The organism is Schlesneria paludicola DSM 18645, assembly GCF_000255655.1.
GTDB classification, from domain to species: Bacteria; Planctomycetota; Planctomycetia; order Planctomycetales; family Planctomycetaceae; genus Schlesneria; species Schlesneria paludicola.
In genome coordinates this window covers 1,068,697-1,118,471 of the sequence record NZ_JH636435.1, presented here as the reverse complement: position 1 = coordinate 1,118,471, position 49,775 = coordinate 1,068,697, and the positions used below count along the sequence as shown (strand labels likewise).

General features: G+C 54.9%; 29 protein-coding genes. 8 read left to right on the top strand and 21 right to left on the bottom strand.

Features of this window, described 5'->3' with window-relative positions; genetic code table 11:
- The first annotated feature begins 187 nt into the window (after positions 1–187).
- Both OSO_RS0122060 and OSO_RS48395 read left to right on the top strand, forming a co-directional pair.
- Entirely contained in the window at positions 188–1,831 is a 1,644-nt protein-coding gene (locus OSO_RS0122060; RefSeq protein ID WP_050986178.1) for a CocE/NonD family hydrolase, read from the top strand.
- 358 nt (positions 1,832–2,189) lie between these two features.
- The gene (locus OSO_RS48395; protein ID WP_010585291.1) at positions 2,190–3,536 is read left to right on the top strand and encodes a hypothetical protein; all 1,347 of its coding nucleotides are present in this window, start codon (positions 2,190–2,192) and stop codon (positions 3,534–3,536) included.
- Between the two features lie 121 nt (positions 3,537–3,657).
- On the opposite strand, the gene OSO_RS0122050 is transcribed toward OSO_RS48395, so the two are convergent.
- The 17 genes from OSO_RS0122050 to OSO_RS0121955 form a co-directional block, all read right to left on the bottom strand.
- Positions 3,658–4,203: a hypothetical protein gene (locus tag OSO_RS0122050; RefSeq protein WP_010585290.1), complete on the bottom strand. Its 546-nt coding sequence runs from the start codon at positions 4,201–4,203 to the stop codon at positions 3,658–3,660.
- A 12-nt stretch (positions 4,204–4,215) separates the two neighbouring features.
- On the bottom strand, positions 4,216–6,900 hold the full coding sequence (gene tssH, locus OSO_RS0122045; RefSeq protein WP_010585289.1) for a type VI secretion system ATPase TssH: 2,685 nt from the start codon (positions 6,898–6,900) through the stop codon (positions 4,216–4,218).
- A gap of 54 nt (positions 6,901–6,954) precedes the next feature.
- Positions 6,955–8,004: a type VI secretion system baseplate subunit TssG gene (gene tssG, locus OSO_RS0122040; protein ID WP_010585288.1), complete on the bottom strand. Its 1,050-nt coding sequence runs from the start codon at positions 8,002–8,004 to the stop codon at positions 6,955–6,957.
- Positions 7,968–9,845: a type VI secretion system baseplate subunit TssF gene (gene tssF / locus OSO_RS0122035; RefSeq protein WP_010585287.1), complete on the bottom strand. Its 1,878-nt coding sequence runs from the start codon at positions 9,843–9,845 to the stop codon at positions 7,968–7,970. The genes tssG and tssF overlap by 37 nt, the downstream gene beginning before the upstream one ends.
- Positions 9,846–9,883: 38 nt before the next feature.
- Entirely contained in the window at positions 9,884–10,384 is a 501-nt protein-coding gene (gene tssE, locus OSO_RS0122030) for a type VI secretion system baseplate subunit TssE (RefSeq protein ID WP_010585286.1), read from the bottom strand.
- Between the two features lie 66 nt (positions 10,385–10,450).
- Positions 10,451–11,260, bottom strand: coding sequence for a type VI secretion system accessory protein TagJ (locus tag OSO_RS0122025; RefSeq protein ID WP_010585285.1), 810 nt, complete (start codon positions 11,258–11,260; stop codon positions 10,451–10,453).
- 92 nt (positions 11,261–11,352) lie between these two features.
- Positions 11,353–12,117: a YopT-type cysteine protease domain-containing protein gene (locus OSO_RS0122020; RefSeq protein ID WP_010585284.1), complete on the bottom strand. Its 765-nt coding sequence runs from the start codon at positions 12,115–12,117 to the stop codon at positions 11,353–11,355.
- A gap of 134 nt (positions 12,118–12,251) precedes the next feature.
- Positions 12,252–12,740 (bottom strand): Hcp family type VI secretion system effector, encoded by a 489-nt coding sequence (locus OSO_RS0122015; RefSeq protein ID WP_010585283.1) that lies wholly within the window; start codon positions 12,738–12,740, stop codon positions 12,252–12,254.
- Positions 12,741–12,833: 93 nt separating this feature from the next.
- Positions 12,834–14,321, bottom strand: a complete 1,488-nt coding sequence (tssC, locus tag OSO_RS0122010; RefSeq protein ID WP_010585282.1) for a type VI secretion system contractile sheath large subunit — start codon at positions 14,319–14,321, stop codon at positions 12,834–12,836.
- Between the two features lie 11 nt (positions 14,322–14,332).
- The gene (gene tssB, locus OSO_RS0122005) at positions 14,333–14,842 is read right to left on the bottom strand and encodes a type VI secretion system contractile sheath small subunit (RefSeq protein WP_029247320.1); all 510 of its coding nucleotides are present in this window, start codon (positions 14,840–14,842) and stop codon (positions 14,333–14,335) included.
- A 46-nt stretch (positions 14,843–14,888) separates the two neighbouring features.
- Positions 14,889–15,929 (bottom strand): type VI secretion system protein TssA, encoded by a 1,041-nt coding sequence (gene tssA, locus OSO_RS0122000; RefSeq protein ID WP_010585280.1) that lies wholly within the window; start codon positions 15,927–15,929, stop codon positions 14,889–14,891.
- 432 nt (positions 15,930–16,361) lie between these two features.
- Positions 16,362–17,786, bottom strand: a complete 1,425-nt coding sequence (locus tag OSO_RS0121990) for a type VI secretion protein IcmF/TssM N-terminal domain-containing protein (protein WP_010585278.1) — start codon at positions 17,784–17,786, stop codon at positions 16,362–16,364.
- Between the two features lie 132 nt (positions 17,787–17,918).
- Positions 17,919–18,554 carry a DotU family type IV/VI secretion system protein gene (locus OSO_RS0121985; protein WP_010585277.1) on the bottom strand — a complete coding sequence of 212 codons (636 nt, stop codon included), beginning with the start codon at positions 18,552–18,554 and terminating at the stop codon, positions 17,919–17,921.
- A complete protein-coding gene (tssK, locus tag OSO_RS0121980; protein WP_010585276.1) occupies positions 18,551–20,020 on the bottom strand; it encodes a type VI secretion system baseplate subunit TssK in 1,470 nt (489 codons plus the stop codon). The genes OSO_RS0121985 and tssK overlap by 4 nt, the downstream gene beginning before the upstream one ends.
- 305 nt (positions 20,021–20,325) lie before the next feature.
- Positions 20,326–25,281 (bottom strand): vWA domain-containing protein, encoded by a 4,956-nt coding sequence (locus OSO_RS0121970; protein WP_010585274.1) that lies wholly within the window; start codon positions 25,279–25,281, stop codon positions 20,326–20,328.
- A 115-nt stretch (positions 25,282–25,396) separates the two neighbouring features.
- Positions 25,397–26,830, bottom strand: coding sequence for a peptidylprolyl isomerase (locus OSO_RS48390; protein WP_157605384.1), 1,434 nt, complete (start codon positions 26,828–26,830; stop codon positions 25,397–25,399).
- A 146-nt stretch (positions 26,831–26,976) separates the two neighbouring features.
- Entirely contained in the window at positions 26,977–32,367 is a 5,391-nt protein-coding gene (locus OSO_RS0121955; RefSeq protein ID WP_010585272.1) for a carboxypeptidase-like regulatory domain-containing protein, read from the bottom strand.
- 143 nt (positions 32,368–32,510) lie between these two features.
- Between OSO_RS0121955 and OSO_RS0121950 the strand changes: the two genes are divergently transcribed.
- Both OSO_RS0121950 and OSO_RS44590 read left to right on the top strand, forming a co-directional pair.
- Positions 32,511–32,885 carry a PAAR domain-containing protein gene (locus OSO_RS0121950; RefSeq protein WP_029247318.1) on the top strand — a complete coding sequence of 125 codons (375 nt, stop codon included), beginning with the start codon at positions 32,511–32,513 and terminating at the stop codon, positions 32,883–32,885.
- Positions 32,886–32,890: 5 nt separating this feature from the next.
- Entirely contained in the window at positions 32,891–34,009 is a 1,119-nt protein-coding gene (locus OSO_RS44590) for a methyltransferase domain-containing protein (RefSeq protein WP_010585269.1), read from the top strand.
- On the opposite strand, the gene OSO_RS48385 is transcribed toward OSO_RS44590, so the two are convergent.
- The 3 genes from OSO_RS48385 to OSO_RS44580 all read right to left on the bottom strand — a co-directional run bounded on the left by OSO_RS48385 (position 33,975) and on the right by OSO_RS44580 (position 39,404).
- On the bottom strand, positions 33,975–34,916 hold the full coding sequence (locus tag OSO_RS48385) for an FHA domain-containing protein (RefSeq protein WP_157605383.1): 942 nt from the start codon (positions 34,914–34,916) through the stop codon (positions 33,975–33,977). The two genes, OSO_RS44590 and OSO_RS48385, sit on opposite strands and share 35 nt — an antisense overlap.
- An 8-nt stretch (positions 34,917–34,924) precedes the next feature.
- Positions 34,925–36,907, bottom strand: a complete 1,983-nt coding sequence (locus tag OSO_RS0121935; protein ID WP_010585267.1) for a type VI secretion system Vgr family protein — start codon at positions 36,905–36,907, stop codon at positions 34,925–34,927.
- A 373-nt stretch (positions 36,908–37,280) separates the two neighbouring features.
- The gene (locus tag OSO_RS44580; RefSeq protein ID WP_010585266.1) at positions 37,281–39,404 is read right to left on the bottom strand and encodes a TolC family protein; all 2,124 of its coding nucleotides are present in this window, start codon (positions 39,402–39,404) and stop codon (positions 37,281–37,283) included.
- 450 nt (positions 39,405–39,854) lie between these two features.
- Between OSO_RS44580 and OSO_RS0121925 the strand changes: the two genes are divergently transcribed.
- The 3 genes from OSO_RS0121925 to OSO_RS0121910 all read left to right on the top strand — a co-directional run bounded on the left by OSO_RS0121925 (position 39,855) and on the right by OSO_RS0121910 (position 45,287).
- Positions 39,855–41,858 carry an HlyD family efflux transporter periplasmic adaptor subunit gene (locus OSO_RS0121925; protein ID WP_029247317.1) on the top strand — a complete coding sequence of 668 codons (2,004 nt, stop codon included), beginning with the start codon at positions 39,855–39,857 and terminating at the stop codon, positions 41,856–41,858.
- Between the two features lie 41 nt (positions 41,859–41,899).
- On the top strand, positions 41,900–42,820 hold the full coding sequence (locus OSO_RS0121920) for an efflux RND transporter periplasmic adaptor subunit (RefSeq protein ID WP_029247316.1): 921 nt from the start codon (positions 41,900–41,902) through the stop codon (positions 42,818–42,820).
- A gap of 271 nt (positions 42,821–43,091) precedes the next feature.
- Complete coding sequence (locus tag OSO_RS0121910) at positions 43,092–45,287, top strand: site-2 protease family protein (RefSeq protein WP_010585263.1); 2,196 nt, start codon at positions 43,092–43,094, stop codon at positions 45,285–45,287.
- A gap of 21 nt (positions 45,288–45,308) precedes the next feature.
- Here the strand turns inward: OSO_RS0121910 and OSO_RS0121905 are convergent, their stop codons facing one another.
- Positions 45,309–46,112 carry a hypothetical protein gene (locus tag OSO_RS0121905; protein ID WP_010585262.1) on the bottom strand — a complete coding sequence of 268 codons (804 nt, stop codon included), beginning with the start codon at positions 46,110–46,112 and terminating at the stop codon, positions 45,309–45,311.
- A gap of 559 nt (positions 46,113–46,671) precedes the next feature.
- Between OSO_RS0121905 and OSO_RS51365 the strand changes: the two genes are divergently transcribed.
- A partial coding sequence (locus OSO_RS51365; RefSeq protein WP_010585260.1) for a beta strand repeat-containing protein occupies positions 46,672–49,775 on the top strand: 3,104 nt, incomplete at its 3' end.

The following is a 49,775-nucleotide window of genomic DNA, read 5'->3' as shown; positions in this document are numbered from 1 at the left end:
CTGCGCGCTCATTACAATGAGGCGGTTATGAAATGCTCTCTAGTAACGTTGATTTCGGCTGTCGGCGACCAAACAAACTCTGTGGTCACCTGAATCGCTGACAGGGATAACAGCAAAACCGTCAATGAAACGTCTAGCCCTCTGGGATGCCGAACCTATGTTGCTACACCACCGGCTATTGAGATCAATGCATTGGATACTTGTTGGAACCGTCCTATGCGTGGGTAATACGGGACTGATCGTCGCGGATGAACGTCAATTGGAATTTGACGTTCGAGAGGTCATGGTCCCGATGTCGGACGGGATCGAGCTGTCGACGACGGTCTATCAGCCGAGAGAGATTGGGCCATTTCCGGTGATCGTTGGGCGGACGCCGTACAATCAAGACGGGCTAAAAGCCGAGGCTCTTAAGTTTTGTCGTCACGGTTACGCGTTTGTTGCTCAGGACCTGCGCGGACGATTCAAATCTAAGGGACATCATTCGATTATTTTTCACAATGACGGTTGGAATGAACCCCATGACGGTCATGACACGCTTAAGTGGATTGCTCGACAGCCCTGGTGCAACGGAATGATTGGCAGCACAGGCGGGTCAGCGCTGGGGGTGACTCAGAACATGGCGGCCCCCGGAGCTCCCGCCGCACTGAAAGCTCAGCATGTCGCCGTTGCGTTCTCGGACATGTATCTTCAGGCCGCCTATCAAGGGGGCGCATTCAGGACCGGTTTGCTGGAAAATTGGTTAAAAGCAACCGGTATGACGGACGTGAATTTGGAGACGTTCGTGGCACATCCGCGGTATGACGCGTTCTGGACCGAACTCAATGCCGAACCGCAGGCGGAACGTGTGAACGCACCCGCGGTTTTCTTTGGTGGATGGTATGACATCTTTCTGCAAGGCACGATCAATTCATTTACGACAATTCAATCGCGTGGCGGGCCTACGGTGCGGGGCCATTGTCGGCTGGTGATTGCGCCAGTTGGGCACGGGAGCATGATGGAGCTGAAGTATCCTGATACCGCGCGAAAGGGACCTCGCTGCGCTGATAATCTGACGTGGTTCGACGCAATTCTGAAAGGCCAAAACAATGGTGTCGGAACAGAGAAGCCGGTCCACTATTACGTCATGGGCGATCCAACCGACGCGAATGCTCCAGGCAACTATTGGCGAAACGTTGAGTCCTGGCCACCAGATGCAACCGAAACGAGCTACTACCTGCATTCGGATGGAACATTGTCGACTTCACGCCCGACCGCAATCCATGTCCGTTCTTACAAGTACGACCCGGCGCATCCGGTTCCCACGATTGGAGGAGCAGAGCTTGGGGCAAACATTGGTCCGCGGGATCAACGGCCAGTTGAATCGCGATCCGACGTTCTGGTCTTTACGACTGATGCTCTCGACGCACCCCTGGAAGTGACCGGCAGAATTCGCGCGCGCTTGTTCGTTTCATCAGATTGTCCCGACACCGACTTCACGGTGAAGTTGACCGACGTGTATCCCGATGGAAGGTCGATGCTCGTGACGGATGGAATCATGCGGACGAGGTTTCGTGCCTCGTTCGAGAACGAAGAATTGTTAGAACCAGGACAAATTGCCGAAATTCCGGTCGATTTATGGAGTACGTCTTTGGTGTTCAACAAGGGACATCGTCTGCGGATTGCCGTTTCGTCTTCGAACGCACCGCGATTCGATCCGAATCCGAATACGGGACATGGATTTCGTGCCGATCACGAGTCTCGTGTCGCGACGAATTCATTGCATCTGTCAGAGAAGCATCCGACTCAAATCATTCTGCCAATTGCCCGTGATTTGGACGGCGTGAGAAAGTAGTGTCCGTGTTCGCCATGAAACGTTGTCAAGCCGCGCTCAGGGCCTCACACGAACACGAATCTACAGGGGTTCTGCGTAGAATGCGGTGATGCGCGAAGATTTCCTGGATTGGCGAAGTCGGTAAATTGCACCCGTCCGGAAAACTGGTCCTAGCCGACAAATTGATTCTGTCCGGAAAAATCGCTACGTCCGATACATGGGTGACTGGTGGATTGTCGAAATCAGAGGAGAGTGAATCTCGTACCGGAGTAGTCCTGGTGTTTTGAACACGATTCACCACCTGTCCGCGTGGTTTCCACAGACTGCTTTCTGTTTGCGGTCAATGTTTGCGCTTGACGTCACTTGTTGCGGATGCGAAATGTTCCGTGTCGGACTGAGACTGCTGTTTGCCGGATTGCTGGTGCAAGGTCTATTGCTCGCCAGCATTTCCGCGTTTGAGACAGAGTCTGACTGGAGCTCATTCGAGCAGGAATCAGAGGACTCTGACGAAGAGTTCTCGGAAAGTTCTGACGACCCGCAGTTTATTCAGCCAGCCCTGCAGGTGGAGTCTGTTTTTGCGGAGGACGAGAACACGGATTTCAGTCACGATTTGTCGGTGCCAAAGCGGGGATTTCGGTTCTGGAAAAAGCATCGCTTCCTGCAACAGGTCAGCCAAGAAGTGCCGCTGAGCCCCACGCCAATCGATGGGAGCTTCATGCCGGGTGAGATTGAGCAACTTCCCATGGACATGGAGCATCCACCGCTGCAATTCGGTGACACACCGTGTGATTCTTGTGAACCTGTTTTTGGCATCATCAAGCAGAACTGCTGTCACGAAGTCGAGAACTGGAGCCCGGTCGCCCAGTTTTTTGGGATCGGCCGAAATCGTTCTGCGAATGTTTGTTCTGATGTCGGGATCGGCCACGAGCGAGTTGTCTTTGCGCCCTTCGAAATCGATGCGTCTCAACCGACAAACTTCACGATGGTTCGTTGGGATTCGGGTTTTGGACTGCAAACCCCCAGTCGCTCGGAGTACTTCTGGAGCAAGCCGGGCAAAGGGCCCACGACGCTCTCCAACTCCATCAATTATCAAGAATTGCGATTTATCACTGAAGCGGGAAGCAGTGTGTTCTCGGTCCAGACCGAAATCCCCGTGCGATTTATTGATGATCCAAATGGGAACTCGGCGAGTGGCATCGGCGACATGAAGATCGCGACCAAGGCGCGTTTGATTAACGGCAAACGATGGCAGGTCACGCAGATCTTTCGGACTTACATCAACATCGGATCCGCAAAGACAGGTGCAGGCGCCGGACATCTCTCATTGGAACCAGGTCTTCTGACGCGGTACGAGATCAATCCGAGTACCTATGTTCATGGTCAGGTCAAGCTGTGGATTCCAATTGCTGCCGACGTTGATTTTGCCAGCAACGTCCTGAACTACGGGGTGGGGATCAGCCATGTGCTGTACGAAACGAACAACTTCGCGGTCATTCCGGATCTGGAACTGGTGAATTACGGCTTTCTCGGTGGCCAAAAGACGGTCAATGGACTGAGCGTAAGTGCTTCTGGCGAGACGGCCATCAATCTGGTTCAAGGCGTCCGCTTCGTCATTGGCCCCAAGGGCGACTTGGGGCTTTTTGAATTCGGCATCAGCAACACAATCGGGATGGGCAATCAGTACGTTAACGATATGGTGCGACTCGACTTCAAGTTTACGTATTGACCGCGTGGCCTTAATCGAACTTCCGTCTGCATGGCGCCATCGATCGCGCCCTTGATGGACTGGCTACGAATGAACGTAACGCAGCCTAGACGATGCGATATCTTCGAATTCGGACACCGCATCAATCGTCGTTTGGAACTATCGTCTGATAGGGCGATGGTCCGTCGCGATCTTCATCTTCGTCTGACTTGTCGAAGTCTTTGAATCGCTCAGACAAGGCCTTCAGGATATCGTCTGCAACGAGGGTCTGTCGTGCATCGTTCTGTGATTCGTCACGACGTTTGATTGTCGACGGCTCGCGAGTGGGCTTTGCCGTCGGTGGCGGCTCGACGTTTGTCGGCAAGAGAAATTCCGGCGGCCTGCTTGTTTGCTGAATGATGTCAGCGGCTCGTTCGGGTAATCGAGCCGTTTTCGGTGCTGTCGGCTCGACTATTGGAACTGACTCGATCGCCTGAACCGGCTCGACAATTCGAGCCGGTTGGACGAATTCAGTGGTGTCGGGCGCGTGGTCTTCAATCAACTCGGAAATCGAACCTAGAATGTCTTCCGGTTCGTTGCGATCCGCTTCTGAAGGAACTCCAGAAACGGATCGCACTTTCCGTGGCGCTTTGGTGATGTACTTCGAGGTGTCCTCGTGGCGAAACCACGTCCAAAATTTCCACCACATCGTTCACGACTCCTATTCGATCCGAAACTCGAAATCGCCGTCCGCGACTGACATCGCAATGCGGCTAAGTTGTTTGTTCTCAACCAATCCGCGCAAGTATTCCTTACTGATTCGCGGCAGCACCGTATTCGAGAGGATTGCGTCGATCATTCGTCCACCGCTTTCCAACTCGGTACATCGGCTGACAATCAGCTTGATGACGTCATCGTCATAGGTAAATGGAATGCTGTGGTTGGCGGCAATCCGCTTTTGGATCCGGCCCAGTTGCAGCCGGGCAATGTTCGAAATCATTTCGTTGCTAAGCGGATAGTAGGGGATCACCATCAATCGCCCTAGCAATGCGGCCGGAAAAACCTTCAGCAACGGTTGACGCAAGGATTTGGCGATGTCGGCGACCCCGGGCATCAGTTCGGGATCTTTGCACAGATTCATGATCAGATCACTGCCAACGTTCGATGTCAGCAGGATCAATGTGTTCTTGAAGTCGATCTGTCGGCCTTCGCCGTCTTCCATGATTCCTTTGTCGAAGACCTGGAAGAAGATTTCGTGGACATCAGCATGTGCTTTTTCGACTTCGTCCAAAAGCACCACGCTGTATGGCTTACGACGGACGGCTTCGGTCAATCGTCCACCTTCACCGTATCCGACATATCCGGGAGGAGCTCCCTTTAGCGTTGAGACGGTATGTGCTTCCTGGAATTCACTCATATTGATCGTGATCAGATTCTGCTCGCCTCCGTAGAGTGATTCTGCCAATGCCAGTGCCGTTTCGGTTTTGCCGACACCGCTGGGACCGCACAGCATGAACACGCCGATCGGACGGCTGGGGTTGTCCATCTTGGCGCGTGATGTCTGAATTCGATCGGCAATCAGATCGAGCGAGTGTTTTTGACCAATCACACGTTGATTCAAGGTGTCTGCGAGCTTCAGCACGGTTTCGACTTCATCGCGGACCATGCGTCCGACAGGAATTCCGGTCCAGTCGCCGACGACCGATGCGACAGCCTGTTCGTCGACGCTCGGCAGGATCAATGGCGATTCACCCTGCATTGTGGACAGCTTCGTTTGAAGTTCCGTCAACTGGGCCAGCAATTGCGTGCGTTCGGCGTCATTGGCCGCCTGGTCTGTCGGAGGCGCTTCGACGGAGCCTGTCTTTTGCCGCAACTTATCTCGCAATGCAAGGATTTGATCGACGAGTTCTTTTTCTGCATTCCATCGCTCCTCAAGCGAAGTCCGGCGTGCGTGGGCTTCTTCGAGTTGTTTGCGTGCGGTTGCTTCCCGCGCGGCGGTGTCGATGCCCACATCCTTCTCGCGCTGAATGATTTCCAGTTCGGTGTCGAGTGACTCGATTTTCTTGCGACAGTCATCGAGCTCGGCAGGGACAGCGTGATGACTGACGGCCACGCGAGCGCAAGAGGTGTCGAGCAGGCTGACGGATTTGTCCGGCAGTTGTCGTGCTGGGATGTAGCGATGAGACAAACGAACCGCTGCCTTAACGGCTTCATCGAGAATTTGCACGCGGTGATGTTTTTCTAACGCGGAAACGATTCCACGCATCATCAGAATCGCCTTCTCTTCATCGGGTTCGTCTACCTGGACGACCTGAAAGCGTCGCGTGAGCGCCGGATCTTTCTCGATGTGTTTTTTGTATTCGGCCCATGTCGTGGCGGCGATGGTTCGTAACGTGCCACGTGCCAAAGCGGGCTTGAGCAGGTTCGCGGCATCTCCCGTCCCGGCTGCTCCGCCGGCGCCGATGAGCGTATGGGCTTCATCGATGAAGAGAATGATCGGTTTGGGCGAACTCTGGACTTCCTCGATGACCTGGCGAAGTCGGTTTTCAAACTCCCCTTTCATGCTGGCGCCGGCCTGAAGTAAGCCGATGTCGAGCGATCGAAGTGACACGTCACGGAGTGGTGGGGGAACATCACCCGCCGCGATCCGCATCGCGAAGCCTTCGACGACGGCCGTTTTTCCGACGCCGGCTTCACCGGTGAGGATCGGATTGTTCTGACGCCGACGCATCAGGATATCGACAATCTGGCGAATTTCGTCGTCGCGGCCAACCACACGATCAATTTCGCCTTTGCGAGCTCGCTCCGTCAGATCGACCGAGAATCGATTCAGCGCTTCTTGTTTACCCATCTGGGCTGGCGGGACGGCGCCACTGGCTTCGCCTGGTGCGGCACCAGATTGAAATCCGTCTGTGGCACGTAGCGCGTCTTCGGGTGAGCCGCTGACGATCTTGGCGAAACTGTCCTGCAGCGTTTCCAGCTTGATCTTCGAAAACTCTTTCGAAATCGAGAGCAGCGCGTTGCGAAGGTTGGTTGTTTTCAGGATGCCAACGATCAGGTGTCCGGTTCGGACCTGTGATTCACCAAACATCAGTGAACCGAACACCCATCCGCGTTCGACTGCTTCTTCGATGTGCGAGGAAATATCCGAGATGGACGACGCGCCGCGTGGCAGGCGATCGAGCGCTTCGGTGATGTCTTTAGCCAGGACGGCAGAATCAAGATTGAAGTGCTTGATGATGCGATGGATATCCGAATCCTGTGCCTGGACGAGTTGCGACAGCCAATGCACGAGCTCAACGTAGGGGTTTCCGCGAAGTTTGCAGAAGACCGTCGCCCCCTCGATTGCTTTGTATCCGACACTATTCAGCTTGCCAAAAAGCGCGACACGACTGATTTCGCTCATGAATCATCCATTCTACGCGTGCGGAAAAGAAAACGTGGTGACGTCTGGAAGAAGTTAATTCGAGGTCGTTTTCGATTTGTGATTTGGCACCGGGCTGACAACGAGATCATCGGCATCTCGTTCGCCCGGACGATTTGACAGCCAGGCTGTCCGTCGCAATTGACCGGATCGCCCCAACTGCAATCCGGGACGTTCGCGTTTTTCTAAAACAAGTTGAAGATCCCATTCAAGTTCATCGCCGACGTAGTTCCTGACGAGGTCGACGAGCTTCCGCATCGAATCACCGCCGGGCAACAAACGTTGATAGTCCTTGAGCTTCAAGGGGCCGATGATGATTCGGAATTTGTACTGGCATTCCCAGACGCGGCGTCCAAGCACCGCGCCACAGGAAAGTTTTCCGCTGGAGGGCGAATGAGCCAACTGCGTACGGCACGAGTCGGGAAGCTCCATCCAGTGACTCTCAAAGTCTTTCACTTCAACGTGCACATCAAAAAAATCGGCAAGTAGTGCACAAAGGCCGTCAGCGTGTCGCGTTTGTGAGGCCAGCGTTCCAGCGTGATATCGTTTGGCCATGTCGGAGATGGTGTCGCGATTTTGAAACGCTGGAGAACCGATCCCGAATATCGAACCGACATATTGGGCGAACCGATCGGATTCAGGCCTGTCCAGATGCACCGTCGGCTGAGCGTCTGCCCATGCGCGATAAAACAACGAGAGCAACCGATGATGGAAAATGTCTAAGAACCGGGCCGAAGTGGGGTCGTCGCTGTTTCGAATGCGGTCGCGGATAAACTCGGTGATATGCAGGGGCATTGGCCCATTCGGACCGAGCAATCCAAAAAACTGGGCGAACAATCGTGCGGGATGGCCGTTCTTGCCAGGGCGGAACTCCGACAATGAGCTTGGCGCAAAGTCGAGAAACGGATCTTGTGACAATCGGATTGGATCATCAGATGGACGTGCTGATTTTCCAACGACGGGACGATCACGATACAACACCGCCAGGCGACGGATCGCTTGAAAGAAGCCAAATTTGTACGGCGTTTCCTTTAACGCTTGTTCAAGCGCTAAATCCTGTGTCGCCGACCGATCCTCAGCGGCCATCGAGCGATTTCTCCTCGGTCCAAAGTTTTTAAGGCCGTTTCCGTAAACGAATTCAGCGAAACATATCTCGCAAAAAACTCTTCCAGGACGCTTCCCAAGAGAAACGCTCCCGAACCATCGAAGGCCGTTTCATCGAACGTCAGCGTCACTTCGACCCCGCGTCCGTATGCAATCGGGCCTGGGGTGGGAATGCGGCGGACAACGGGGCGTGAGGAAACGGTCTGAACACCCTCAATCTGCTTCATGGTGGCCGGTTCGCTGCTATTCGCGTAGAGCGAGAGGAGTTCTCGTAGTGCGGCAGCTCCGACCTTTTCGTCGGTGTCGACCAACGACAAGTAGTTCAGCGAGAGGTGATTGATCAATCGCCAGCTCAGTTCTCCCGATGAGAATGTAGGCGATGGGGTGGGCCGCGTGGGACCGCTCAGGATGCGAACGGATTGGACCGGCGCGCTTGCGACCAATGTGAAGTCGGTGTTCGCCCGACCGACGGGCATATGCAACGGCAGGTCGCGATTCGTACAAAGGGCTTCGATGGCCAATTGCCGAAAGCCATTCCGAAACGGCCCTTCTCGTCCATCGACCAGAGAGACAAAAAGTTCATTGCCAACATAACTAGACCGCGTTCCGACGCGCTGTTGCCGAGACGAAGTGACACGCGGGACGCGATGCGTTGCGTAGTATGCCTGATGATCGCCAGATCGAGACAAGTCGTTGAAGGAATAGAAAGGGAAGAATTCCTGTTCGTTCTCACCCCCCTGCCCGTAACCCACGGCTCTCGTTAGCGAATAAACCTCGTAGTCGAGCGGTCGAGTACGATCGGGAACGACATGGAACTCTTCGTGTTCATCCGACAGATGAATGCGATCGACGCGTTTGGGAAACAGATTTGCAGCGGGCGTACAATAGAGCGAAAAATCCTGTGCCGCGACGACATTCTCCAGGCCGCGTTCCTGGCGGTTGAACAGAACCAGGATGTCGAGCTGAGTCCCTGTGCATTTCTTGACCGCTTCGGATAAACCGTTTACTTCGACAAACATGTATCGGTCAGGAAACGCAAAGTACTCGTCAAGAACGCGATAGCCTTGAAATGAACGGTTTGACTGCGGCAGCAGTGACTGCTCGTTTTCGAATCCGAGGCGGCGTATATGTGAGGCGTCAAGGACCTTCTGGACTCCCGAGCCTCGCTGGGGCGGGCGAACGATGACGGCGATTGAATTCGCCAGAAGTTGTTCATAGAGGCGATGACGTCGATGGTCCTGTCCGTGCAGATAAATCGGCAGGCTGTCGAGGGCAAGCTGATCGAAGGTCAAGCCCGCCGTTGTTCGAAGACGCAGTCGCAAGCCCGCTTTGACACCTTTCAGGTCGGGTAGGTCCAGCATCGCTTCGTCACGGGTAAAGTACTCGGCCTTTTCGAGTTCCATGGGCCAAAGCGTCACCGGATGCGCCGTGCGAAACTCGCAGGCGGTCTGATCACCTTTTCCGAGCACACTTCGCAGAATTGTCTGACGCGGCAGGACAAAGCCCTTATCCAGACTTCCTTCGGTTAAGTCGGGCTGAAATCGGACAACAGCCATTGATGGCGTAGGAGCCAGATAGTGTGGATACACCATCTCGAGCATATGCTGCGTGAACTTCGGGAATTCCGCATCCTGTTTGAGCTGCACGCGTGCCGTCAGAAAGGCGACACCTTCCAACAGCCGTTCGACGAAGGGGTCGGAGACCTCGAACCCATCCATTCCGAGCCGACCTGCAACCTTGGGGAACTCTGCGGCAAATTCTCCACCCATTTCTCGCAGGAATTGCAATTCCCGTTCGTAGTAACGGAGGAGACGAGGGTCCATTCCACAACTTTCTTAGCCGTACAATCTGTCGCGAGATGTCAGTGAATATCTACGACGTGGATCTGGCCCGTTTCGAGGTCGACTTCTGTTTTCATATAGATTCGCAGCGGCACCGGCTCGGCCCAAAGATCGGCTTCGATGCCGATGGTAACCGCATGTCGTGACATGGCCGATTCCGAGGCCCGCACGGTGACTTTCAGTGTTTCGCGAACCAAACGTGGTTCATAGTTCCAAAGTGTCTGACGCAGAAGTCTCTCTAATTCCGCATGTTTGACGCTCGACGCGGTCTTTCCCGTCAAATCGATGAATCCATAATTCAAGACCGATTTTGCGACGCGAGGATAAGGGGCTAGCTCATCCAGAGGATAGAAACAGGTCGTGTTCATCAACCAGGCGATATCGCGCAGGACTCCTTCACGCAATTTATTCATCGACAGAACGCGTTTGTCACGCGATTCTTGTCTCACATGTGGTTCGTCGTCGATAAGCCGATCAAGCAGCGATGGCTGAAGCTTTTCTTGAGTTGTCAGTTCCGCCATGGTGTCGGGATACTCGCAGGTCAATGATCTGGCCGCAGACGTTCACATGCACGTCGAAATTGCCTGTCAGGCATTGGCTGCATCGACTGGCGTATTAAATGTGATTTGACGTACGTCCATCAGCGCGAAATCTCCAGCATCGGTTGCGAACATGCGTTGACCCAGTCCGACGTAATAGTCGTTGCCACAATCCTGCCAGTCGGTTTTCCGCGCAAGGCGAATTGCATTGTCGGTGCTGCGTTCCGAGCCAGGATATCGCGTGGGAATCACGCCCACCATTTCGCCGCCATTGGCCCAGACGAAATGCGCCGGCATCCAGACAACATCACGCAAGTCTTCCGGTGGCTCGATATCGATCTGTTTGATCCGGTTGAAGGGAATCCAGTAGTAACCGCCGTTGACAACGGCTTCGAGCACGGGCCCAAGTCGCGAATCTGCATCGGCAATCCATTCGAATGATTGGCCGTTGATTGATCCGGTCGTCGCGGGTGCTTCATCGAAGGCGCGGGCCTGTAGGTCAATCGCCTGCGGAAACTCTTGACGAGCGGCATGTCCAAGCGCCTGAATCAACAATGCGATCCAGTTCTCAGGTTCGCCAAGAATCAACGGGGTTCGGGTGCCCGCGAAGACTTGCGAACGCAAAACTTCGCAATCGAGCGCCATGCGGTACATCTGCGCCATGGCGAGCGAAATCGGATCAAGCTCGGCCAGAGTATTGAGCTGTGTCAGGGCTCGATCCCATTCCCCCGTGACCGCGAGCATCTGAAACAGGTACACGCGATGTTTCGGATTGCTGGCATCTTTGCGAATCTGATCCTTCAGTTCGGCGAGTGCCTCGTCCAAACGACCTTCGCGAAGCAATGTCGAGTCTGTCATCGGAATTCATTTCCTGAATGAGCGGGTCTGTCGACAGGACAGCCTGGATGCACTGTGTTGCTGTGGTGAAGGGACCGTTTCACCACGACGGGTTACTTGTATTTTTTCCAGTTCCCAGTCGCATCTTTGGCGTAGCCCAGCATGTAGAACGTGTCGAAGTCGCTGATGTAGTCACTCGCCACATAAAAATACTGGATCCAGGGGTACGACATGTCGTAGCTGGGGAAGTAGAACTCACCGTAGTTCGGGTCGAAAAGGATGACTTCTTTGCCGGCGCAGTAACCAGCCAATGCGTGACCACCTGCATCGCCAAGGATCCCAATTGTCATATACGTTTCGCCCTTGGTATTCAGGTACCGAGAGTCGAACATATTGGCCAAGGCAGAGCCGTTCGCGCCAACGGAGATGGGATTGTCGTTCATTCCCACTCCACGAAGCCCATTGCGACGCTTCAAACCATACAGCTGCAAATACTTGTCCGTCATAAATGTCTGACGGGAAAGGTGATTCTGTCGACTTTTGTATTCTTTTCTCATGGAGCCTTTACGAAACCAGGAACGATTCTTAAACGCTCCCGTCGTTTCTGTTCCATCCATGAAATTCAGCATCAAGTTCGCAACCGCAGATTGCCGCACGTTCAGCGTACCTGGGGTGCAGAGCCAGTTGAAGAGACTGCTTCCATTCGAGTGTTCGACGATCCATTTGGCCGACAGCGCTTTACAAATCCCATCACTCGTCTGGGGCATTGATTCGATCAAAGTCGATGTCGGGGGGACACATTGCGAGTAAGGGATATAGGATCCGCCATACTTCACAGCCGCATCACGAATTTTCTTCGCCGTTTCTGCAAAACCCATGGTCATGGCTCCTGAGATGAGGGCAATCGAAATGGAAGCAAGCGAAATGAAGGGCAGCAAGTCCCCGGCATGACATGGTATTCATGACCGGGGAAAATACTGCCCATCCGAAGTACGCCCTGACGCTGCAGCGATTAGGCCGAAGCGGGCTTACCGGTCGTCAAATCATAACCCTTCGGATCAGCAACCTTCGGATCACCACCGTCGGTGAACTGGGTATACTTCATCACGATCTTGTTGAAGTTAATCGAGATCGATTCGCTTGGTCGATCGCCACCTGAGCTGAGCGACCACCCGCTCAGAATCGGCTTGGTCAATGTGATTCTCCAATACTCCTGTACTGGAGCGTCTTTTCCACCGGTCTGCACCAACGCAATAATGCAGTTGTCGAGGGCATCGCCGTAAGTGGCTTCGGCAAAGAGCAACGTCGAGGTAATATCCGTCATTTTTGTAACAACAACTTCAGAAATCGAAGGAGTTGAGGTATCTCGATCTTTCATACCAACGCCAGCGGACGACACGCCGCGACCGACGCCGAACTGGACCGAGCCAAGCGAAATCCAGCCAACAAAACCTTCGACAATCGAATCACCTGTAATACCGGGCAACATCATTAGCAGCATTGATATCTCCTGTTGGCGAGAGCTCCATTTGGGAGCAAGTTAGAACAGACACACTTAGCGTTACGGGGGCCCGTTAACAGACGCACGATCGCGTCATTTCTTTCCAGATGGCAGTTTCGAGACGAGCCGCAACGAGACGGTGAGTCCCTCAAGTTGATAATGGGGGCGCAGAAAGAATTTCGAAGTGTAGTACCCGGGGTTTCCTTCCACTTCTTCGACGACCACTTCCGCACCGGACAGCGGGCGCATGGCCTTTTCTTCGTCGGTGGCTTTCTCTGGTGCTCGCAGCACGTAGTTGTTGATCCATTTATTCAACCAAGCTTGCATATCGGTCTTCTCTTTGAAAGAGCCGATTTTGTCGCGAACGATGCACTTCAGGTAGTGTGCAAATCGGCACGTAGCAAACAGGTATGGCAAGCGAGCGCCCAAGTTCGCGTTGGCCGTTGCATCGGGATCATCGTACTCTGCTGGATTGTGCAGAGACTGAGCACCGATGAACGCTGCGAAGTCCGTATTCTTCTTGTGAATCAACGGCATAAATCCGTTTGCGGAAAGTTCCGCTTCACGTCGATCGCTGATCGCGACTTCGGTTGGGCATTTCATGTCCACGCCACCGTCATCGGTCGGGAAGGTATGGCATGGCAAACCTTCGACCGCGCCACCGGATTCGATCCCGCGAATTTGCGAGCACCATCCATAGGCTTTGAACGATTGATTGATGTTGGTTGCCATCGAATAGGCGGCATTGGACCACGTGTATTTCGAATGGTCCGCGGCACCCGTGTCTTCTTCAAAATCAAATTCATCGACGGGACTCGATTTCGCACCGTATGGCAGACGCGACAGGACGCGCGGCATCGCAAGTCCGATGTAGCGTGAATCGTCTGATTCGCGAAGCGACTTCCAAGGGGCGTATTCTGGGGTCGAGAAGATCTTCGTCAGATCTCGTGGATTCGCCAGCTCACGCCAGGATTCCATCTGCATCAGGCCGGGCGAAGCACCGGTGATGAACGGACAATGGCAGGCCGCACTCACCTGGGCCATTCCGCTGAGCAGTTCGACGTCTGGGGCGCTGTGGTCAAAGTAGAAATCGCCGACGAGGCAACCAAATGGCTCGCCGCCGAATTGACCGTATTCTTCTTCGTATGTTTTCTTGAAGATCGGGCTTTGATCCCAGGCCGTCCCCTTGAACTTCTTGAGGGTCTTCCCCAATTCGTTCTTGGAGATGTTCATGACGCGGATCTTGAGCATCTCGTCAGTTTCGGTGTGCGTCACCAAGTGATGCAGGCCACGCCAGGCCCCTTCGAGCTTTTGGAACTGCTCGTTGTGAATCACGAGGTTGATTTGTTCCGTCAGCTTCTTGTCGATTTCGGCAATGATCGACGAAATGCTCTTCAGCACGTCGTCGGAAATCAAAGCGGTATTGGCCAATGCTTGTTCGGCCAAAGTCCGAACCGCGTTGGAAACGGCTTCTTGTGCCTTGTCGGTCTTGGGCTTGAATTCTTTGTTCAGCAACTGTGAAAATTCACTGAATTCCACGGCGCCGCCAGCGGACTGCTGGGCAAGTTGTTCTTCACTCATGGGTTGGCCTCCTAGGTGGCTGGGGTTTCAGGCTTGGGGGCGGACGCGAGGGATTGCAGCAGAGCGGGATCCTTCAAGACTTTCGCAATCAAGTCTTCCGCACCGGTCTTCCCATCCATGTAGGTCATCAAGTTTGCGAGTTGCTGCCGCGACTCGAGCAACTGGCGCAGTGGTTCGACCTTGCGAGCAATCGCACCTGGCGAAAAGTCATCCATCGATTCGAAGGTCAAGTCGACCATCAGATTGCCCTCGCCTGTCAATGAATTCGGAACGGCGAAGGCCGCACGTGGCTTCATTGCTTTGAGGCGGTCGTCGAAGTTGTCGACATCGATTTCCAAATACTTTCGATCGGCGACGGGACCGAGCGGTTCAGCGGGATTTCCGCTCAAGTCGGCGAGCACACCCATGACGAAGGGGATTTGAACCTTCTTCTCGGCGCCGTAAACTTCGACGTCATACTCAATCTGCACGCGTGGCGCTCGATTGCGTCCGATGAATTTCTGACTGCTTTGCTTGGCCATCACGGGTTCCTTCAGGGAAAACGGGAAAGTCTGCTGATCAATTCAACTAAGATTCTTTACGTCCACCGATTGCCTGTGCCTGTTTCATCGCCTCGGGAATGACCTCGTTGATGATTTCCAGGAAGCTCGCCGAAACAAGTCGTTTGCAGCGGTCGAGCAACAGCGGCAGCGGACTGGACGGTTCACATTTTGCGTAATAGTCGCAAATCTTCTCGATGGCCATGACGACGTCATCCCGCGAAGTAATCTCGCCGGCGAGACGTTGAGGAGCATTTGCCACGACCACGCCTTCAACCCCACCTTCCGCGGTTGCTTCGGCTGCCGCTGCTGGAGCCTCAAGCGATACGCCGCGTTTCTTCAGTTGTTCGGAGAGGACTTTGTCGGCATCTTTCATAACCGACTTGAGTGGTTCGAAATTGACGCCTGAGCTGGCGCCAACCTTTTCCGCAAACAGCTTTTGGATTTCGGTCAAAGAATCGATCGAGGATTTGATTGCCGACAAGTCGGCGGACAATTCGTCAATCGGGGCATCCAGAAACGCCGCGTTGATTTTCGGCCAATCCGGCGGCTCGATTCCTGCCGGGGCTTTCAATTCTCCATTCGCGATTGCGATGTCCCGCAAACTAAAACGTCCGACTGCGCGAGAACTTACCAGAGGATAAGTCTTCAATGGTCGCAGCGTCGCATCCGCGTCGCACAAGGATTCGAGCGTATTGACCCGCAATGCAGGATCGTTGTCATCATCGGGGTCCAGTTGCGGATGGACTGTCTCCCAATCCTGCTGAACATAACCACGAATCAGCTCGAGCACGGACGCGAAACCCCGCCAGCCAAATTGAGCAAGCTCAACCCTTGCGAGGTGAACGGCCACTCGCAAATCCTTGGTCCGCCCTAAAAGGTCGCGTGCATATTTGCCCACTTCCTTCCAATTGGGTTCTTCAGCGGGAATGACTGTTGCACCGAATTGCTGCTCGGGTTTTCCGACAGACGCCCGTTCCATTTCCCCAAATATGGGATCATATTCCAGATTTTCGCCACTTGGCGAATCCGGGGAAATTGGAGCAAGGTACTTGGAGACGTCAATCATTAAGCGCGCATTCAAAAGGCAGACTGCCCGGAATCAAACTGAATCCAGACCTAAAACAGAAACGCTTACTGATCGCGTCGAATTGATGTGGAACGCGATCCCTCTCGTCCGCAACTGACGCAATGTCGTACGATTCTGTCGTCAAAAGTTCAAGCGAAGGGGCGAAGATATTCACAAACGTCCCTCCTCTCGCGCAGAACTCTATCGGCGATCGCACGCAATCCCCACACGTTTCTGCGCGTACCTTCGACGACGTTTTGCGAATTAAACCTAGGTCGATATTCCCATCGGGGCGGTCAGCATTTTCGAAAAATTGGTACGACTATGCAAAATCGATCACGATTCTGCTTGGTACCCAGAGCATCCGATCAGGCGACTTGAAATGTAGACTGATGTACATTTTCTGTCGTCGATTCGCAACCGACTCGATCATCAAGCCAGATACCGACGAAGAATCATTCCCAATAGGGAAATCACGAGGACGGCGTTCAAGGCAATCGTAATATTCGCCATCCAGGCGTACCGTCGATCTTCGACCAGCGTTTGTTGCGTCCATTCGACGTTTTCGTGCTCATCGAGCAGCTTTTCGACCGCGCCTTTCACAAACGCCTGTCGATCCTTTGTGTCTCCGACGGCGGCGAAGTAGCAACCGCAAAACAGTACCGAAACGTGTGGCACATTGCCTGTTGTGTCATATCCGAAGCCCTTGGCGAGAAGGCTCGCCAGGCGGATCTGGAGGAATGAACGAACTTGGCAAAGCAGTGAGAATAGGTGGCGATTTCCCGGTCGACTGAGGGTGCCCGGTTCTCGAAATAGCGTATAGACCCAGTCTTCAAAACGCCCGCTGATGTGTGCGGCGAGCGATGACAATTCGTCAGAAGACGACGGCGAGCGAACGTCGAAACCCATTCCAAAGCGCTGAACATGGGCGCGTTCGATGCCAATCCTCCGAACAAGTTCGCGGAAGCCGGACTCATGTTCCATTCCGACGATCAATGACATCACCGGGCAGCGAACTTGCAGCGTTTCCTGCATTGCGGTCAGGTCTGATTTCACCAATCGTTCGAATTTCTCAGAGAATTCGCCCTGAATCTTAAAGGCGCTGAATGGCAGCAGGACGAGGATTCCATTGCAGGGGCAAAGCGGCTGGCGGGCACGCTTGATCAATCCGCAAACATAGTTCAAACGAAGTGCCACTTCGGCCGAACTTCTGGAGGTCATTTCGATCTCGTTGTCGTCGGCAGCAGCGGATTTTGGCTGTGGCACTTGTCCGGTTGCCGCGGCCATCGCCTGCGATTCGCGTTTGTTCAGTAGGACAGAAAGCGCACTTAACTGGCTTGTTTCACTCAGGCAAAGAAAAATTCCCCCTGGATGCGCGTACCAGTGCAAGGGAGCCGGACCTTCTGGAACTCCCCGCACACGGAGATTGATCCCCGTGGCCTGCATGAGCGCCTTTTCCTGCTCGTCACTATTCGAGCCCGCCACGATGAAAAGCGGTATTGAATCGAGCGACAGTCCGTGTTCTTCCAGTTCTCGAACGCCGGCATTCCAGGCAAAGTCAATGTCCGGAAATCGCGAGCGATCGCCTTCGAGCCACAGCCGCAACCCTTCGTAGATGAGCCAGGGAAGCAGAAGGACGGATCCAATGACGATAAGCAGTCGGCGATACGTCATTGCGTGCCGCCAGGGGATGTTGTTGGGATCAAGCAGAAACGCGACCCAGACGAACGTCACAAGCAGTACCAGAAAGATGGCCATGGCGGTCGCCCCGCGGGCCGGCAGCGACATTCGTGATGGAATGTCGCGCAGGCGGGCAAAGAGCCCCTTCTTTTTCTCTGGCGCGGCAGGCGAACTCATATTGAACGATCCCTGATGCTCTCGAGTGGTGTCTTAGAGAGCGACTATTCGTCGATGGAAACAGCGAGAGGTGGCTCAGCCAACTCTCTGCATGGCATGGACAACGCTCTGGCGCGGGTTCCTCCATGAGTTCTAAAGCATGACGTAGGCGACCACATTACAAATGATCAGAATCAAGGCGATGACCCAAGACCACATCAACGTTGTTCGCGTTCGTAGTGGCGGGGCACCCACAATTTCTGCGCGGCGATCAGAGAGTTTAGGGCGCCCTTGTCCTAACCGGATCGCCATGACCATCCGACTGGCCCAAGTTTCCAGATCGGGAGGCAGGTTATGGTGTGGTGCCCACGCCGCCGCCATCTCGGGATCACCATAGATCCCGCGAAATCCCAGCACAACGCAGTTGTAGAACACTTCGAGTGCGTCACGCTGCGACGATGTCGATGCTTCTTGTGCGCGAATGTAGAACTGATTGTGGCATAGACGCGTTCCGAACAATTCCACTTCCAGAACGTTGTTGCTCCACCAATCGCGCCCGTTCCACGGCGTGTCCACCAGCATCTCGTCGATCCATGAGACCAGCGCATACTTGGCCAGATTCCATTCGTCCCCAGACCCCAACGTGGCGGACGCGCGGTCAATCAAATTGATCATCGAGAACCGTTCGTTCTCGGGCGAAACGACGCGATCCTGCTCGTGCAGTTTGTCGAGCAATTTCAACACGTGCACAAAGATTGGATCGACGGCTTTGGCGAAGTTCGGTGTCATGATTGGATCGGCACAGCGAAAAGGGCAAATTCCAGCGGCGTACGTCGTCCTCGGACCGTAACGGTCAAATGACGTTCGCCTTGAAGTTGACCGAGATTTTCGATGAGGGAATCCTTCAAACGCATGGCCAAGGTCTGCGTTTCCTCAACGTCCCGAAACGCGGGATTGTCCTTTCGCGGCACTTCATAGAACATCCACTCCTGGCTGGATGGCAGCGCGCGAATGGGGCGATCGACGGGAGAAAGGATTAAACCTTCCGCCCGGCGATTGAACAGAACTTCGACTTGTCGAGCACTTCCGAGCTTCCAGTCGAGCTGTCCCGCCGAGAGTAATTCGCGACATTCCTGGTGCGTCAAGTCACCTTTGTTGACGCCGATGAACCACTGCCAGTCGGAGTTGAACCAGCGGGGTTCCAACGAGACCTGCATCCCCATTCCAACACCGACGAAATAACGCTGCTGGAATTCGTATTCGCGAACGGCATTAATGCTAACTTCGATCTCACGGCGAACGGCGGCAAAGATTCGGGCCAGATCGTCATGATTGTATTTCGGCACATCTTTTGCTTGACGTTCAGGCGAAAAGATTCCCAATTGGCCGACGATTCCGCACAGTTCGAGATAGGCCGTTAGCGGATGGACGCCATTTGCAAAGGCGAGGACCGACAGTCTCGCGTGCGCGGCATTGAGTACCGACAGCATAAAAATTCGATCAAGATCGCCGGGATGACGGCTGTCGAGTCCGATTCCTCGATTGACGAGCTGTCGACTGAGCGTATCAATCTTTTGACCGATCACGTCATAAACTGCGCGAACAATATCCCTTCCAAGTCCCGGCCATGCCGAGATCGACAGCAATGGAGGAAAGTATTCGACATCCAGTTGAGGAACCGCCTCGCCCTCGCCGGCGCGTTTGATTTGAGCGATCGGCAGGACTTCATAGCCCGACAAATCTTGTGTCGACAGCAGGATTCGCACGTTCATGCTGCGAAACTGTACTTCCAGGTCGTTCCCTCCGCTGACTTCGTCCTGCAGCATCAGGGTTGTTTCGGAGTAACGCACTTCTGACGACGACGCGCTCGTGCTGACATTCGCCCGTCCCAGTTTCAGCTTGGGGACGGCCAGATAGACGCGAATCGTCGATTCGCCTTCAAACGCTTCTGCCAGATTTGTCGTTGCCTGATGAAGATCGTTCAAGTCATTCTGGCAGTCGACCCGGTCAGGTTCCTGACCCGGATCGATATTGATGATTGTTCCGTCACGCATTCTCGCACGCAGGGAACGGACTTCAAATTGGCTGTTGGCCAGCGCCTCACGGCTGAAGTCGATCGATTGCAATCCGTAGTAGTAAGGATGATCGAGCTGTTCCGAGGTATGTGCGTGTTCCGTCCAGTACCGATCCGCAGCCTGAAAATGTTGCGGGAGAAGGAACAATCCTTCATACCAATTGACCGGAAGATGTTGCACGTAACTTAATCCTTTACCGGCAGGAACCGACTGGTCTCGAACGACACTTGGTGAAGCCGTCGGTCCCCTGGAATCGACTGTCTGATCTGATTCGCCACACCGTCCGAACCCTGACGCGTGCCGCTGGACGGCGCTTGTCCAATCTGAATGTCTGTAAGACGCTTCATCGTGACCCGAGAAAACCGGATCTTAATCATTGTCTCATTTACGACTGCAAATGGAGGAATCTTTCTGAGCAGACCACAAAGTCACGTGTATGTCAAACAGACGTGACGTTCGAATATCGCATGGCAAAAATCTGCCTTTCAATCATGAACATCCTTCGACTCGGTAACATCGACGATGACCGCGTCATTGGTCCGAAGTGATCCCGACTGAGCTGAGCTTCGCTTCGTAAACACGACCGAACCATCGGCAAGTACACTTTCGTCCTGTTGTGTGAACTCGAACAAATGCGTTGCAATCCGATTGACGGCGTCGAATCGATGTCGTACACGGTCGGGAATGGCGGACGACTTGAGACCGATTTTTAGGGTGCCGACGCCGGTGGATTCTTTCGAGTGCCTTTCGACAATCGAGACCTGCAGTGGTCCATTTCGTCGGACTCGGACGCGGGTATTGACACCTGCGACACCGTCCAATGGCATATCAGGATTTCGAACGGGGTCGAGTGCCTCGCCGAGTGTCATCGTTGAAATTGGTTTGGACTCTTCGAATTTGAACCAGACGCGAAGTTTGGCCTGAGATGCCTCGGCCGGCCAGTCATTGACCGTCCATCGCAGCACCGGAACCGACGTGTTTGGCAGATAGTTCGTATCGTAGAGCACGTACGTTGGTGGCGAGAACTGTCCGGATCGCACGATCGGAGTGATTTCAATCCAGGCCTCTGTTGGACGACGTACAAAATGCCGCTGCAGGTGTTGAATCGAGATGTCAAATGTCACCTGTTGCCCACGTCGAAATGGACGATGGAAGCCTGTGACCAGATCCGTCGCATTATTTTGTTGGTCATCCTTTACGAGTGCCTCGAACTGCGGTTGTCCGATTTCGTATGGCGGCACCTCCAGTCGTCGACTGTCGCGTGTGGGTAGCAGTTCCAGAGATTCGCCTCCCTGAAGTGATACGATTTCCGCGGCTTGCCCCAGAGTGACTTCGAAGTCACTCAAGTGTTGAGGGTCCGTTTGTACTGTGATCGGCTGTCCGACTTCTGCAACATCATCGGGTCCCAATGTTCCGCGGACACGGAATTGGCTGATTCGCTGAAATGCCGCGAGCGATTCCACCAGCGTTCGTGCTTCTTGTGCCGTCGAGTAGCTTCCACCTGTCTGCCGCGTGAGTTCACCAAATTCGCGCTGGACAGTGGCTGCCTGATCGGCCGCAATTCCCAGGCCAACGATATGGATTGGCACGCGATGATCGCGCCACGCGGCAAGCACATCGAAGACAGACTTGCGAGCCCCTGCGGGAGGATTGAACTGATAGTTCATTCCATCCGTGATTGCGACGACACACTTATCCGAATCGTCGTCATCGTCGTTTTCAAACAGCTTCAGCGCCTGGATGAGCGCAAGATAGAAAGGACTTTCACCCCATGGCTTTACCGAAATAAGTCGTTCATTGACCATCGAGGCAAAGCTGGGATTGAAGCGACCGAGTGGAAGGATCGTTTCCACGTCATCGTACGGCCGGACTTGATCCGGGATGGGAACGCCATAGCCGGTTTGTCGCAGGAGCTGGCCGGCCTGTGTCAAATCCCAACCGATACGGTGTCCAAAACAGATCACACCCACACGATGGCGATCGTCTTCAGCAAGTTTTTCGAGCATGCTGTCGAGGGCCAGTTTGGCGATTCGCAACCGTGATCCTCGCACCCGATCCGTTTCCAGTGGCAATTCCTGCCCCATGCTATTTGAGCAGTCCAGCACGAAGACGACCGACAACTTTCGAAGTTTGAGTCCTCGGATTGCAATACGTGATTCTCGCCGAGCATTCGGAGTGTAGTCGACGATAACTCCTGAGATCGAATTGACGCTCAGATCACCAGAAAAGTCATGGCCACGAAACGAAGTGACTGCCTTCAAATCAATGGACCTCTCGTGCGGATCGACTCCTGGCAATTCGATGTCGAACTGAGTGGCCGTCGCATTGGGGCTACCAGAGATTGCCCAGGGAATCTCCAACTCGTGAATTAGCCCTAGCGGTTCGCCAGCCGAGTTTCGGACACACACGGCCCCCTTCCCCTCTGGAAAGAGCAAATCATCACGGATCTTCTGGTAAACCGCGATTTTGGCAACGATGGGGTCCGCACCGTCCGCGATAAACAGGTTGTCTGATACGGTCGTCAGTCCACCTGCGGCGGCGGTTCGGTATCGCTTTAGTCGGATGTCCAGATCTTTGGCTTCGGACAACGAGCGGACTGTCGGTTTTCCGGTGAGCCCCGCTGTCCTCAGCAAGGTGCTTGCGGCGACGTCGAAAAATGGCGGCTCTTCGGGAGACTGACTTCCCCAAAAATCATCCAGAACCCGGCGGCTTTGCCACAGCAAGAGTCGCCGAAGGTCTTCACTGCGGCGAGCCGAAATGGGATCGACTTTGACACGTGTCGGCATCACCGAAGCAGACGCGCGAAGAACTCGTTCGCCCAGGGAGTTTTGCAAGACACTTCGATCCATCGCCGCCATTTGACGTTCAGTGTCGGATTGAGTGATTTCCGACACTGACAGCATGAATTGGCGAAACCGTCGACCTTGTGTTTCTGCAATCGTTTCAACGTCATGCCTTGAAATCGCTGGATCTGAGTTGGCCGCCGAATCGACCGGGGCGACGCGCGTTTTTTCCCGTCGTACCATGGCGAGTGCCAGGTTTTCGGGAACTTTAATCAAAAGTTCGTCCAGATATTCGCCCATCCGCAGGAATTCGTGCGAGTGATTTGCGGTTCTCTTCGGCTCACCTTGTTGCGAGGCCGCCTGATCTTTCGAACGTGCCTCGCCACCGGTCACCGGTCCCGGCTCTTGAGGTCGATCGACAAGTTTGCGTCCCAACTGCGCCCGCTTTTCCCGCAATAGACCGCGCTGCTGTGCAGGTGCAAGTTCCAGTCGTTCATTTCGCGAAGGCAGCAGCGGCATCGATAGAAGTCCATCAATGCCGTTCCAGATCTCTGGCTTCAGCTCGTTGGTTTGCAGCAACCGATCGTATTCGCCCGCCAGATGGTCTGTGAGTTGTTTGAACTGCGTGTCGATATCGCTGAGAAGTCGTTGGAATGGAAGTTGGACCGAATCCCCTCCCGCTGTCGCGACTGGGTTTGATAAGGCGTCTTCAAGCAACTCCAGCTTATGCAATAAATCGAACAGCAGACTCTTGGCAGCGGCCAATGGCATCGACGACACGTGCCCGTCGAGAGGTGGGCGAGCGAGGTATTCCGCGAAGAAGGGCAAGGAATGGTCCAGGCGATCACGCGTCGCGTAGGCTCGTGAGACCTCAACGGCAATCTGTGACGCTTGATGGTAAAGCCGACGCGCTTCAGTGATTTCCGCTTCAGGCGGATCGCCTCCGAGAAAAGAACGATCGTCGATTCGACGTCGATGCCCATCCGCGGCATCAATGAAGGGACGAATCCATTCCAATGCCCGCTCGTCCGAGGGAACAGACGCGGACTCGGACAGTTCGTGCAATTCGATTGCTGTGGACAACAGCGGACTATTCGGCCAGAGACGTGCCACTCCGTATCGCTGCCAGAGTCGCAGCAAACAGGTGATCTCGAGTTGTGCGTATTCGATGTTTCCTGAGATTGACTGAACGACCATGTTCAGAGTGGCCTCGGAGGGCGACTTCTTGAATTCGCCAATGATGGATCGATAGTTCTCTGCCGACGTAGGATCTGTCGCACCGAAAAAGTCGTTCAATGCCAAGCTGCTCATTCGTGCGGCAGGGGCACTCAGAATCGGCTCATGATTCAGCTTTGCCCATCGATTTGGGAATGCTCGCGGTGATCGATCGTCGGCATTCGATGGCTCGGTGGCCTCGAGCTTTTGTTGCAGTTCATGAAATAGGCGCCGTGCAGATCGGGCGTATGCCGCTCCGCTGTCCGATGCACGCTCGAGCCAGCAGAGGCGATCCTCCAATTCGGTGTATTCGATAGGATGAAATCGAATGGGATCAAGCGATTGTGATTCGTCGAGCTTTTTCCAAAGTTGATTGAGTTCATTCGCGGATACGATCGAGGCCGTGTTCGAGGCAAGTCGAGAGGTCGGATCGACCCGTTTGGTGGCGCGGGCATTGAAGACTGTCGTCACGTCGAAGTCGACGGGTTCGAATGGAATGAGCTGCGGTTGCTGGGCCGATCCGCGAGTTCGCAGACTCCACTCGTTGACGTTCCGAGCGAGGTAACGATGAAGCTCACGGACAGAAACAAGTCGATCACCGTTGCCGGATTCGGCATCCGCGGCGCCTGCCAATCCCAGGCGCAGAAAATGGGCGAAGACTCCGTGTCGCAATTCGACTGACGTGGCCGCTGTTTGAGTGGGCCCGGCCGCGCTCAAAACGGTCAGATTGGGAATCGCCGCATCCGAAACCGTTTCAGGCAGACGTGCGGCGAACGTATTGAAGACAATTCCCTGCTTCCAACTGACAAGGACGTTCTGGCAGTCGAGGATGACAAGCTTGGGGATCGAATCGGGCACATTCTGTTGTTTAAACCGCTCGAGGATGTCCTTGACTGGCAACCAAGAGTCGCTATTGAATGGTGATGCGCCAGGGGGGACAAGGCACGCGGTGCCGACGCCATCGACGGCCGAATGCATTCGCAGGTACAGTACGATCGCATGTGGTCGATGCGATTGACGGACAATGTTTTGTAGCTTGAGATCCAGTTGCCGCAACCCCTGGTCTTTTGTCTTCCACCCGACGTCAATCGCGTGGATATCCAGCGTCTCGCGATCCAGGCTGCGAAACCCCTCAAGATCTTCCTGAATCCAAGACAACGGCTGAAACGGCCACTCGTATTCTGACGGAGCGATGACGATCATCGGCGTTCGCGGTGGCGAGAAGAGGAGCTCCACTAGAAACGCGGTGGAAATTGCGGCAATCAGTGAGCCCAGTGCGAGAAGACGTAAGCGACGTTTGACGTTCGCGCGTCGCGTGTGGAGCGGAACTGTTTCGCGTGCATCACTCTTCCAGCGATATTCTGGAACGGGAGCTGCTGCAGACGTGGAGACACCGCGCCAGTCTTTGGGGCTGCCTTCTGCAGTAGGTTTGCCGTCCGCCATGAAATATCACTTTTATGCTGCTTGTGGCCGTGAATGAATCAAATGAGTGCCAGTGCTTTCAAGCCTAATCGACCCGAGATTCGTGGCGAGGGAGTGACCGGTGTATCCCATAACATCACTCTTCTTGCTCTTCGTCGCCCGTTTCGTACGCTTCCTCTGAAGCAGGGGCGCTCGCCGCGGCGACGTGCGGTTCGCGTTCCAGCACTCGGCAGACCATCAAGGTTTCGCCGACCTCGATCACAGGGCTGACTTGTCCCACGGGCAGCTCAAACAAAATCTGAGCAAGTTCGGGTGAACGGAAGTCTTGTGGTCTTGTCCAGCCGACTTCTCGCGTCGTCACGTGCTTCAGGCTCACATTGGCAGGCAACTGCGGATCTTCTCCCAGGGCTTTCCTTCGAATGAAATCCATCGCGGACACGGCCTCGCTCTTTGTCTCAAAACGATAGACCGATACGGCCGATCGTTCCCACCGAATTCGTGGTCCTACTGGTTCGCGGACGGATGTGTTACCGAGTTTCGACTCTGCGACCGTCACCCCCGAGCGAGCGGCCTTGGTGCTTACATCTGATGTCTTAACGATAATGTCGGGCTGTTTGAAGGATCGATCATATTGTTTGACCACCGTGTGGCCAGGTCGATCCGTGACTCCTGCCGTCGCAGGACCTTCCGCGCTTGTCGAAGATGCCGAACCCGACTTTGTATTTGCACGCTTTCCGACGAACGTTGCCGTTTCAATTTGTTTCTCGGCGGGACGTCCCTCATGAACCTTGATTCCGAGGCTGGCGTCGGGCGCAGGGGGCACGGCACCATCGGGTGACGGACCTTCTTCCGGTGTCGGTTGTGGTACCGCATCAAGTGGGTCGCACTCGCAGTTGCAAAGGGCCACGCGCGCCATGCGGCGTACACGAGCAGAAGGTTCGACAAAGCATCCCTTGTCGTTCGTTTCCGTCGCAATTTTGATGAGCTTCTTACGGACGTTGACGCTGCAGCAATTATTCTTCGTGCAGTAACGGCATTGGTTTCGTGACGTTTCGGCGAGTGCCGATGCCGCTTCGAAACGCACGGCCTCGGTACAGTCATCCAGTCCAGCGAGCAAGGCTTTTTCGATGTCTGGATAACACCCTCCGCACCCCAGCGTTCCGAGATAACGAATTGCGGCGACTTTTTGAGGGGCAGCATTTTCGTCCGCTTTGGCGGCGGCCGCCGCGGCGACCGCGGGGTTCGAAGACGTGAGATTCGCTGGATTCGAGAGGTTACTCATTGGTAACCCCGATGCCAGGCCGGGGAATGCATTTCCGAGGAGATTCAGTCCGCAGTCGGCAACCATAATCAAATCGTTGCACAACATCTTCACGCCCAGGAAGTCCCAGATCGTGCACTTTGGCCCAGCGGGGGGCGCGATCGCCACGATGGTGGTACCCCCTGCACCCGCGGCGGATGTGGGAGGTGCAGGTACTGCAGGCGCAGCAGCTGGCGGCAGTGCCGCGCAACCGAAAATGGAGCACGACAGAAGGAATGCAATAATACTGCGGTAATGAGATACGTGCATGACGCCGATTCATCATCCGTGAACGGAAAGCCTTGGCAATTGGACGGTCTGTCCCCCTGCATCGCTGCCATCCGGCTTCGTTTTATCGGACTAACCGTTCCAAACGCGTGAGTTGCACAGCCGTAAAATTCTGCAACGTTGAAAGACTACTTAAGCGTAAACTTTAACGGTTGCGGTGTTTCGGATGGCTTGATAACTAGGTCTTGCTCTGTGGTACGCGTTTTGTTCCGCACAACGCCTTTGGCCCGGATCTTCCACTTACCCGGGACCAATCCCTTGAGTCGAAATTGGCCATTGTCGTCCGTTTCTGATGGATCAATTTTGGGAGCATTCTCTTTAGGGCCGTCCGCATTTTCGGCCGAAACCAGGATTCCAGCGGCAGGCATCTCCGCAAAAATCACGACTCCACTGATCGATACCGGTGCGGCACTCAGTTTTGCTGCCTCTTCGGCACTGATTGCGGTCAGCTTGACCTTGGTGACTTCGCCAACGTTGTCGACTCGATCAACGGCGCGAACCAAGAGAGTATGCAGACCCGGCGTAAGGTCTTTCGTGGGAATGATCGCATGCCACTTGTCGTCGGCTGCCAGTTCCGCACTGATCAACTTCGCTTTGATTGGGATTTGTCCCGTTCGCTCGGTGTCAAATGCCATTTCGACTCGAGCGATCCCGCTCAGATCGTTGTCGCTTGCATTGACCGCCAATTGAATCGGAGTACCGATGACGATGGGGCCCGGTGGGCTGACCGTAACTTGTCGAATTCGAGGGAGTGCTGCGTCAATCGTCACTGGAACGGGACGGCTCCAGACTGTGCGGTCGGAAATGGTGAGCCGAGCAAGCAACTGGACGTTCGCACTCCGCACTCCATTGGCAGGAACTCGGACTTTGAAGTCGCCGACGTTGGCAAGAAGGTTCAACTGACCTTCGGGACTGAATTGAAGTTGTGTTACCTGAATCTGCCGATCCGTCTTCAATATCAGGACAGGTTCATCACGGAAATCGCGATCGTTATTGCGGTCGATGCCAACTTCCAGCAAATCACCCGGAACCTGAAATGAGCCTTCGGGAACGTCCATTTGAAGCTCGACTGACAGTTCTTCGAGCGGACTCTGATAGGAACTTTGAGGTTTGGGGAATGTGATCGAAGTTGACATCGCATCCAGGACTTCCGGTAGATAGCCCGTATTTCCCTGACAGGGGACGCGAAACGTGAAGGCGCGTGGATAGTCGTCGACGTTCAGCCGTAGCGTGATCGCCTTCTCCAGCCGGCTCGCGACTTCGACAAACATTTTTGCTTCGAATCCAGGCCCCGCCAAGTCCGCATCGAGCTCGCGGGCGGCGTCGTCCGCAATCGGCTCCACGGTCTCGGCATGAATTCTGATGCCTTCCGGAGGGATCAGTGATCGATCAACGGGAACAACCGTGACTTCAATTCTTTCGCGGTCGGCGTTGTATCGTACTTGAGGATGAACGAACCTTCGCGGTCGCTGGGGGGCGACCTGAACGAGTCTGATCAGCGATCGTTCTGATTTACGATCGGTGACGACGAGGAGCATTCCGTGTGGAACGAGAGATGGCGTTGGTGCACCCGGCGCGCTGGGCGGTTCGACGTTCGGTTTTGGAAAGGGGATCTTTACGGGCTTATCGTCGGGAGGCAGTCCGAAATCAGGGACCGTCACGAGTGGTTCCGTGGGACCCAGGCGATCAAGCAAATTGCCCGCGTCTGTGGCTGACACTTCAAAGCGGGGGATTTCGACGCGGCTTGGTTGACGCAGTCCCAACCATTTTACGGACAGTTCACGTGGCTGCGAATTGCGGTTGATCAGACTGATCGTATATCCCGTCGATCGATTGGCGAACGGGTGCAGGCGTAACCTCCCGTCCGCATCAGTCCAGCTTCCGGAAACCCCATCAATGGCAAGGTCAAGGGTTGGTCGCGCCGGTAGAAGAATCGAAACGTCCTTTCGGGCCGTGCCAATGCTCGTTGCGGCATACACGATCAAATGCGTGTTTCCCATGGTATTCGCGCGGCTGCGAACCGTAAGCCTGACGCTTAACGGGTGGTCTGAAGACAGTGCGAACGTCGCAGGTCGATCGGGCAAGATCTGCGGCTCGAGGAACGACGTTTTACCATAGAGTTGAACCAGGGAATCGGAGTCGATCTTGACGTCGATCATCTCTGGATCATAGTGCACTGTAACCCAAGCAGGAGTCTTCGGGGCGCCGGACCAGTTCAATTGAAATTCAATCGTGCGTTCTGAGATCGATTCGAACGAAATCGACTCGGTACCATGCCATTCAAGCTGGGAAATTCCCCCAATTGTTACAGAGGGCTGCTGTTGCCATTGCGCGGCTTGCGAGCGGCATGATTGAATCAGTTCAGTGAGCGCCGCTTCTTCTTGCCGTGGGGCTCCTGAACGAACCCGTTCGAACCGCGACGCCTGCCAGTTCAACAGCCGGTAAGCGTCCGCTTGTTCCATCAATCTCGTTGGGCTTTGGATCTCTCCCGACGCGATCGATAGGGGAGGAAGCAATTGCAGACCGCGGCGAGCGACACGGATTGCCTGGCGATGTTTGAGACTGACTTTCGTGTCGCCCGAAACGTTCACGCCTTTCGTGATCGACAGCACTTGTCCTGCCCAGTTCAGGTAGAACCTCTTGAGGCCACCACTCAGCGATTGGTACTTTCCCCACAACATGTCGCTGCGCTGACGTGGGGTCAGGGTGTCATCCGGCTTCACCGCCGCTTCTTCAAGGTCCGTTAGCTGGTTCTTGAGTTTTGCGAATTCCGATTGCAGGCTGGGAATGTTCAGGGCCCCTAACTGCGGAGTGAGCAAGTCAAGTTCGAGGCTACGCGCGGGCCATTCCCAGTCGACCGGTACGTACGAATCGTCTGATGCGATCGGTTGGAATACTCGTGGCAGATCGACCCGTGAGACATTCCGGCGATCGATTTCGATCAGTTTTTGTAATAGACGCAAGCGTGCCGGGCTGGTCGGCAAAGTCGTGTTGAGGACGGCTTCGATGGGCAATTGATCGCCAGGAAGGAACGCACTTTGCGTAGCCCCTCCAATGCGCGAGGAATTAAGCTGTTCTTCGATTTTTGCTTGCGATGCATTCAGCCGCATCGACAGATTCTGGATCTCGTTCAATTGGCTGGGCACTGGTGAATCGAGTCGTAGATTCAGTTGCGCCAGGTCTTCAGCCAGCCGAGAAATATCCACACTTTGAGGCGTGCAGCCGGTCGACCGACACGATTCATTGTGCCACCGTACATACTGTGGCAAGCGAAGTGTTAGTTGATCGCAAATCTGACTGGCGAATTGAATCTCTGCCAGATTTTCGGCCGTCCGCTCATATTTTGCCAAGGCTTGACGTAACCATTTGAGGCCTTCGTTTTCACGATCGCGGCCGAGTCCATCCAGTAACGTTCGCTCGCCAACGTTTCGCAGTCGTTCGGCGTCATCAAATTCTGCACCAACCCAAAGGTCGCAGTCGAGAGTGAACGTTGCCGTTTTTTCGGCGACACGACAGACCCTCAACGCGAACTGCTTCGTGGTCCAGCTGACAGCCGTTTCTGATGCCAAGAGCCGTGCGAGTCGCATTTCAACCATGTCCGCGGTGGCTGGTGTTTGCTTCAAGATCCATTCTTGAAATGCGGACTCGGTGCCCTGCTCGATCAGTTGATCCCATTCCGCAATCGTCGTTTGAATTTCGGCATTGATTGGCTGTCCGTTCTGTCGAGCAATGAGCTCCGCCATTCCGAACGAAAATGGCCGGATCACATTGACCGGATGTTCGTTCATCCGGTCTCGAATCTGTCGGATCAATTCGGCTGTTCGGAAATCCTGGCCTGGTCGAAACGCGAGCACTTCATTCCGCGATAGTGAATTCAATCCCTCTCGGATTGTCTTGACGGTCTTGGAAATCTGAAACAGATCACTGATTCGTGCTGCGCGAAACAGCCGCTCTTGCAGCAGTAACCGTTCAATCAATTGGCGCCATTCTTCAGGTGCCGAGACCGAGGGGTTGAAGCCCCCCGTCCGTCCGAGTTCGAGATCATCTCTCAGGTCCCAAACTTCCGAGAAAAGTTTGGCCAGAATAACGGCATCTTTCGCCTCAAACGGTGATTTCTTCTCCGTTTGTTTTCCATCGCCGGTGGCGGTGTCAGCGGAATCGGAGGAAGTACCGTTTGCATCCACCCCGGCATCCGCAGGAGTCTTTGATTTTGCCGCCTGGTCGCTTGCCGGACGCTCCGTCGATTTTAACGCGGCGGAGCGATCGAGATTAATCGATCCGAGTCCGCGCAATTGGACGCTCGAGGGTACGATCGACGACAGTCGGGAATTGGCCTGTGTGGAAACGCTGTTTGCGTCGGCTCGAGGTGTGAACGTGATTGGGCCGTTCGAGACCGACAGCACGGATGCACTGAGCGACTGCTGCCGTGTCGACTGCACCCATTCTTCAGGATCGTCAGCGGGGCCCGCGAGATTCTGTGATTTGTCAACAGGCAAGAGGATCGGCAGCTTTGCTTGCGGCGTCAGCGTCCCCCCGCCCCACAGAAGCGCAGGGACTTGAGTCTGTGTTCCACCCGTTGTCTGTTGGACAAATTCCGAGACTTGCTTGGAGACGAAGCGAGTCAATTCATCGAGGTCTATATTTCGATCATGATTGAAATCGGCGGCGCCTTGCAGCCCCCTTACGACGAACCACCCAAATACTGAACGTTCAAGCGATCGGGAAACATGCGATCGTTCCAGTGACCGATTTGAGCAGAGTACCCACAAGTGGGGATCATTTGTTCTGGCGACCGCGCGCTCGAGCAGGTGCGGAAATTCATTGAGAACCATCCCTATCGAGGGATCTGCTTCAAATCGTCCAGCATCGATAATCAACAATTTCACAGGAGCGTCTGCTCGTGAAAGGATTCGCAAAAATTCGTCGAGACGCGATTCTCCTGAATTCATGAACTCCCGACGGATATTCAGCTCAAGAAAGGCCTCCCCATCGTCGACGCGCGTGCGAGTCGCCAGATAGACCATCAGGACATCCGACTGGTCATCGGACATCTCGTTGAGGGTGCTTTTCAATCGCCGGAGATCGAGCAGTTCACGAAGATCTCCTCGCTTGGCACCGCTCGTCTTGGTTTGCAGCGAAAATTGCCGTTGGAGGGGCTCAAAGGCAAGCATGTCTTCGGCGACGAAATCGGCCGCAGGTGAAATCCGTTCCGCATCACCAATGAGGAGATCTTTTTCTGCCGAGGATCGTGCTGGATCTGCGTCGTCCAGCACACTCCGCTCGCCCGTTACCAGCAAAAGATGCGCGTTGGTGTGCTGGAATGGTTCAAAGAGTTGCCACCACAGCAAGGCCGCGATGGCGATGGTGACTAAGGTGATTGTCACGATACGGATACGTCGAATCATTCCCATGCGAAAATTGCTGGGAGCTTCGTCGAGCCAGCCGCCCCCCCGACCGAGCTGATCCGCCGGGGACGATTGTTCCGATAACGTGTTGCCTGGCGAAGAGGGATTCGTCATGATCTTCGGGATTCAACGGGTCGAGGCGATCGAACCAGAGTGACGCGATTGTACAGGTCTAAACGGATTTTCGGTCGAAATCTGGCATTGATTCACCAGTTCGGGCCGAATCCTTTTTTTTGATCGAAATAGGTGAGAACGGCGTGGGAAAACCTGCAGCAAGACTCGGCGATCTCGTGATCCAGAGTGGTCCGCATTGCCATGCCCCGATGCATCCCATCAATCCCGTTCCACACCCGCCCATGCCTCTGGCCATTATTAAGGGGCAGGTGAACGTGCTAATCGGTGGCAAACCGGCAGCTCGCAAGACAGATATGACGGCGCCGTGTGCCCTGGCTGGATGTGCCCCCGGCGGTCCGGGGATGGTTCAACTTGCTTCGGGGACTGTTATGATTGGTGGATTGCCGGCCGCGCGTGTGGGCGACATGACTCAGCACTCCGCCTGCATGGCCGTGATCCCGGGGCCTGCCGGGAACATACTCCCTCCCGGCTGCCCGACGGTCATGATTGGGGGCTGAGTAACTTGCGCCTCAAGCACTTTCAGGCACTGCGGCCGGTTTGTCCTGTTTGCCGAACGGAATCTCGCGGAGACCAGCCGCTCGTGATCTCTCAGGCGATTCGAGAAACGGCTGAAGATATTCTTGAGGGAATCTTGCTTTGTCCGTGTACGGACTGTCAGCGAGAATTTCCGATTCTCGATGGGATTCCCATTATCGTGGGGCCGTTGCGGGCATATGTGTCCGACAATGTTCTTCCAGCGTTGATGCGATCCGACTTATCCGAAGAGTTGGAAAGCCTGCTTGGCGACTGCAGTGGACCGGGATCCGCTTTCGATGTTCGAAGACAATTGCTGAGCGCTTATTCCTGGGATCATTACGGTGATTACGATCTCGCGGACGCGCCGTCAACGACATCTTCGGGCTCAATTGTACGAAATCTCGCCGAGTCGCTTCAGCTTGCGGGGCCGTTGCCTTCAGGGCCCGTGATCGACATGGGGTGTTCTGTGGGCCGAACCACATTCGAACTGGCTGAGCACCACGATCAGCTCGCGCTGGGTGTCGACCTGAATTTTTCGATGCTGCAGTTGGCGTCAAGCATCTTGAGAACCGGACGCGTGAGCTATCCGCGGCGGCGTGTCGGTGTTGTTTATGATCGCCGAGAGTTCGCCTATGTCTCGTCCCACGCACATCAGGTCGATTTTTGGGCCTGCGACCTGCTTGCACTTCCCTTTTCGCGGCAATCGTTTTCAATTGCCGTTGCTCTAAATGTCCTTGATTGCGTGTCCGCACCTGCCGAGTTTCTGCATTCTGCATCGGGACTGCTGAACCCCGGTGGAAAGCTGATCCTCACCACACCATTTGACTGGTCCCCTGCGGCAACAAATGTAGAAGGTTGGCTCGGTGGGCATTCACAGCGCGCGGTCGAACGAGGGGCGTCAGAGAACGCGGTTCGTAAATTGTTTACGGAGGGGGCGCCGGGTCAGATACCAGAGATGGACGTGATCGAAGAACGGGACTCGCTTCCATGGCAGGTCAGGCTGCACGATCGAGCCAGTATGTCGTATCGTCTCAGTCTGACGATCGCACAAAAACGAGAATCCGTTCTGGCTATTTCTTCTTCGGAGCCGCCAATTTCCCATTGAGCACATCCTGAGCGATCGCCAGATAACGCGAGTAGTTCGCTTGTGCTTTCAGCGGCGAAACTTGCACCGCCGCCATTAATAGCGCACCTGTGATGGCTTGTCCGGTCAGCCGCTCGTCAGAGATCACATCATCGAATCCGATGGGGGAGAGACTTCCATCCGCCCAAAATGCCGCTTCAGCGACCCATCCAGCCGCCGTCTCGTACTTGGTTAACTCTGCTGCATCATGCGCTTTCCTGCGATCCGCTTCTTCGCCGGTTTTGACCCATTGCTCGGCGGCATCAAGTGCCGCGACGTCCTTCGGTGACAAGGCACTTCCTACGCTTTCTCGTGTGCAAAGCGAACCCCACCATACGGCCTCACGCCGTTGTAGCTGATGTGCCATCAATCGCAGTGCGGACATGAACTGGCGTTCGTGGGCGAGGACACTCACAAATTCCAGCGGCGCGATTGTGCGGCCCTTGGCGAGTTCAAGCGCCGTTGCGTCCAACTTCACGTACTCGCAAATCTCAACTAACGTTGGCGGCGGGACTGGTGCGGCGCTCGTCAAAGTTGAGTCAACTGTCTCGACTGTTGCCGTACTCGATTCGATTCGATTTGGAATGGATTCACCGTCGACGACAACGGAAAACACCGTGGCGCCGGCCTTGATCTGATCGCTGGTGTGAAGCCTGACTTCTGTGACCTGAGCGTCGCCGACGAAGGTCCCTGATTCGCTTCCCAGGTCACGCACCAGGCAATGGTCGTGATTGCATTCGACGATGAAATGAACGTCACTCATCGAACGATCATGCGGGAATGAGTAATCGGCCCATTCTGTTCGGCCGAAGCGTGCCGTCTGCCCCGTGGACAGGCGCACTTTACGGCCTGCTGACGCACCGGTTACTACGCTGAGCGTGATACCCAAAATACACCTCAATTGATTTTTGTCATGCTGCCCATCAGCGTCAGATCGCCATCCGCCGTGACGGAGACTTTAGGAGCCTTAATATCCGTTTTGGCGACCCCTTCAATCGAGATCTTCGTACCCTTGATCGTGATGCCACTCGAATCGATTTTGATTGAGTTCCCACCGACCTTCAGTTCGATCGCTGTACCCGCCTCTGTCGTCGAACTTCCCGCAGTGATCGTGACAGATTGATCTCCCTGAGATACCGTGATGGTCTGATTGCCTTGCGACACGGTGAGGATCTGATTTCCTTCTGAAATCGTGACCTCTTGCTTGCCTTTTGAGACCGTAAGAAGGTCGTCCCCTTCGCTGATCGTCCCCTCGCGCTTTCCCTTTTTGACCAGAAGCGTATCGTTACCTTCGTCCAGGGTCACCGTGCGGTGATTGTGAATCTGAATTGTCTGATCGCCAGGGTCTTTTGTTTCCAGCCCGACTGTCAACGAATCGTTGTTCTCGACAACGCGTTGAAAGTCCTTCTGAGCATGGAAATAGACAAGTTCGCTCTCTTTCTTATCCTCGAATCGCAGCTCATTGAACGTTTGTTCATCGCCGGTTTTCGAGCTACGCGTTTTCACCCCGCTTTGGGTTGCATTGGCGGGCAGCTCGTACGGAACGGGTTGATTAGCGTTGTAGACACTTCCGGTAATTAATGGACGATCGGGGTCTCCTTCAACGAATTCAACCACAACTTCTTGTCCGATTCGCGGCAAGAATTGGCTGCCCCATTTCTTACCGGCCCACGATTGCGCCACGCGAATCCAACATGAACTATTCTCGTCAGATTGTCCCACTCGATCCCAATGAAACTGTACCTTCACACGCCCATATTCGTCGGTCCAGATCTCTTCTCCCGACTTGCCTGTCACGATGGCAGTTTGAAGTCCCGAGATGACCGGTTTGGGCGTGGTGCGTTGCGAACGGAAGGTTTGCGTTTTCGGAATCACGACAAAATCGCTGTGATGCTCCACGCCGGGGACGACATCTGGATTCACGAAATCGTGTTTCGCTGAAACGATCAAATAGTCCGTGTTCTGATCATCACGGGGATGATCGGTCAACTTCAACAAGTAACCCGGGTTGATTGCACACGTATCACATGTCGCGTTAATTCTTAGAAACTGAGCTTGAGCCTCGTCGTTTCTCACTGTGACGAAATTGTTGCCAATGTCAGTCGTGTAATAACGTCCGGGATAGTCATATACTTCGAGGTTGGCGTGTTGATGACTGCGTGACGTGTTTAGGATGGCGCTCAAGTCCGCGGTGGGGTTTTGAAAGTCGAAATCCCGCAAAACGTGTTTGACCGGTTGAAGTTCGAGTGCAGGGTTCCATGAATCGACCCGCTCTTCGTGAAGCTTCATCGGGGCAAATGGCAGATCTTCATAATTGGCGAAGGACTCGTGGGCACTTGCCCCATCACACAATGTCAACGTGTGCTTGCCTGATTCATGCTTGAAAAAGTAATAGATCCCCTCTTCCTCAAACAGGCGGCTCAGGAATTGAAAGGCGGATTCCCTATACTGGCAGCAGAACTTTCTCGCGACGTATGTTCCTGTCAGGCTGTTCTTGCGATCGACGAACCCCAAATCACTACAGACTTGTTCGAAGATATCGGGGACCGAGAGGTTCTGAAAAATGCGGCAGTCGGACGTCCTTGACATCAGCCAGAACCACGGACGAAGTATGGCCCGGAATACGTGCGTACCTCCATCAATCGAGGTTTGTCCGAAGCTCGCGACGATCCCGTTGAAGTAACGGGTGCCACCCCGTGGCAACTCATAGCTGATCGTGGCCGACTGCCCCAAAAAATCTTCGTAGGTCAGGGTGTTCGACTGGCTGAGCAGTTCGACATGATATTCGAAAGGACGGCCTAATTGCTCAATCGTTGTCACCCGACGAAGTGTCAAATCGTCGCCGCCGGGAATCGTGAACGACACTCGATTGATCGCCATAAAAATATCCAGTTTGCAGTGATGTCAGGACAGTTGCCAATCTGAACAGAGGGCGACGTTAAGTGGCGTGGTCGTCTGCAGTCATAAACGCGGTCTCGCCTGGCAATCGTCGGACGGGTCGGCTTTGTGAGCAGTCTCTTGAAGGTTGTGGATGTGAATTCCTCGAGACCAACTCAAGCGGTCCTCGCGAAGTCTAACATCACCCCAGTCATTCAACAGTCTGCACGAATATTTGTGTATCAAGAATTTGTGTTTGGTCTCATACCAGAGAGAATCTAGCCGCACAAGTCTGCTGAAAGACGACTTTGTGGCCTTGCGTGAGTCTGTGATTCGGTCGACGACCGCCGAATAAATCCTTCACGCCGTCAGAGGGCTAGGGTGTCGCTCCAAAGGCGTCCGGATCAAGTCTGCCGTCGTCGCCGGGGTCCGCTTCAATTGGATCGGAATCTGACGAATCGGAATCCATCGAATCATACTGATCCTGTAGTGGAGCTGGCTCGGAAGATTCTTCGTCCCCACTGGTCTGTGAGTCCAGAATCGCGCCCGATGGAACGATCACTCGTGGAAATGCGGGGCGACTGACCCAGGGATTGAGCTTTTCGAAGGTGGTATAGCGACGAGCATCCCCCTTCAGTGATTCGCGCACTTCCGCGTCATCATACGCCTTGCGTGGCCAGGCGCCTTCGCTCAGATAAATCTCGTTGTAATCGAGCAGCGTTCCACGCTCGAACTGGACGTTCTTCACGGACAATTGATATTCGACGCGCGAACGATAATAGGCAATTTGTGCGTCAGACAGGCGACGCTGGGCGTCGAGTAACGAATCAAGCGAAGCATTGTCGTTCTCGTAGGCGGTTTCAACTGCGGCGACTTGCTCAGCGGCGGCCATCCGTCGATTTAAGTTCGTTTCGACGAGTGCAAATGCGCGTGCGGTCTCTGCGATGGCGTTGCTCAAGTCATAAACGACAGCACGTTCCTGCTCGCGCAGTACGACGCGTTCACGTGCCAGTTGAAGCTCGGCATGGCGAATGGCCGAATATGCCTGTCGGAAGCCGATCGGGAACGAAAGCTCGAATCCCGCTTGCCACTCTTGAAATTTCCCGCTCAACAGGTCGTCCGTGGCGTTGTTGAATGGCCCCGATCCACTACCGGGAAATAGATCCTGCCCGAACCCACGGAAGCGATAGCGTCCTGTCAGATCGAGTTGTGGTTTCAAGAAATTCTTGTTCGCTTCGAGTTCCGCTTCGCGTTTTTTGATCTGCCATTTCTGTCTTCGAAGTTCCGAGCGGCGGGTCAGTCCTTCGATGAGCGTTGCTTCCCAGTTGAATTCGACCTTGGCGTGGGTTGGTTCGTCGGCGGGACGGATCAAGCGGCCGTCGTTGATTGGCAATCCTGCAAGCAATCTTAGGCGGCGCTCAACAACGTAAATTCCGCCCGTTCCACGAAAGGTGCCACCAGTGCTACCGTTGAACGTGCGCGTGCCATCGATGAGACGGCCATGCAGAGAGTTCTGTGCTTCTTCTTCGAAACGGAAGTATTGCTCACGTGCCTGAGCCTCTTTTTCTGCCTCGCCACCACGACGCCCCCGTTCGTAGAGTGCGTGAATTCGTCGCCAGGTTTCTAGTGCCGCGTCGCGAGCCGAGACTTTCGCGTCCAGATCACGATAAGCGAAATAGAGGTCCCAGTACGCGTTCTCGACATCGCTGGCGAAGTTACGAACACCCAATTCGAAATCGGCCAACGAGATGTCCGAGTTGATTCTCGCAATCAGTACTCCGTTGATGAAGCCGGGCTGAGCGTTCGGGCCAGCCAGTCGATTGAAGTTGACGCCAGCCCCCTTCAGCAATGGTTGTCGCGCTTCCAAGTCGTACCAGGTGGTATACGCACCTGGAAAGGCATTACCTGGCGCGTTGTTCGCGTCGTACTGCGTATAGTTTCGGAACGCAAATTGAGTTCCCGTTGCGGCGGTCTTTGCAACCTGAGTCTGCAGCGTCGCGAATTCTTGATTGAACAGACGCGTCCCACCGCCGAAAAAGATATTGTTCAGGGCGCGATCGTTCTTCTCATACGAGAAGCTTGACGTGAAATTCGCGTCAAACGCGGCCAACGCTGCTTCGATTCCATACCGGGGATCGGATTCGATGAGCGACGGATCTTTTTTCGATTTGGAGCTGTCGGGGGCGCGCAGTACTGTCCCCCCCAAATCTCGAAGCACGGACGAATTTGCCAGCGCCAGATTCATGACCTCTTCGAGTGTCATGTCACAGTAGCCCGAAGAATCAGGGCTCGTCAGAGACATCGGTTCCACTGTCGTGGTGAGCGATTCGTCGTCGACCGGAGCATGGTCGGGGTACTCGATCTCTTTGGCGAGTTTGTGATAGTGTCCATTGTCGATATTCCGTGCCGCAGGCGGTGGAGTGACTGCATGGCGCAGGCACCCACAGATGACAACCGTCGTCATCCCCATCAGTCCCAAAACTGAGGTCACTCCGCGCATCGTTCAGTTATCTCATCGAAATACTGATCTAAATGATTCCGCTCGCCGTCGGGTCGCTGCGGCATGGATTGCCGGTTTGGACCGCGTCGGCTTTACGATCTTGATCTCAATGCGCATGGACAGTCCGTGCGAACGGATCAGACATCGACAACCGTTACGGGTGACAAAAGTGAATTATCCAGCAGCAGCACCCCTTTCGACACAACCCATCAGGTCGAGGCCGTAGAACTTTTGCTAAGTTGCCCATCTTACGGCCAAGTCGATTTTCGAGGCCCTGTACAAACCGACCTGCTAGTCAGGGCGGTTTACGACTACAGGGCGACCTGGATGTGGGATCGGTTCTGTTGCCGTTGTTGGCATTGTCCCGCATCGCGAGCATCGTCGCATTCAACCCGGTGATTGGCCTGTCGCCCTTATTTCAAGCCGTGGTGATCCTGTATAGTGTGCCCCATGCGTGCTGAGTTGCCACATTCTCCGAAGTCAGATACCCGTCCACCGCAATTGCAGATGGAGCGGATGATCGATCATTTGGCCGAACTCGCTCGGACCAACGGAGATCCGGGTGCGTTTTTTGCCGAGATTCTTCGAACCGCGATCGAGGCGGGCGGCGCTCGAAATGCAAGGCTGTGGACCCAATCCATTGACTCTGGATGGCAGCTTGCGGGCGAAATGCCGACAGGAACTGCTCGTGACGAGGCTTCTATTGTCAAAAGGCAAACATTGCTGACGGAGGTATCAAAAGAGGAACGCCCGCGGCGTGTGAACTTTGTGGCTGGGCCACCGGCATCTGCTTCAGGTCATCCACCGGCAGAATCGACGCATGTGCTTGTCCCCATTCGACACGCCAATCAATCCGTCGGCGTTCTGGAAACCGAACTTGGTCCGCTGGGGCCCGGCGAACTTCCTGCTGAGACCGTGCAGTTCTTCGCGATGCTGTGCGAGATTGCCGCTGACTTTCTTGCGCTTCAGGAACTTCAGCAACTCCGTCGATCCAGGGCGGTCTGGCTGAAGTGGGACCAATTCGCGCACCGATTGTCGCAATCGCTCGATCTCAATTCGGTTTGCGCTACGATCGCCAATGATGGACGGCTGCTCGCAGAATCGGATCGTGTTAGTGTCCTGATTCGGCACGGCAATTCCTACCGACTGGCGGCGGTCAGTGGCGTGGAACGCATCGAGCCCCGGTCGAGTGCGACGCGTGACCTGGAATCGATGGCGCGATGGGCGGCGCATTTTCGGAAGCCCATTTGGCACCGTAGCTCAAGTGATGGAAGTGGAAATCGTAGCGATGCAGCGGCGGATGAAAGTCTGCAACGCTATTTGCGCAATTCCGGCGGAACAGAGGTGGGGTTTGTTCCCGTCGCCGTAGATTTTGACGGGATCGATTGTCCATCGCCTGTGGCGATGATTGTGTTTGATCAGTTCCAGTCCACTCGTCCCTCGGCAGGATCGCGGTCACAGTCTGAGTTAATGGTCAATCGTGGCAGTTCGGCGCTGCGCGCGGCGATCGAGCGTAGCGAGATTCCGTGGCTTGCGCAGTGGCAGCGTCTCAAGCGATGGCCGGGGGCCGTATTTCGCGTATCGACTTTGATCATCGCGGTCCTAGTCGCAGGTCTCACTGCTGGGTTGGTCTTGATCCCAGTCGATTTCACCGTCGAAGGTTCTGCTGACCTGTGGCCCGCCCAGCGGCGCGAAGTGTTCGCCAGTTCGACCGGAATTGTTGACCAAATTCTTGTCGGGCACGGCGCGGATGTAATACAGGGGCAACCTTTAATCGTGCTTCGTGATCCCGCTCTCGAGTCTGACACACCTCGGATCAATGGTGAAATTGCAACAGTCAGCGAACGGTTGAAAGGGGTTCAAGCGGCTCGATTGTCTGGCGGGACCACACCTGACGTTGTGGGGCGGTCGCGGCAACTGACCGCGGATGAGGAAGAGCTTAAAGAGCGTCTGCGGACGCTGGAACGCCAGCGGCTGCTGGTTGAAAAACGAGTTGAAGCACTGACGCTGCGTAGTCCAATCGCAGGAAAGGTACTTACGTGGGACGTTGAACAGCATCTTTCCGCTCGGCCAGTGGAACGTGGACAATCGCTGCTGATGATTGGTGACACCTCTGGGCCATGGATCGTCGAGGCTCGCGTGGCGGATAAGAACGTCGGCCATCTCCTGCGGGCGAGACAAGAACAAAGCTCTGACCTTCCAGTGGATTTCATGCTGGCGGCGGAGCCAGGCAAAACCTATCACGGACATGTTCAGGAAATGTCGTTGAGCTCTGAGTACGACGATACGTCACGAGGACATGTCCGGCTGGTCATTGCCGTCGATACCGGACAAGCCGAACAACTCCGTTCCGGTGCGACGGTGTTCCCGCGAATCCATTGTGGCCGAAAGTCGCTCGGATACGTTTGGCTTCGTGATTTGATCGATGCCGTCCGTACGCGAATCTTGTTTTAGGTTTAATTGGCCAATTGCCTGAATGAACGAGGGGTTCTGTTATGTCGCTCACTGCCGGATGCCTGTTAGGTCTCTTAATGTGTAGTGCCGATCCCGTTGACGAAATTCGAGTCGAATCGGTGCTGCTGACTTTGATCGAGCATGCCGACGTGTCCGCCAGCGAGACCGGGCTATTGAGCCTGCTGACCGTCAAGGAAGGTGAAACGGTGGCAGAGGGTAAACCGCTTGCCAAGATCGACGATCGCGATGCGAAATTGATCTGTGATCGGTCCGAGACGGAGTTAAAAGTTGCCCGTTCCTTTGCTGACAACGATGTCCGAGTCCGCTTCGCCCGATTGTCTGTGGCCGTCGCCAATGCTGAACTGACACGTGCAAAAGAATCAAACGTCAAGTTTCCCAAAAGCGTTTCGCAGTCCGAAATTGATCGTTTGAAGCTGCTTGCGGACAAGTCGGTCCTGGAAGTCGAACAAGCGGAAGTGGATCAATTGCAGGCAAAGTTGTCGCTTCAAATCAAACAGCAGGAATTGGCGCGCGCGATTCTCGCACTAGAGCGGCGTACGATCATCGCCCCCTTCCCAGGGATGGTCGTTCAATGGAAAAAGCAGCATGGAGAATGGGTTGAGCCCGGCATGCCTGTGATGCGTTTGATTCGCTTAAATCGCCTTCGCGCCGAAGCCTTCGTCGCCTCGGGAAAGCTGCCCGCAAATCTGGTCGGACGTCCGGTCAAACTGGTCATGAGTGATTCGGGCAAATCCGCAATCAAATACACCGGGACGCTGGTGTTTGTCAGTCCCGAAATTGATCCGGTGAATGGTCAGGTGAGAATTTGGGCCGAGATCGAAAACGACAGCCTGAGTTTGCGTCCGGGGGAATCCGGAACGCTCATGATTGGTCCCGCGACGCTATCAAAACCCGTCATCACCGATTCGACTGCCACACCGACAGACAAGAAATCTCCGTAGGACTGATTTCTGAACTCGATTTTAGCGGTCAATGCTGACATGTTTTGGGTTCAAGCGGCACTTTGTGGAACAGGAGAAATCGGACCGCCGCAGCGTTTCCAACGACTCTTCAGGAGTGGTATGCAACCCGATATTGTGGTCGCGACGCAATCGTCGCGGCAGCCGTCGCGATCGTGTTTGCCTGCTTTTTCGTTCCGCGTGTCGGTTGAAGATTTGTTTGATGAACCTGATTCCCTGTGTTAAGCCGTCTTCCCAACATTGAATTCACCGAATGTCACAAGTTCCGTCGAAAGTCCTGCCTTGGCGAATGCGACCGGACCTGCAGTCCGCGTCGCTGGAATTCGATGGGCGATTGGCATGGGGGATTAAGGACCCACTGACGCTGTCCTATTTCGAGATGTCCGACGAAGCGTTCTTTGTTCTGAATTACCTCGATGGCAAGCAGACCGATGACGATGTCTGCCGTTCGTTTCATGCGCACTTTCGGCCGCGTACGCTATCTGTCGCCGAGCTGCACGGATTTTTAGGACAACTCGTTTCACAGAATCTCGTCATCGCGGATGCGCCGGGCTACGGACGTTCGCTCGTCGCCAAACAGAAATCCAAAAGATCGCGACAGCGCTGGGCGATGCTTTCAAACATTCTGGCTGTTCGATTTCGAGGAATTGATCCGGATCGATTCTTGACCACGCTCTTGCGATGGTGTGGATGGTTGTTCACGGCACCGGTTGTTGCGCTGGGCCTGATTCTTATTTGTTGTGCGGTGACTCTTGTTGCCGTCCATTTCGACGAACTGATTGCGCGGCTACCCGATGCCCAGGCGTTCGTCAGTCTTCCCAATCTTGTTTCACTCGGTGCGCTCCTGGCTGCTGTCAAAGTGCTCCACGAATTTGGCCACGGGCTAACATGCAAGCGTTTCGGGGGCGAATGCCACGAAATGGGCGTCATGCTGCTTGTCTTCACGCCAACGCTCTATTGCAACGTCAGTGACATCTGGATGATCAAAGACAAGTGGAAGCGGATTGCGGTCAGTCTAGCCGGAATTTGGATCGAAGCCGTCATCGCAGCAGTCTGCACGTTTTTGTGGTGGTTTAGTGCTCCCGGGCTGTTCCACTCGGTCTGTCTTAATCTCGTCGTGCTCTGCGGTCTCAGCACGGCTCTTCTCAATGGGAATCCACTCCTTCGGTACGATGGCTATTTTGCGCTCTCTGACTGGCTTGAAATTCCCAATCTGCAGCAGCAGTCGATATCGAAATTGCGTGTCGCGTTGACCAAAACGTATTGCGGTTTCGACGTATCCGAAGGAGCAGAGTTGTCCTCACGCTGGCAGACCGGGTTGTTCGCCTATGGAATTGCGTCACTGCTTTATCGTGTCATCCTGACGGTTGCCATTCTGTGGGGTCTAAATCGCTGGCTGGCACCCATGGGGCTTGGGGTGCTCGTAACCGCTTTTTCGGTGTTCTTGCTGGGCACGATGGTTCTCACCCCACTGATGACCACGATCCGGTTCCTTAGAGCGCCCGCCAACACGTCCCGAATCAAGTGGGGGCGTTTTTGTATGCGAGGTATCGCGACGCTAGCGGCGCTCGTTGTATTACTGAATCTTCCGCTGCCAAGTCGAGTCGGTGCAGGGGCGTTGGCGGAAGACAGCGACGTTTATCGTGTCTATGTGACGTTCTCGGGGACTCTAATTGACGCGGTTCGGATTGGCGAGCGAGTGGAACGCGATCAAGTTCTGGCACGCCTTGATGATCCCGCGATCCAGGTCGAGCTGACCCACCTGCAAGGCGAATTGAATCAACAGAAGGCACGCCTTGATCAACTTGAGCGGCGACGCGTGAGCGAGCCAAACGTGGCTCAGTCGATACCAACAGTACGAGAAGTCGTGCGTGACCTTGAGCAGCAGCTTTCTCAGCGGCAACGTGATGCCGAGCGACTGGTGGTTCGTGCCCCTCGGGCAGGCACCGTTCTGTCTGCGACCCATCAGCGTCCGCTTGCTAAGTCTGGTTCATTGTCACATGCGTTGGGATCACCGTTGGATGAGCGGAATCGCGGTTGTTATTTGAGGACGGGGACCCCACTCTGTTCGATCGGCGATGATTCGAGCCGAGCGGCCGTGCTGATGGTCAATCAGGATGACATCAATCTGGTTCGCGTCGGGCAACGCGTTCGACTTCTCTGGAATGAGTTATCGGGCGAGATTCAAGGGGGTGAAATCATTGAACTGGCCGGATTTGATCTCGACACATTAAGTCGCGAGGCGGCGATCCGGCTCAATCTTCCCGCGCGGGGGACGTTGACGGGTTCCGCGCGCCCCGTTGGGATCTGGTACCAGGCTCGAGTCAAGCTCGATCAAGCCTCCACACCTCTGCTGCACGGAGCAGCGGGGACCGCAAAAATCCTTGTCGAGCCTCAATCGTTGTTTCGTCGCCTGATGCGATGGTTCGATCAGACATTCCCAATTTGAATCAACGGTTGGTTCCAGCGGCTATGGGATCGAAAACACCAGACCGCAGACCGCCCCCACTTGGTAAATCGCTCCGCGAAGGCTAATTGGAATCAATTGTTCGCGGCTGACAACCGGGCTTCCCGGGCGGTCAACGCCCAGGGTATAGATTGGCGCAAGAGGCGGTTCGACACCGCAAATGTACGGGACAAACGGGATGCGTCCGAAGAAATGCACCGCCGAAACGACGGGTTGCACCACTTCACCCACATACGGACCACTTTCGTAGCCCAAAGGATCGCAGTACCAACGGTATGTGTATCCCAACCGCTCGAGATTCGGTTCTTCGAAGAAGAGAGGCAAGTTTCTGGTCGCCGGTGCATCCCATTCGAAATCGTTCGCCACAAGCCAAGGACGGTCGTCGTCAATCGAGTCGAAGAAGACTCCAAAACTCGCCAGAATCGGGCCCGCGGAGTTGGCTGGCAGGTCACCCTTAGGATGTTTGATCGATGCGTGCAGGCTCGTCAGGGGGCGATCCTGCCAATGCTTGTCGGTATTGGAACCCAGCTTGGAACTTGCTGTGGCTGGGATGGAGCGGGGGGACGGCGGAATCGGATTATCACGTTGCGGCTCTTCCGACCATGCATAGCCACCAAACAGATTGACCGCAGCCAGGACGAGAAACAGCCCGCGACAGGTATTCAGAATACAGGCATTTTTGGCGGGATGAATCAACACGATTCGCTCTCTTAACCGACCCTGGTTTGCTGTCACGTCGTAACCTGCTGACATCTCGGGGGCCGGGCTGCTCCCAAACGTCGAAAATGCCGCGCAGTTTGCCGCCATGAGCCGTCGCGTTCGCGTGAATGCGACAAACGAATCACCTTCCGTGGCAGTTCTGTATTCGGTCGATGATGCCCAACGCGATGATGATGTCGCTTTCGCCCGTTGGAATCGTCGCCATCGGATGTGCTTGCCAGATTTTGCCAGTGGAACCCTGCTTGGGCGGGAATTCACGGAGATCGGCGGCGAAGTGCTGGACTTCACGTACGCGACGAAACTACACTTTTTTGAACAATCTGGTTCTTACTTCGGATGTGTTACGCGGTCGGACAGGTTGTATCGATTATACATCTGGTTTCCGGGTTTCGTTTCCTGGTTTCGAAGTGCAGATCTGGCTGGATGCGATCATTGACGTCGATGCGAATCGACTGTGCTTCATGAAGAAGCATGATGAGTTTTTGTCGAAGTTCGTAATTTGGTCGCCGATATGTGGATTTTTTCAGCATGTCAATGTCGCCCAACGACTAAAGTAAAGTTCGTTGTCCATGAAGCTCGAAATGATTGGTCAGACAGTTTCCTTTGACGTGTCGCATGGGACGTGTCACGGAAAGGATCGAGAAAAATGAGTTTTTCGATGTGGTTCCGGGAATGGATCGGTGCCCGCCCAGTCCGTTCAGGGCGGCTGCGGTCTTTCGATCACGCTGCCACGCTATCGGTCAGAAAACTTGAGGACCGCCGCGTCCTCTCCGTTTCGGCCGGGTTTTCGGGGGGCGTGCTGGATATCGCGATCGATACCACGTTCACAAACCCCGTGCATATCGATGCGACGGACGACGTCGCGATCACCGTCGATAGCGGAACGCATCAGGTTCTCGTGAACACGAAACCGATCGATCTTGGTGGCGGCGTTTTTTTGCTGGCCTCGAACGTCACCAGCATTAACGTTCATGATGCGGCGAATACATCGAACGCGATCAATCTGAGCGGCGTTTCTCTGGCGAATGGCTTCAGTCATGCCGGCGGTATTTCTGTCCATGTGAACAGCGGTGGCGGGAACGACACAATCACAGGATCGGCGTTTTCTGATCTGATCACTGTCGGTTCGGGGCACAACACGATCAGTGGCGGCGGGGGGGATGACACTTTCGTGTTTGTGACGGGATTCACGACCAACACCGTGACGAATACCAGTGGTACTCACAACAAACTGGATCTGTCGGGGGTGTCGAGCAACATTACGGCGAATCTGCAGACTCACACGATTACGGCGAGCGGCGGCGGCTCAATCAGCTTTACGGCATCAGACATCGAAACCATCATCGGCGGATCGGGGGCGACCAACACCTTTCAGGGGCTCGACGCGACCAGCGTTTGGACGATCGGCGCAGCCGGTCAGTCGTATTCTTCGGGCAGCGTGGATGTCGCGTTCTCAGGCTTCAAGACGTTGCAAGGCGGTTCGGGCGATGATCAATTCAATTTGAATGCGAACAGCACGTTCGACATTCACAGTGGCGGCGGTGTCAATAATTTTAATCTGGCGAATGGTATCTCGGCAGGAAATCTGATTGGCGATTCGGGCACGAATACGTTGAGTTACGCTGCCTACACGTCCGGAGTGACGGTCAATCTGTTGACCGGAAGTGCAACCAATGTGAATTCGATCTCCGGGATTGACAATGTCACCGGGGGGTTGGGCAATGATACATTGATCGGAGATGACAACGACAACATCCTTGACGGCGGCGGCGGGCTGGACACACTCATTGGGAACGGCGGTAACGATACCCTGATCAACGGGTACAACAGCATTGGTGGCAACGGCAACGATGTCATTTTGATCACGTCGGATCTTCTCGTCACAAACGGATCGTCGATCACGCTCGATGCGGAATCGATTTCCCTTAACGCAAACCTGACCACCGCCGGTGGCGCCTCGGCTGGATCGATCAGCCTTACAGGTGCCGTCACGCTGGGGGCGAATGTCACGATTTCGACCAACAACGTTAGCCCTTCCACTGACGGAGATGTCACGTTCGGTTCTACGATCAATAGCGATGGAACAGCCAGATCGTTAGTCATCAATGCGGGATCCGGCGATGTGTCCGTCACGGGCATCGTCGGAGGTGGGGCGGCTCTGGCGAGTTTGCAGATCTCATCTGCTCAGCAGGTCGTGTTTCACGACAACGTGACAGTTTTGGGAAACCTGACACAACTGGCGGGAACGGGTAATACGACGTTCGATGGTAGCCTGACGTCACAGAACGGTTCCGTCTCGATCACAACAGGTGGGTCGATCTTTGTTTCCGACGGAATCTCGGCCGGCGGTGGTACGACCGGTGATGTGACGCTCAGTTCATCGGGAACCGGTTCGGTCACGATGGCGACCAGTTCGACGAACGATATCGTTGCTCGCAATGTTGCAATTCAGTCTGGCTCAGGCGGAATCGGCTCGGCGACGCAGTCCCTGCGAATTAACGCGTCTTCGATCTCTGCCACGACGACGGGAAACGCGGATATTTTTGTAAGTGATGTTGGAACGAGTTTGACAATTGCGGCGGGAGGGCTCAGTGCGGGGACGGGGACGATCCATTTTGGAAGTGGACAGTTTTCGCTCGGCGGCGCCAATCGGATTGCCGACACGTCGACTGTGGCGATCGCTTCAACGGCTCAATTGAACCTGCAAGGATTCAATGAGTCGATTGCTGCGCTGAATCTTGAGAGCGGAACTTCCAGCGGCTCCACAGTCACGACGGGAGCCGGTACGCTGACGTTGCTCGGGAATCTCTCGCTCGTCTCGACCGGTACCGGTGCAACCGGGGCTTTGATTAGTGGCAACCTCTCATTGGGCGGCGCCACGCGAACGGTCACAGTGGCCGATGGAAACGCAGCCAATGATCTGACCATAAGTGCGGTGATTAGCGGTAGTCTTGGCACTGCGGGCCTCACCAAAGACGGTGCTGGTACACTCTTGCTCAGTGGCAGTAATACCTATACCGGAACCACAACGATCTCGGCAGGAAGCGTCGCTGTTTCGGGCGGCAGTTCGATTGCCAATACCGGAGCGGTCTCGGTCGCTTCGTCAGGGACTTTCTCGCTTCAATCGAGTGAAACGATCGGAAGCCTGAACGGCTCGGGAAGCGTCACGGTCTCGTCCGCGGCGGGGGCCGCCGTCGTACTCACGGTGGCCGGTGGAGGAACATTCAGTGGTGTGATCTCGGATGGCAGCGAGCAACTTTCGGTTGTCGTCAACGGGACGGGCACAACCCTGAACCTGACGGGCGCGAACACGTATGGTGGCATAACCACAGTCACGGCCGGGACACTTCAGCTGGACGGTTCCGTGAGTGGTAACGTGATCGTTGGTGCGAGCGGCACGCTGAGCGGTTCTGGCACGGTTTCTGGTGATGTGACGAATCAGGGGACGATGAAGCCGGGCTTGATGACGATCACCGGTGACCTGACGTCGAGCGGTACGATTCAGTTCACGGTGAACAGCGGTTGGACGACACCCGGTACGGATTACAGTCAGCTCACGGTGGGTGGGAATCTGAATCTGAGTGGTTCGACTCTGTCGGTTTTGAATACGTTGGATGCGTCTGCTCCCGGTGTGAATCAACTGTTGACACTGATCAATCACGCGGGGACGACGAACAAGACGACGACAAACGGGAGCACATTGCCGGCGGATGGTGCGACGTTGACAGTGGGCAGCCACTCGTTCAAGTT

Bases quoted from the DNA above. Each gene is read 5' to 3' on its own strand.
- OSO_RS0122060 (WP_050986178.1), top strand. From the start codon at position 188: ATGCATTGGATACTTGTTGGAACCGTCCTATGCGTGGGTAATACGGGA.
- OSO_RS48395 (WP_010585291.1), top strand. From the start codon at position 2,190: ATGTTCCGTGTCGGACTGAGACTGCTGTTTGCCGGATTGCTGGTGCAA.
- OSO_RS0122050 (WP_010585290.1), bottom strand. From the start codon at position 4,203: ATGTGGTGGAAATTTTGGACGTGGTTTCGCCACGAGGACACCTCGAAG.
- tssH (WP_010585289.1), bottom strand. From the start codon at position 6,900: ATGAGCGAAATCAGTCGTGTCGCGCTTTTTGGCAAGCTGAATAGTGTC.
- tssG (WP_010585288.1), bottom strand. From the start codon at position 8,004: ATGGCCGCTGAGGATCGGTCGGCGACACAGGATTTAGCGCTTGAACAA.
- tssF (WP_010585287.1), bottom strand. From the start codon at position 9,845: ATGGACCCTCGTCTCCTCCGTTACTACGAACGGGAATTGCAATTCCTG.
- tssE (WP_010585286.1), bottom strand. From the start codon at position 10,384: ATGGCGGAACTGACAACTCAAGAAAAGCTTCAGCCATCGCTGCTTGAT.
- OSO_RS0122025 (WP_010585285.1), bottom strand. From the start codon at position 11,260: ATGACAGACTCGACATTGCTTCGCGAAGGTCGTTTGGACGAGGCACTC.
- OSO_RS0122020 (WP_010585284.1), bottom strand. From the start codon at position 12,117: ATGGGTTTTGCAGAAACGGCGAAGAAAATTCGTGATGCGGCTGTGAAG.
- OSO_RS0122015 (WP_010585283.1), bottom strand. From the start codon at position 12,740: ATGCTGCTAATGATGTTGCCCGGTATTACAGGTGATTCGATTGTCGAA.
- tssC (WP_010585282.1), bottom strand. From the start codon at position 14,321: ATGAGTGAAGAACAACTTGCCCAGCAGTCCGCTGGCGGCGCCGTGGAA.
- tssB (WP_029247320.1), bottom strand. From the start codon at position 14,842: ATGGCCAAGCAAAGCAGTCAGAAATTCATCGGACGCAATCGAGCGCCA.
- tssA (WP_010585280.1), bottom strand. From the start codon at position 15,929: ATGATTGACGTCTCCAAGTACCTTGCTCCAATTTCCCCGGATTCGCCA.
- OSO_RS0121990 (WP_010585278.1), bottom strand. From the start codon at position 17,786: ATGAGTTCGCCTGCCGCGCCAGAGAAAAAGAAGGGGCTCTTTGCCCGC.
- OSO_RS0121985 (WP_010585277.1), bottom strand. From the start codon at position 18,554: ATGACACCGAACTTCGCCAAAGCCGTCGATCCAATCTTTGTGCACGTG.
- OSO_RS0121970 (WP_010585274.1), bottom strand. From the start codon at position 25,281: ATGGCGGACGGCAAACCTACTGCAGAAGGCAGCCCCAAAGACTGGCGC.
- OSO_RS48390 (WP_157605384.1), bottom strand. From the start codon at position 26,830: ATGCACGTATCTCATTACCGCAGTATTATTGCATTCCTTCTGTCGTGC.
- OSO_RS0121955 (WP_010585272.1), bottom strand. From the start codon at position 32,367: ATGACGAATCCCTCTTCGCCAGGCAACACGTTATCGGAACAATCGTCC.
- OSO_RS0121935 (WP_010585267.1), bottom strand. From the start codon at position 36,907: ATGGCGATCAATCGAGTGTCGTTCACGATTCCCGGCGGCGACGATTTG.
- OSO_RS44580 (WP_010585266.1), bottom strand. From the start codon at position 39,404: ATGCGCGGAGTGACCTCAGTTTTGGGACTGATGGGGATGACGACGGTT.
- OSO_RS0121925 (WP_029247317.1), top strand. From the start codon at position 39,855: ATGCGTGCTGAGTTGCCACATTCTCCGAAGTCAGATACCCGTCCACCG.
- OSO_RS0121920 (WP_029247316.1), top strand. From the start codon at position 41,900: ATGTCGCTCACTGCCGGATGCCTGTTAGGTCTCTTAATGTGTAGTGCC.
- OSO_RS0121910 (WP_010585263.1), top strand. From the start codon at position 43,092: ATGTCACAAGTTCCGTCGAAAGTCCTGCCTTGGCGAATGCGACCGGAC.
- OSO_RS0121905 (WP_010585262.1), bottom strand. From the start codon at position 46,112: ATGGCGGCAAACTGCGCGGCATTTTCGACGTTTGGGAGCAGCCCGGCC.